This window comes from Lentzea sp. NBRC 102530, from assembly GCF_030269365.1.
Taxonomy (GTDB): domain Bacteria; phylum Actinomycetota; class Actinomycetes; order Mycobacteriales; family Pseudonocardiaceae; genus Lentzea.
This window is the reverse complement of sequence record NZ_BSTF01000012.1, coordinates 1-55940: the sequence shown is the minus strand read 5'-3', so window position 1 is coordinate 55940 and position 55940 is coordinate 1. Positions and strand designations below refer to the sequence as shown.

58 protein-coding genes and 4 tRNA genes (1 of these 62 running past the window's edge) are annotated in these 55940 nt (G+C 67.3%); 16 read left to right on the top strand and 46 right to left on the bottom strand.

Annotation, left to right across the window (positions count from 1 at the left end):
- From QSK25_RS29390 to rplJ, 15 genes are all read right to left on the bottom strand, one after another.
- Positions 1-2904, bottom strand: partial view of a DNA-directed RNA polymerase subunit beta' gene (locus QSK25_RS29390; RefSeq protein WP_285643038.1) — the 5' portion only. The gene continues 993 nt to the left of window position 1, outside the view; the window shows 2904 of its 3897 coding nt (coding positions 1-2904); the start codon lies at positions 2902-2904; its stop codon lies off the left edge, out of view.
- A 102-nt stretch (positions 2905-3006) separates the two neighbouring features.
- The gene (gene rpoB, locus QSK25_RS29385; protein WP_285643037.1) at positions 3007-6492 is read right to left on the bottom strand and encodes a DNA-directed RNA polymerase subunit beta; all 3486 of its coding nucleotides are present in this window, start codon (positions 6490-6492) and stop codon (positions 3007-3009) included.
- Between the two features lie 832 nt (positions 6493-7324).
- On the bottom strand, positions 7325-8164 hold the full coding sequence (locus QSK25_RS29380) for a hypothetical protein (RefSeq protein ID WP_285643035.1): 840 nt from the start codon (positions 8162-8164) through the stop codon (positions 7325-7327).
- A 90-nt stretch (positions 8165-8254) separates the two neighbouring features.
- On the bottom strand, positions 8255-8755 hold the full coding sequence (locus QSK25_RS29375; RefSeq protein ID WP_285643034.1) for an Rv1363c family protein: 501 nt from the start codon (positions 8753-8755) through the stop codon (positions 8255-8257).
- Positions 8755-9987, bottom strand: coding sequence for an MCE family protein (locus QSK25_RS29370; RefSeq protein WP_285643033.1), 1233 nt, complete (start codon positions 9985-9987; stop codon positions 8755-8757). Before QSK25_RS29370 ends, QSK25_RS29375 begins: the two co-directional genes overlap by 1 nt.
- On the bottom strand, positions 9984-11123 hold the full coding sequence (locus QSK25_RS29365; protein ID WP_285643032.1) for an MCE family protein: 1140 nt from the start codon (positions 11121-11123) through the stop codon (positions 9984-9986). Before QSK25_RS29365 ends, QSK25_RS29370 begins: the two co-directional genes overlap by 4 nt.
- On the bottom strand, positions 11120-12286 hold the full coding sequence (locus QSK25_RS29360; protein WP_285643031.1) for an MCE family protein: 1167 nt from the start codon (positions 12284-12286) through the stop codon (positions 11120-11122). Before QSK25_RS29360 ends, QSK25_RS29365 begins: the two co-directional genes overlap by 4 nt.
- Positions 12283-13284: an MCE family protein gene (locus tag QSK25_RS29355; RefSeq protein ID WP_285643030.1), complete on the bottom strand. Its 1002-nt coding sequence runs from the start codon at positions 13282-13284 to the stop codon at positions 12283-12285. Before QSK25_RS29355 ends, QSK25_RS29360 begins: the two co-directional genes overlap by 4 nt.
- Positions 13281-14312, bottom strand: coding sequence for an MCE family protein (locus QSK25_RS29350; protein ID WP_285643029.1), 1032 nt, complete (start codon positions 14310-14312; stop codon positions 13281-13283). The genes QSK25_RS29355 and QSK25_RS29350 overlap by 4 nt, the downstream gene beginning before the upstream one ends.
- Positions 14309-15613: an MCE family protein gene (locus tag QSK25_RS29345; protein ID WP_285643028.1), complete on the bottom strand. Its 1305-nt coding sequence runs from the start codon at positions 15611-15613 to the stop codon at positions 14309-14311. The genes QSK25_RS29350 and QSK25_RS29345 overlap by 4 nt, the downstream gene beginning before the upstream one ends.
- Positions 15610-16419: an MlaE family ABC transporter permease gene (locus tag QSK25_RS29340; RefSeq protein WP_090065886.1), complete on the bottom strand. Its 810-nt coding sequence runs from the start codon at positions 16417-16419 to the stop codon at positions 15610-15612. The genes QSK25_RS29345 and QSK25_RS29340 overlap by 4 nt, the downstream gene beginning before the upstream one ends.
- Positions 16419-17204 (bottom strand): MlaE family ABC transporter permease, encoded by a 786-nt coding sequence (locus tag QSK25_RS29335; protein WP_229694202.1) that lies wholly within the window; start codon positions 17202-17204, stop codon positions 16419-16421. Before QSK25_RS29335 ends, QSK25_RS29340 begins: the two co-directional genes overlap by 1 nt.
- A complete protein-coding gene (locus QSK25_RS29330; RefSeq protein WP_285643349.1) occupies positions 17201-18262 on the bottom strand; it encodes an ABC transporter ATP-binding protein in 1062 nt (353 codons plus the stop codon). The genes QSK25_RS29335 and QSK25_RS29330 overlap by 4 nt, the downstream gene beginning before the upstream one ends.
- A 971-nt stretch (positions 18263-19233) precedes the next feature.
- Positions 19234-19620 carry a 50S ribosomal protein L7/L12 gene (gene rplL, locus QSK25_RS29325; protein WP_285643025.1) on the bottom strand — a complete coding sequence of 129 codons (387 nt, stop codon included), beginning with the start codon at positions 19618-19620 and terminating at the stop codon, positions 19234-19236.
- 56 nt (positions 19621-19676) lie between these two features.
- Complete coding sequence (rplJ, locus tag QSK25_RS29320; protein ID WP_285643024.1) at positions 19677-20231, bottom strand: 50S ribosomal protein L10; 555 nt, start codon at positions 20229-20231, stop codon at positions 19677-19679.
- 251 nt (positions 20232-20482) lie between these two features.
- Here rplJ and QSK25_RS29315 point away from each other — a divergent pair, with 251 nt between their 5' ends.
- Both QSK25_RS29315 and QSK25_RS29310 read left to right on the top strand, forming a co-directional pair.
- The gene (locus QSK25_RS29315; RefSeq protein WP_285643023.1) at positions 20483-21184 is read left to right on the top strand and encodes a hypothetical protein; all 702 of its coding nucleotides are present in this window, start codon (positions 20483-20485) and stop codon (positions 21182-21184) included.
- Positions 21185-21193: 9 nt separating this feature from the next.
- A complete protein-coding gene (locus QSK25_RS29310; protein WP_285643022.1) occupies positions 21194-21964 on the top strand; it encodes a methyltransferase domain-containing protein in 771 nt (256 codons plus the stop codon).
- Here the strand turns inward: QSK25_RS29310 and QSK25_RS29305 are convergent.
- On the bottom strand, positions 21923-22807 hold the full coding sequence (locus QSK25_RS29305; protein WP_285643018.1) for an NAD(P)-dependent oxidoreductase: 885 nt from the start codon (positions 22805-22807) through the stop codon (positions 21923-21925). The two genes, QSK25_RS29310 and QSK25_RS29305, sit on opposite strands and share 42 nt — an antisense overlap.
- A gap of 84 nt (positions 22808-22891) precedes the next feature.
- Between QSK25_RS29305 and QSK25_RS29300 the strand changes: the two genes are divergently transcribed.
- Complete coding sequence (locus QSK25_RS29300) at positions 22892-23860, top strand: helix-turn-helix domain-containing protein (protein WP_285643017.1); 969 nt, start codon at positions 22892-22894, stop codon at positions 23858-23860.
- A gap of 63 nt (positions 23861-23923) precedes the next feature.
- Here the strand turns inward: QSK25_RS29300 and rplA are convergent, their stop codons facing one another.
- From rplA to QSK25_RS29240, 12 genes are all read right to left on the bottom strand, one after another.
- The gene (gene rplA, locus QSK25_RS29295) at positions 23924-24634 is read right to left on the bottom strand and encodes a 50S ribosomal protein L1 (protein WP_285643016.1); all 711 of its coding nucleotides are present in this window, start codon (positions 24632-24634) and stop codon (positions 23924-23926) included.
- Positions 24635-24716: 82 nt separating this feature from the next.
- On the bottom strand, positions 24717-25151 hold the full coding sequence (gene rplK, locus QSK25_RS29290; protein WP_065915943.1) for a 50S ribosomal protein L11: 435 nt from the start codon (positions 25149-25151) through the stop codon (positions 24717-24719).
- Positions 25152-25237: 86 nt separating this feature from the next.
- Positions 25238-26047 carry a transcription termination/antitermination protein NusG gene (gene nusG, locus QSK25_RS29285; protein ID WP_285643010.1) on the bottom strand — a complete coding sequence of 270 codons (810 nt, stop codon included), beginning with the start codon at positions 26045-26047 and terminating at the stop codon, positions 25238-25240.
- 40 nt (positions 26048-26087) lie between these two features.
- On the bottom strand, positions 26088-26522 hold the full coding sequence (gene secE / locus QSK25_RS29280) for a preprotein translocase subunit SecE (protein WP_502881905.1): 435 nt from the start codon (positions 26520-26522) through the stop codon (positions 26088-26090).
- 15 nt (positions 26523-26537) lie between these two features.
- Positions 26538-26610, bottom strand: a tRNA-Trp gene (locus QSK25_RS29275).
- A gap of 237 nt (positions 26611-26847) precedes the next feature.
- Complete coding sequence (locus QSK25_RS29270) at positions 26848-27255, bottom strand: MaoC/PaaZ C-terminal domain-containing protein (protein ID WP_285643008.1); 408 nt, start codon at positions 27253-27255, stop codon at positions 26848-26850.
- Positions 27252-27701 (bottom strand): MaoC family dehydratase N-terminal domain-containing protein, encoded by a 450-nt coding sequence (locus QSK25_RS29265; protein WP_285643006.1) that lies wholly within the window; start codon positions 27699-27701, stop codon positions 27252-27254. The genes QSK25_RS29270 and QSK25_RS29265 overlap by 4 nt, the downstream gene beginning before the upstream one ends.
- A 70-nt stretch (positions 27702-27771) precedes the next feature.
- Entirely contained in the window at positions 27772-27936 is a 165-nt protein-coding gene (gene rpmG, locus QSK25_RS29260) for a 50S ribosomal protein L33 (protein ID WP_015105301.1), read from the bottom strand.
- A gap of 200 nt (positions 27937-28136) precedes the next feature.
- Positions 28137-28209 (bottom strand) — tRNA-Met (locus tag QSK25_RS29255).
- A gap of 43 nt (positions 28210-28252) precedes the next feature.
- Positions 28253-28328 (bottom strand) — tRNA-Thr (locus QSK25_RS29250).
- A 74-nt stretch (positions 28329-28402) separates the two neighbouring features.
- Positions 28403-31009: a putative bifunctional diguanylate cyclase/phosphodiesterase gene (locus QSK25_RS29245; RefSeq protein ID WP_285643003.1), complete on the bottom strand. Its 2607-nt coding sequence runs from the start codon at positions 31007-31009 to the stop codon at positions 28403-28405.
- A 158-nt stretch (positions 31010-31167) separates the two neighbouring features.
- Positions 31168-31920, bottom strand: coding sequence for a PhzF family phenazine biosynthesis protein (locus QSK25_RS29240; RefSeq protein ID WP_285643002.1), 753 nt, complete (start codon positions 31918-31920; stop codon positions 31168-31170).
- A gap of 30 nt (positions 31921-31950) precedes the next feature.
- Here QSK25_RS29240 and QSK25_RS29235 point away from each other — a divergent pair, with 30 nt between their 5' ends.
- Together QSK25_RS29235 and QSK25_RS29230 are read left to right on the top strand one after the other, a co-directional pair.
- The gene (locus QSK25_RS29235) at positions 31951-32769 is read left to right on the top strand and encodes a GNAT family N-acetyltransferase (protein WP_285643001.1); all 819 of its coding nucleotides are present in this window, start codon (positions 31951-31953) and stop codon (positions 32767-32769) included.
- A 115-nt stretch (positions 32770-32884) separates the two neighbouring features.
- The gene (locus QSK25_RS29230; protein WP_285642999.1) at positions 32885-33121 is read left to right on the top strand and encodes a hypothetical protein; all 237 of its coding nucleotides are present in this window, start codon (positions 32885-32887) and stop codon (positions 33119-33121) included.
- A gap of 111 nt (positions 33122-33232) precedes the next feature.
- On the opposite strand, the gene QSK25_RS29225 is transcribed toward QSK25_RS29230, so the two are convergent.
- The 3 genes from QSK25_RS29225 to QSK25_RS29215 all read right to left on the bottom strand — a co-directional run bounded on the left by QSK25_RS29225 (position 33233) and on the right by QSK25_RS29215 (position 35294).
- Positions 33233-33658 (bottom strand): carboxymuconolactone decarboxylase family protein, encoded by a 426-nt coding sequence (locus tag QSK25_RS29225; protein ID WP_285642998.1) that lies wholly within the window; start codon positions 33656-33658, stop codon positions 33233-33235.
- An 86-nt stretch (positions 33659-33744) separates the two neighbouring features.
- Complete coding sequence (locus QSK25_RS29220; RefSeq protein ID WP_285642997.1) at positions 33745-34479, bottom strand: SDR family NAD(P)-dependent oxidoreductase; 735 nt, start codon at positions 34477-34479, stop codon at positions 33745-33747.
- Positions 34476-35294 carry an NAD(P)-dependent oxidoreductase gene (locus QSK25_RS29215; RefSeq protein ID WP_285642996.1) on the bottom strand — a complete coding sequence of 273 codons (819 nt, stop codon included), beginning with the start codon at positions 35292-35294 and terminating at the stop codon, positions 34476-34478. Before QSK25_RS29215 ends, QSK25_RS29220 begins: the two co-directional genes overlap by 4 nt.
- Positions 35295-35377: 83 nt before the next feature.
- Here QSK25_RS29215 and QSK25_RS29210 point away from each other — a divergent pair, with 83 nt between their 5' ends.
- The gene (locus tag QSK25_RS29210) at positions 35378-35731 is read left to right on the top strand and encodes a winged helix-turn-helix transcriptional regulator (protein WP_285642994.1); all 354 of its coding nucleotides are present in this window, start codon (positions 35378-35380) and stop codon (positions 35729-35731) included.
- 3 nt (positions 35732-35734) lie between these two features.
- Here QSK25_RS29210 and QSK25_RS29205 read toward each other — a convergent pair whose 3' ends face one another.
- Genes QSK25_RS29205 through QSK25_RS29190 form a run of 4 tightly spaced genes read right to left on the bottom strand, consistent with a single transcriptional unit; the run spans position 35735 to position 38657 of the window.
- Positions 35735-36412, bottom strand: coding sequence for a protein phosphatase 2C domain-containing protein (locus QSK25_RS29205; protein WP_285642992.1), 678 nt, complete (start codon positions 36410-36412; stop codon positions 35735-35737).
- A gap of 46 nt (positions 36413-36458) precedes the next feature.
- On the bottom strand, positions 36459-37481 hold the full coding sequence (locus QSK25_RS29200; RefSeq protein WP_285642990.1) for an alpha/beta hydrolase: 1023 nt from the start codon (positions 37479-37481) through the stop codon (positions 36459-36461).
- 15 nt (positions 37482-37496) lie between these two features.
- Positions 37497-38282 carry an SDR family oxidoreductase gene (locus tag QSK25_RS29195; protein WP_285642989.1) on the bottom strand — a complete coding sequence of 262 codons (786 nt, stop codon included), beginning with the start codon at positions 38280-38282 and terminating at the stop codon, positions 37497-37499.
- 27 nt (positions 38283-38309) lie between these two features.
- The gene (locus tag QSK25_RS29190; RefSeq protein WP_285642987.1) at positions 38310-38657 is read right to left on the bottom strand and encodes a nuclear transport factor 2 family protein; all 348 of its coding nucleotides are present in this window, start codon (positions 38655-38657) and stop codon (positions 38310-38312) included.
- Positions 38658-38735: 78 nt separating this feature from the next.
- On the opposite strand from QSK25_RS29190, the gene QSK25_RS29185 reads away from it, so the two are divergent.
- The 6 genes from QSK25_RS29185 to QSK25_RS29160 all read left to right on the top strand — a co-directional run bounded on the left by QSK25_RS29185 (position 38736) and on the right by QSK25_RS29160 (position 45032).
- A complete protein-coding gene (locus QSK25_RS29185) occupies positions 38736-39530 on the top strand; it encodes a MerR family transcriptional regulator (RefSeq protein ID WP_285642986.1) in 795 nt (264 codons plus the stop codon).
- A gap of 433 nt (positions 39531-39963) precedes the next feature.
- The gene (locus QSK25_RS29180; protein WP_285642985.1) at positions 39964-41676 is read left to right on the top strand and encodes an ATP-binding protein; all 1713 of its coding nucleotides are present in this window, start codon (positions 39964-39966) and stop codon (positions 41674-41676) included.
- 172 nt (positions 41677-41848) lie between these two features.
- Entirely contained in the window at positions 41849-43081 is a 1233-nt protein-coding gene (locus QSK25_RS29175; RefSeq protein WP_285642984.1) for a helix-turn-helix domain-containing protein, read from the top strand.
- A 107-nt stretch (positions 43082-43188) separates the two neighbouring features.
- Positions 43189-43548, top strand: a complete 360-nt coding sequence (locus QSK25_RS29170; RefSeq protein ID WP_285642983.1) for a hypothetical protein — start codon at positions 43189-43191, stop codon at positions 43546-43548.
- Entirely contained in the window at positions 43545-44192 is a 648-nt protein-coding gene (locus tag QSK25_RS29165) for a hypothetical protein (protein WP_285642982.1), read from the top strand. Before QSK25_RS29170 ends, QSK25_RS29165 begins: the two co-directional genes overlap by 4 nt.
- A 6-nt stretch (positions 44193-44198) precedes the next feature.
- Positions 44199-45032: a helix-turn-helix domain-containing protein gene (locus QSK25_RS29160; RefSeq protein WP_285642981.1), complete on the top strand. Its 834-nt coding sequence runs from the start codon at positions 44199-44201 to the stop codon at positions 45030-45032.
- On the opposite strand, the gene QSK25_RS29155 is transcribed toward QSK25_RS29160, so the two are convergent.
- From QSK25_RS29155 to QSK25_RS29145, 3 genes are all read right to left on the bottom strand, one after another.
- Positions 45033-45899 (bottom strand): formylglycine-generating enzyme family protein, encoded by an 867-nt coding sequence (locus QSK25_RS29155; protein WP_285642980.1) that lies wholly within the window; start codon positions 45897-45899, stop codon positions 45033-45035. It lies immediately after the preceding gene.
- 271 nt (positions 45900-46170) lie between these two features.
- Positions 46171-47001 (bottom strand): hypothetical protein, encoded by an 831-nt coding sequence (locus tag QSK25_RS29150; protein ID WP_285642978.1) that lies wholly within the window; start codon positions 46999-47001, stop codon positions 46171-46173.
- A gap of 343 nt (positions 47002-47344) precedes the next feature.
- Positions 47345-47425, bottom strand: a tRNA-Tyr gene (locus QSK25_RS29145).
- Positions 47426-47544: 119 nt separating this feature from the next.
- Here QSK25_RS29145 and QSK25_RS29140 point away from each other — a divergent pair.
- The gene (locus QSK25_RS29140) at positions 47545-48036 is read left to right on the top strand and encodes a YajQ family cyclic di-GMP-binding protein (RefSeq protein WP_285642977.1); all 492 of its coding nucleotides are present in this window, start codon (positions 47545-47547) and stop codon (positions 48034-48036) included.
- On the top strand, positions 48033-48905 hold the full coding sequence (rfbA, locus tag QSK25_RS29135; protein WP_285642976.1) for a glucose-1-phosphate thymidylyltransferase RfbA: 873 nt from the start codon (positions 48033-48035) through the stop codon (positions 48903-48905). The genes QSK25_RS29140 and rfbA overlap by 4 nt, the downstream gene beginning before the upstream one ends.
- A gap of 44 nt (positions 48906-48949) precedes the next feature.
- Here rfbA and htpX read toward each other — a convergent pair whose 3' ends face one another.
- Genes htpX through QSK25_RS29115 form a run of 4 tightly spaced genes read right to left on the bottom strand, consistent with a single transcriptional unit; the run spans position 48950 to position 51222 of the window.
- On the bottom strand, positions 48950-49813 hold the full coding sequence (htpX, locus tag QSK25_RS29130; RefSeq protein WP_285642974.1) for a zinc metalloprotease HtpX: 864 nt from the start codon (positions 49811-49813) through the stop codon (positions 48950-48952).
- 19 nt (positions 49814-49832) lie between these two features.
- Complete coding sequence (locus QSK25_RS29125) at positions 49833-50285, bottom strand: 4Fe-4S binding protein (protein WP_285642973.1); 453 nt, start codon at positions 50283-50285, stop codon at positions 49833-49835.
- Positions 50282-50815, bottom strand: coding sequence for an NADH-quinone oxidoreductase subunit C (locus tag QSK25_RS29120; protein ID WP_285642972.1), 534 nt, complete (start codon positions 50813-50815; stop codon positions 50282-50284). The genes QSK25_RS29125 and QSK25_RS29120 overlap by 4 nt, the downstream gene beginning before the upstream one ends.
- Complete coding sequence (locus QSK25_RS29115; RefSeq protein ID WP_191298138.1) at positions 50812-51222, bottom strand: NADH-quinone oxidoreductase subunit B; 411 nt, start codon at positions 51220-51222, stop codon at positions 50812-50814. The genes QSK25_RS29120 and QSK25_RS29115 overlap by 4 nt, the downstream gene beginning before the upstream one ends.
- A gap of 225 nt (positions 51223-51447) precedes the next feature.
- Between QSK25_RS29115 and QSK25_RS29110 the strand changes: the two genes are divergently transcribed.
- Positions 51448-52479: a LysR family transcriptional regulator gene (locus tag QSK25_RS29110; protein WP_285642971.1), complete on the top strand. Its 1032-nt coding sequence runs from the start codon at positions 51448-51450 to the stop codon at positions 52477-52479.
- 27 nt (positions 52480-52506) lie between these two features.
- Here QSK25_RS29110 and QSK25_RS29105 read toward each other — a convergent pair whose 3' ends face one another.
- The 4 genes from QSK25_RS29105 to QSK25_RS29090 form a co-directional block, all read right to left on the bottom strand.
- Positions 52507-52656: a hypothetical protein gene (locus tag QSK25_RS29105; protein ID WP_157512956.1), complete on the bottom strand. Its 150-nt coding sequence runs from the start codon at positions 52654-52656 to the stop codon at positions 52507-52509.
- A gap of 138 nt (positions 52657-52794) precedes the next feature.
- On the bottom strand, positions 52795-53544 hold the full coding sequence (locus tag QSK25_RS29100) for a transglycosylase SLT domain-containing protein (protein ID WP_285642970.1): 750 nt from the start codon (positions 53542-53544) through the stop codon (positions 52795-52797).
- A gap of 532 nt (positions 53545-54076) precedes the next feature.
- The gene (locus QSK25_RS29095) at positions 54077-54454 is read right to left on the bottom strand and encodes a hypothetical protein (protein WP_285642969.1); all 378 of its coding nucleotides are present in this window, start codon (positions 54452-54454) and stop codon (positions 54077-54079) included.
- A 9-nt stretch (positions 54455-54463) separates the two neighbouring features.
- Positions 54464-54814: a hypothetical protein gene (locus QSK25_RS29090; protein WP_285642968.1), complete on the bottom strand. Its 351-nt coding sequence runs from the start codon at positions 54812-54814 to the stop codon at positions 54464-54466.
- Between the two features lie 60 nt (positions 54815-54874).
- On the opposite strand from QSK25_RS29090, the gene QSK25_RS29085 reads away from it, so the two are divergent.
- On the top strand, positions 54875-55819 hold the full coding sequence (locus QSK25_RS29085) for a GNAT family N-acetyltransferase (protein ID WP_285642966.1): 945 nt from the start codon (positions 54875-54877) through the stop codon (positions 55817-55819).
- The last annotated feature ends 121 nt before the right edge of the window (positions 55820-55940 follow it).

The window sequence follows — 55940 nt, the reverse complement described above, 5'->3', positions numbered from 1 at the left end:
GGCCATCGAGCGGCCGTAGCAGGACGCGCACACACCGACCGGGGACTCGCAGGTCAGCACGGAGCGGACCTTGACGCGGACCACGCCGGCCTCGACCAGCGACGCGAGCGCCGGGTCGCCGAGGTCGTCACCGCGGTTGAGCACCAGGTTGCCGGACGCGTCGAGGATGTCGTCCGCGACGGTGCGGGCGTAGACCGACGTCTGCGCGAACTCGTGCAGGCCGACCTTGTCACCCAGCTGCTCGCCGACGGTCATCTGGACACCACGGGTGGTGCCGCAGTCGACCTCGCGGATGATGACGTCCTGCGAGACGTCCACCAGACGACGGGTCAGGTAACCCGAGTCGGCGGTACGGAGCGCGGTGTCGGCCAGACCCTTGCGGGCACCGTGCGTCGCGATGAAGTACTCGAGCACCGACAAGCCCTCGCGGAACGAGTTCTTGATCGGACGCGGGATGTACTCACCCTTCGGGTTGGTCACCAGACCACGCATACCCGCGAGCGAACGGACCTGCGTCATGTTGCCGGCGGCGCCGGACTGGACGATGACGCGGATCGAGTTGTCCTCGGGGAAGTTGTCTTCCATGATCTCGTGGACCTGCTCGGTGGCCTTCGTCCACACCTTGACCAGCTCGGAGTTGCGCTCCTCGTGGGAGAGCTGACCGCGCTGGTAGCGCTTCTCGACGGCGTCCGCGAGGCGCTCGTGCTCGTCGAGGATGCCCTGCTTCGCCTGCGGGACGAGGACGTCCGAGATCGCGACCGTGACACCGGAGCGGGTGGCCCAGTGGAAACCGGCGTCCTTCAGCTTGTCCAGCGTCCGGGCGACGGTGACCATCGGGTAGCGCTCGGCCAGGTCGTTGATGATCACGGCCTGCCGCTTCTTGGGCATGACCTCGTTGATGAAGGCGTAGTCCTGCGGCAGGATCTCGTTGAACAGCACGCGACCCAGCGTGGTCTCCGCGAGCCACGGCTGACCGGGCTCCCAGCCCTCGGGCTCCTGGCCCTTCGGCGGGTTCTTGTCGGAGACGCGGATCTTCACCATCGCCTGCAGGCCCAGGACCTTGCGGTCGAACGCCATGAGCGCCTCGGCCGGCGACGAGTAGAAGTGGCCCTCGCCGATGTCGTCCTTCTTGTGGCGGGTCAGGTGGTACAGACCCGTCACCATGTCCAGGCGCGGCATGGCCAGCGGCTTGCCGGACGCCGGGGACAGGATGTTGTTCGACGACAGCATCAGGACGCGGGCCTCGGCCTGCGCCTCGGCGGACAGCGGCAGGTGGACTGCCATCTGGTCACCGTCGAAGTCGGCGTTGAACGCTTCACAGACCAGCGGGTGCAGCTGGATGGCCTTGCCCTCGACCAGCTGCGGCTCGAAGGCCTGGATGCCGAGGCGGTGCAGCGTGGGTGCGCGGTTGAGCAGCACCGGGTGCTCGGTGATGACCTCTTCCAGCACGTCCCACACGGCCGGGCGCGCACGCTCGACCATCCGCTTGGCGGACTTGATGTTCTGCGCGTGGTTGAGGTCCACGAGCCGCTTCATCACGAACGGCTTGAACAGCTCCAGGGCCATCTGCTTGGGCAGACCGCACTGGTGCAGCTTGAGCTGCGGGCCGACCACGATGACCGAACGGCCGGAGTAGTCGACGCGCTTGCCGAGCAGGTTCTGGCGGAACCGGCCCTGCTTGCCCTTGAGCAGGTCGGACAGCGACTTCAGCGGGCGGTTACCGGGACCGGTGACCGGGCGGCCGCGGCGGCCGTTGTCGAACAGCGCGTCGACGGCCTCCTGCAGCATCCGCTTCTCGTTGTTGACGATGATCTCGGGCGCGCCGAGGTCGATCAGTCGCTTGAGGCGGTTGTTGCGGTTGATCACGCGGCGGTACAGGTCGTTCAGGTCGGACGTCGCGAAACGGCCACCGTCGAGCTGCACCATCGGGCGCAGGTCCGGCGGGATGACCGGGACGCAGTCCAGCACCATGCCCTGCGGGTTGTTGCGGGTCGCCTGGAAGGCGGCAACGACCTTGAGGCGCTTGAGCGCACGTAGCTTCTTCTGGCCCTTGCCGCTGCGGATCGTCTCGCGCAGGACCTCGGCCTCGGCGTCGACGTCGTAGTCACCCAGGAGCTTCTGGATGGCCTCCGCGCCCATGGCACCGGTGAAGTAGTCGCCGTAGCGGTCGTACAGCTCGCGGTAGAGCAGCTCGTCCGCGATCAGCTGAGCGCGCTCGAGCTTGGTGAACGTGGACCAGATCTCGTCGAGGCGGTCCAGCTCGCGCTGGGCGCGGTCGCGGAGCTGGCGCATCTCACGTTCGCCACCCTCCTTGACCTTGCGGCGCACGTCGGACTTGGCGCCCTCGGCCTCGAGCTCGGCCAGGTCGGCCTCGAGCTTCTGGGCGCGGGCCTCCACGTCGGCGTCGCGACGGTTCTCGACGCGCTTGCGCTCGACCTGCATCTCGCTCTCGAGCGTCGGCAGGTCGTTGTGGCGCAGCTCGGCGTTCACGCCCACGATGACGTAGGCGGCGAAGTAGATGATCTTCTCAAGGTCCTTGGGGGCCAGGTCGAGCAGGTAGCCCAACCGGCTGGGGACGCCCTTGAAGTACCAGATGTGCGTGACCGGAGCGGCGAGCTCGATGTGGCCCATGCGCTCACGACGCACCTTCGCACGGGTCACCTCGACGCCGCAGCGCTCACAGATGATGCCCTTGAAGCGCACGCGCTTGTACTTGCCGCAGTAGCACTCCCAGTCCCGGGTGGGACCGAAGATCTTCTCGCAGAACAAGCCGTCCTTCTCGGGCTTGAGCGTGCGGTAGTTGATGGTCTCGGGCTTCTTGACCTCGCCAAAAGACCACTGGCGGATGTCGTCCGCGGTCGCGAGACCGATGCGGAGCTCATCGAAGAAGTTGACGTCGAGCACGTCTACTCTCTTCCCCTTTTTAGATCGGTGGCAAAGGAGCTGGTCGGAGGGCCGGAGGAGGGCGACGCGGGAGGCATCGCCCTCCCCCGACCGGCGAGGTGACTAGTTGACGACGTCGTCCACGGAGGGCGACTCGGACCTCGACAGGTTGATGCCGAGGTTCGCGGCCGCGCGCTCCAGGTCCTCGTCGTCGCCGTCGCGCATCTCGATCGCGGCACCGTCCGAAGACAGGACCTCGACGTTGAGGCAGAGCGACTGCAGCTCCTTGAGCAGCACCTTGAAGGACTCCGGGATACCGGGTTCCGGGATGTTCTCGCCCTTGACGATGGCCTCGTAGACCTTCACGCGGCCGAGCACGTCGTCGGACTTGATGGTGAGCAGTTCCTGCAGGGTGTATGCGGCGCCGTACGCCTGCATCGCCCAGCACTCCATCTCACCGAAGCGCTGACCACCGAACTGCGCCTTACCACCCAGCGGCTGCTGCGTGATCATCGAGTACGGGCCGGTCGAACGCGCGTGGATCTTGTCGTCCACCAGGTGCAGCAGCTTCAGGATGTACATGTAGCCGACCGACACCGGGAACGGGTACGGCTCGCCGGAGCGACCGTCGAAGAGCTGCGCCTTGCCGTTCTCCTTGACCATCCGCTCACCGTCGCGGTTCGGGATGGTGGAGCCCAGCAGGCCCGTGATCTCTTCTTCCTTCGCACCGTCGAACACCGGGGTGGCGGTCTTGGTGCCGGGGTCGACGTCGTACAGCTCTTCCGGCAGGTTCTTCGCCCAGTCCGGGTCGCCGTTGACGCTCCAGCCCTGCTTGGCGATCCACCCGAGGTGGGTCTCCAGCACCTGGCCGATGTTCATACGACGCGGCACACCGTGGGTGTTCAGGATGATGTCGACCGGCGTGCCGTCCTCGAGGAACGGCATGTCCTCCGCGGGGAGGATCTTGCCGATGACGCCCTTGTTGCCGTGGCGGCCGGCGAGCTTGTCACCGTCCTGGATCTTGCGCTTCTGGGCCACGTAGACGCGGACGAGCTCGTTGACGCCCGGAGGCAGCTCGTCGTCGTCCTCACGGCTGAAGACGCGGATGCCGATGACCTTGCCGTACTCGCCGTGCGGCACCTTGAGCGAGGTGTCGCGGACCTCGCGCGCCTTCTCACCGAAGATCGCGCGGAGCAGGCGCTCCTCGGGCGTCAGCTCGGTCTCGCCCTTGGGCGTGACCTTGCCGACGAGGATGTCGCCCGGCTGCACCTCGGCACCGATGCGGATGATGCCGCGCTCGTCGAGGTCGGCCAGGACCTCCTCGGAGACGTTCGGGATGTCCCGGGTGATCTCCTCGGCGCCGAGCTTCGTGTCGCGGGCGTCGATCTCGTGCTCCTCGATGTGGATCGAGGTGAGAACGTCGTCCTGCACGAGGCGCTGCGACAGGATGATCGCGTCCTCGTAGTTGTGGCCTTCCCACGGCATGATCGCCACGAGCAGGTTCTTGCCGAGCGCCATCTCACCGTTCTCGGTGCACGGCCCGTCGGCCAGGACCTGGCCCTCCTGCACCCGGTCGCCCTCGTTCACGATGGGCTTCTGGTTGATGCAGGTGCCCTGGTTCGAGCGGCGGAACTTGTGCAGCGCGTAGGTGTTGCGCGCACCGTCGTCGGCCATGACGGTGATGTAGTCGGCGGAGACCTCCTCGACGACACCCGTCTTCTTCGCGACGACGACGTCACCGGCGTCCACCGCGGCGCGCAGCTCCATGCCGGTGCCGACGAGCGGCGACTCGGAGCGGAGCAGCGGCACGGCCTGACGCTGCATGTTCGCACCCATCAGGGCGCGGTTCGCGTCGTCGTGCTCGAGGAACGGGATCATGGCCGTCGCGGCCGACACCATCTGGCGCGGCGAGACGTCCATGTAGTCGACGTCGGTCGGGTCGATGAACTCGACCTCGCCGCCCTTCTTGCGGACCAGGACGCGGTCGTCGGTGAAGTTGCCCTCGTCGTCGGTCGGCGAGTTCGCCTGCGCCTTGACGAAGCGGTCTTCCTCGTCCGCGGTCAGGTAGTCGATCTGGTCGGTGACCCGGCCGTCGGTGACCTTGCGGTACGGCGTCTCGATGAAGCCGAACGGGTTGACCCGCGCGTAGCTCGAGAGCGAGCCGATCAGACCGATGTTCGGGCCTTCCGGCGTCTCGATCGGGCACATGCGGCCGTAGTGCGACGGGTGGACGTCGCGGACCTCCATGCCGGCGCGCTCACGGGACAGACCGCCCGGACCCAGCGCCGACAGGCGGCGCTTGTGGGTCAGACCCGCGAGCGGGTTGGTCTGGTCCATGAACTGCGAGAGCTGCGAGGTGCCGAAGAACTCCTTGATCGCCGCCACGACGGGACGGATGTTGATCAGGGTCTGCGGCGTGATGGCCTCGACGTCCTGCGTGGTCATGCGCTCGCGGACGACGCGCTCCATGCGGGACAGACCGACGCGGATCTGGTTCTGGATCAGCTCGCCGACCGTGCGCAGACGACGGTTGCCGAAGTGGTCGATGTCGTCGACCTCGACGGGCACGTCGCCGCCGGCGGCAGCGTCCATGAGGGTCTCACCCGCGTGCAGGCGAACGAGGTACTCGATCGTCGTGACGATGTCGTCCTCGGTCAGGACACCCGTGTTGATGTCGGTGTCCAGGCCCAGCTTCTTGTTGACCTTGTAACGGCCAACCTTCGCCAGGTCGTAGCGCTTGTCCTTGAAGAACAGGTTCTCCAGCAGGGCCTGCGCCGACTCCTTCGTCGGGGGCTCGCCCGGACGCAGCTTGCGGTAGATGTCGAGCAACGCCTCGTCGGTACCCGCGGTGTGGTCCTTCTCGAGCGTGGTCAGCAACGTCTCGCTGAACGCGAACCGCTCGCGAATCTGCTCCGTGCTCCAGCCCAGAGCCTTCAACAGCACCGTCACCGGCTGGCGACGCTTCCGGTCGATGCGGACACCGACGGTGTCGCGCTTGTCGACGTCGAACTCGAGCCAAGCACCCCGGGACGGGATGATCTTGACGCTGAAGACGTCCTTGTCGGTCGTCTTGTCGACCGCGGTGTCGTAGTACACACCGGGCGAACGCACGAGCTGAGAGACCACCACGCGCTCGGTGCCGTTGATGATGAACGTGCCCTTGTTCGTCATCATCGGGAAGTCACCCATGAACACCGTCTGGCTCTTGATCTCGCCAGTGGTGTGGTTGGTGAACTCCGCCGTGACGAACAGCGGTGCCGCGTACGTCATGTCCTTGTCCTTGCACTCTTCGGTCGAGGCCTTGACCTCGTCGAAGCGCGGGTCGGAGAAGGACAGTGACATGGAGCCGGAGAAGTCCTCGATCGGCGAGATCTCGTTGAGGACCTCTTCGAGGCCGCCCGTCGGGGTCTCGTCACCGGCGTCGACGCGGCGCTGGAACCACGCCTCGTCACCGGTGAGCCATTCAAAGGACTGGATCTGCAGGTCAAGCAGGTTGGGCGTCGAAAGGGGCTCGTGAATCTTCGCGAACGAGACCCGCTTCGGCGCTCCAGGGATCCCCGACGTGGAGTTGGTCGCAGCAGTGGCCTTGGTCGCGCGAGAGATCGCCAAGATGCGTCCTTCCAGGGACAAATAGCTGGCTAGAGCGAGCTAGCACGGCTGTCAAGGGTGCGGCGATGCCCGACTAATCCACGCTCTCGGCGAAGGGCAAGCGGAAAATGGGCAGCGCAAAGGGGCAGTCTAGCCACGCGCACGGCGACTGTCGAGAGGCACCTGGAAGGACCCTCCTCTTGCTCACCGACAGAGTGACCCTGCATGAGCGCGCAGTCAAGATGTTGCGGGCCGATCCACCCTCTGGATGGAGCGCATTTTTCTCAGCTTCACCCATTTGACCTGCACAAACACGTGTGCGGCCGTTTTGGTTGGAAGTTGGCGGCTTCAAGTGAACTTACAGAGCGCCACAGGATTTCGTGTGACCGAGATCACGCGTGTCGGGGCTGGCGGAGGATGCGATTCAGGTGCTTCTGGGGCTCCTGTGACGTCCTCACAGCGGAGTTGATCTTAGGGGATGGTAACCGGCGGGTGAACACCGGGCCGGTCCAAACGACAGGGTGGCGGTAGGGGCTGGCGGAGGGCTCGGGGCAGAGGCGGGCCGTCTGTCGGGGTGGGGCCGCCTGCCGGGGGCTCCGGGGAGGGTTCGGGGTCGGGGCGGGCCACCTGCCGGGGTGAAACGCCTGCCGGGGTGGAACGCCTGCCGGGGTGGAACGCCTGCCGGGGTGAGGCGGCCGGCCGGGGGCTCCGCGGAGGGTTCGGGGCCGGGTGGGGCTCGACGCCGACGCCTGCGGGTGTCGCTGTGCGTCAGGCCGACATCGCCTCGCCTGACCTGAGCCTCGGTTCGCGCGTTGTCCACCACAACGCCGGACGTCCGCCTGCGGGTGAGCGGTCAGCAGCCCTGGAGCTGGCGGTTCTGGTCCGCGGTGGCGCCGAACATCTCCATGTTGTCGATCTTCCACCGGCCGCCGTCGTCCACCGCGCTCACGCGGAGCATGGCGGTGCCGCCGCCCGTCTGGTTGTCGGTGGTGCGGGTGGTGACCTGGTCGGCGAAGACCAGGACGGTGGCGTGGCCGTCCTTGAGGGACGAGACGGCCGAGGAGACGACTCGGACCGTCACCACCAGCTTCTGCTGGGGGGCCACCTCCTTCACCGGCCCGAAGACGGCGTTGTACTGGCAGAGGGCCTTGCCGGTGAGGAGTTCCTTCGCCGCCTTCTCGGTCGACTCGACGTCAGCGAAGTTGTAGGAGAAGGACTTCTCCACGGCCTCGCGGATCTGGCCGTTGACCTCGGAGGTGGCGCCCGCGTCGACCAGGGCCTCGTCGTAACTGACCGAGCGGGACTTGACCAGGAAGAACGTCGCCAGGCCGCCCAGCAGGAGGCCCACCACGACCAGGGCGACCGGGAGGGGCCAGTTGAACTTCGCCGGCTGCTTCGGCTCGGGGTCCTCGACGGGCTCGGCCTTCGCCGCGGCGCGGGGCGTCTTCTTCGGCGTGGGCGAGGGGTTCCAGACGACGGCTTCCGGCGCCTTCAGCTCTGCCTCTTCGGACGCCGGCTCCTGCACGTCCGGCACCTCGGGCGCGTCCGGTGCCACGGCCTCGGCTGCCTCGGCGGACCCGGCGGCGTCGACGACCTCAGCGGCCTCGATGGGCTCGATGGGCTCGACGGGCTCGACGGCCTCCACGGCCGGGGCTTCGGGCGACGACGGGGTGCGGCGGTTCAGGCCGGCCACCTTCGGGCGGCCTCCTGCCGGGGTGCTCGGGACTGGGCGGCGGCGGGGTGGGGGCACGTGCGCTCGATTCCTATCAGCTCTGGCCGGGGGTCAGACGCCTGCCCGCAGCGGGCCCAGCTGGCTCAGCTTCCAGCCGTCGTCCGTGCGGGTGAGCTTGGTCAGGTACCGGTTGATCTTGGTGACCTGCTGGCCGCCGTCCGGGGTCACGGTGCTCTCGACCACGGCGATCATGGAGGCGGTGCCCGCGCGGTCGTCCAGTTCGGTGATGGCGGCGTCGAGCACCTTCGAGGTGGTCACGGACTTGGCGTCGACCAGCTGCTTCTTGCGCGAGTCCTTGTCCTTGTCGATCTCCGCGCGCAGGTCGCCGGTGGACGAGTTCAGCCAGCGCTGGAGGTCCTCGTCCACCTTCTTGTAGTCGAGGGTCAGGAAGTTCGTGATGCCCACCTGGCCGGAGCGCAGGGCGTCGTCGCGTTCGGCGGCGAACGACGACTCGGACGAGCCGCGCGCCGAGTACCAGACGAAACCGCTGAACACGGCGAACACGAACATCACCACCGCGAAGACCACGGCGACACCTGTGAAGACCCGCACTACTTCTTCCCCTCCGAAGGCAGACCGAGCAGCTGGCCGAGTGACGTCAGCAACGGCACCTCGGGAGCCGCCTGGCCGGTGGTGGGTTCCTGGCCCGGCTGCGTCGTCGCGTTGCCGACCGGGGTGGTCGGCGTGCCGCCGTACGGCGCGTTCTGCGAGCCTCGCACCGACGTCGCCGACCCGCGCGCCAGAGCGCAGTAGGCCTGCGTGTTCAGCGGCGCGGCGGACGTGTCGCCGCCCGGCCGGATGGTCGTCCCCTCGTAGCCCACGGTGCACGGCATCGGGTCGAACACGTTCAACGCCAGGCCGAAGTGCGCGGACCCGTCGCCCGGCGCCACGGAGAACCCACCACCGACGGCGATGGGGTACGTCACCGCGATCTGCTCCAAGCCGTCACGCCTGGTCACGAGGATGTTCGAGGTGGTCAGCAGGTTCGCGAACACGACCCCGAGGTTCGGCCCGCTCTCCTTCAGCAACGCCGACACCTGCTCCGACGCCGGCGGCACCGCGACGATCAACCGCCGCAGGTCGCCGTCCGAGGCCTTGAGCTGCTCGGCGAGCAACCGCAGATCCCCGCTGAACGACCTGATCGCGCCACCGGACGCGGCCTGCGTGGCCAGCACGATCCGCCCGTCCTGCAACAGCTGCGTCGTCTGCGGCAGGTGTTCCTTGGCCGCGGCCGTGAACGCCGCCGTGTTGTCGATCAGCACCTGCAGGTCGCCACCGGTCCCGGAGAACGCCGTGTGCAGCTCGTCCACGACGGTCCGCAACGAGTCCGTCGGCACCGAGGAGGCGAAAGCGTCCAAATTGGACAGCAACCCGTCCACGGGAGGCGGCGTGCGCGTGGCCGACCGCGGGATCACCGAGCCGGCTTCCAGGTACGGACCGTCGTCGGACTTCGGCCGCAGGTCGACGTACTGCTCACCCACCGCCGACCGGTTCGCCACCACGGCTTCCAGCGAAGAAGGCACCCGCGGCGCGTCCGCGTCCAGTTCCAGGTCGACCTCGATGCCGTCGCCCATCAGCCGCAACTGCCCGACGCGCCCGATCGTCACGCCGCGGTACGTCACCTCGGCGTTGGTGAAGATGCCGCCCGAATCGGCGAGCTGCATCGTCACGACCGTCGACGACGACTTGAACAGACCGATGTAGGTGGCGCTGACGTACGACACGCCCAGCAACGCGACCAGCACGAACGCGCCGATCTTGAGCTTCGTCGACCGCAGGATCACCGGCGACCACCTCCCAGCAGGCCACCGAGCAGGTCGCCCAGGCCCGATCCGGTCCCCTGCCCGAGGTTCGGCAGCGGGATGTTCGGCATCGGCAACGGCGTCCCCTGCGACGGGATCAGCGAGTCGATCGGCGACTGCCGCGACCGCGACAGGTTGTCGAGCACCGTCCCGAGGTTCAGGTCGAGGTCGATGAACGCGTTGGTGTAGTCACCGCGGATGCCGTCCACCGCCTCGTCCGGGAACGGGTAGGTCAGCAGCAGCTCCAGCGACTTCGGCAGGTTCTGCCCCGACTCCGCGAGCTTGGTCAGCGTCGGCTGCAACGCCTTCAGGTCCGCCACGATGTCGTCCCGGCTGCGGTTCACCGTGTCCGTCGCGACGTCCGACAGCTTGTTCAACGACTGCAACAACGTCACGAGCTGCGTCCGCTGCTCGGCCAGCACCTTGAGCCCCGGCTCCAGATCGGTCAGCGCCACCGCGATCTTCTCCCGCTGCCCGGCCAGCGTCCCGGCCAGCCGGTTCATCGAGTCCAGCGCGCGGACGATCTCCGCCTTGTGCTCGTCGAGCTCCCCGACGAACGTGTTCAGGTTGCCCAGCAACGAACGGATCTCCGCCTCGTTGCCCTCCATCGCCGCGTTGAGCTCCTTGGTGATGTTCTGCAGCTGAGCCACACCACCACCGTTGAGCAACATCGACAACGCGCCGAAGACCTCTTCGACCTCGGGGTTGCGGTTGGTCTTGTCCAGCGGGATCACCGCGTTGTCGGCAAGGCGTCCAGCAGCGTCCTTGGGCTTGCCCAGCTCCACGAACTTCTCGCCGAGCAACGCCGACTGGCGCAGCTTCGCGAACGCGTTGGAAGGCAGCTGCACGTCCCCGTTGACCAGCATGGTCACCTCGGCGGTCCACCCGTCGGCCCCGAGATCGATCTTCTCGACCCGCCCGACCGGCACGTCGTTGACCTTCACGCCGGCCTGCGGCACCAGGTCCAGAACGTCCTTGAACTGCGCCTTGACCCGGTACGGGTGATCCCCGACGTCCGCGCCACCCGGCAACGGCATGTTGTAGACGCCGTCGAACCCACCGGACCCGCAGCCCGACACGAGCAGCAGCGCCGTCAACCCCACCACGAGCTTCCTCATTGGGGCACCCCCGCGAGCGGCAGGGGCAACGGCAGCTTGCCCGCGTTCAGGTCACCCAGCACCTCGGCCGGGGACTTCAGCGGAATCGCTCCGGTCAGCAACGGTTCCAGCTGCTTGCAGGTGTTCGTCAGCACCGGCGGCACGTTGTTCGGCGTCGCCTGCTGGATCAGCTTGCAGATCAGCACGATCGGCGGCTGGTTGAGCTCGTTGATGTTCGCGCGGGTGTCCAACGTCCCGGACGCCGCGTTGTAGGAGTTCTGCAGGTTGCCCAACGCCAGCGGCGCGACGTCCAGCGTCTCGGCCAGCGCGGCCCGCTGGTTCACCAGCACCTGCGTGATCGAGGCGAGCTTGTCCACGTTGGACTTGAGCACCTCGCGGTTGTCCTTGATGAACCCCTGCACCAGTCCCAGGGCCGTCGCCAGCTCGGACAACGCCGCCCCGAGATCCCCGCGTTCGTCGGCGAGCATCTTGGACACGTCCGCGAGCTGCTTGTTGAAGTCGCGCACCTGGCTGTCGTTCGCGGCCAGCATCGCGGTGAACTTCTGCAGGTTGTCGACGGTCGCGAACAGGTCCTCCTTGGACCCCGACAACGTGCGGGTGGCCTGGCCGAGGTTCTTCAGCGTGTCGTTGAGCGCCTGACCGTTGCCCTCGAGGTTCGCGGCCGCGGAGTTCAGCAGGTCCGCCAGCGCCCCGTCGGCGTTCGCCCCGTTGGGCCCCAACGCCGTCGTGAGCTTGTCCAGCGACGAGTACAGCTCGTCCAACTCGACGGGCGTCGCGGTGCGCTCGCGCGGGATCACGGCGTCGTCGGCCATCGCGGGACCGCCGGTGTAGGCGGGCGCGAGCTGCACGTACCGGTCGGAGACGACGCTCGGCGAGACCACGACGGCCTGCGCGTTCTCCGGCACCCGCACGTCGCGGTCGACGGTGAACACGACCTTCACGGTCTTGCCCTCGGGCGTGACCTCGTCGATCGTGCCGACCTTCACGCCCAGCACCCGCACGTCACCGCCGGGGTAGACGCCGACGGCCGCGGCGAAGTGCGCGGTGACCCTGCGCCCGTTCATGGCTCCGAACACCCACCAGAGCCCGGCCGTCACGACCAGCGCCAGCACGCACGCGATCGCGATGAACCGGCCGACCCTGGACTGCGCCACATCAGTCATCGCTGCACCCCCGGAGGCAGGCAGCCTTCCTCGTTGAACCCGACGACGCCGAGGTTCACCGAAGGCGGCAGCAGGCCGCAGATGTAGGTGTCGAACCACCGGCCGTTGCCCAGGGTGTTCGCGAACACCCGGTAGAACGGGGCCATCAGCGCGAGGCTGCGGTCGAGGTTCTCCTGGTTGCGCTCGAGGATCGTGGTGACCCGGCCGAGCTGCTCCAGCGCGGGCTTGAGCTGGTTCTGGTTGTCCGTCACCAACCCGCTCAGCTCGCGCGAGAGATCGCGGGTACCGGTCAGCAGCGCGCTGATCGACTCGCGGCGCTTGCGCAGCTCGCCGAGCAGCAGGTTGCCGTCCGCCAGCAGCTTCTCGAACTCGGCGTTGCGGTCGGCCAGCGTCTTGCTCAGCTGCCGCGTGTTGTCCAGCAGCTTCGCCAGCTGCTCGTCACGCGAGGAGATCGTCTTCGACAACGCCGACAGGCCGTCGAGAGCGCCCCGGACGTGCTCCGGCGAGTTCTTGAAGGTGTCGGACAGGACCGTGAAGCTGTCCGCGAGCTGCTTGGTGTCGATCTGGCCGACGGTCGTCGCGAGCCCGTTGAACGCCTCGTTCACGTCGTACGGCGCGAGCGTGCGTTCCTTCGGGATCGGGTCGCCGGGCGAGAGCGGCGCGCTGCCCTGCGGGTCGAGCGCCACGAACTTCTGGCCCAGCAACGTCTTGATGCGGATCATCGCGGTCGTGCGGTCGCCCACCCAGGCGTCCTTGACCTTGAACGTGACCCGCACGCGGTCGCCGTTGAGCTTGACCTTGGTGACCTTGCCGACCTTCACGCCGGCGACGCGGACCTCGTTGCCCGGCACCAGTCCGGCGGCCTCGCTGAAGTCCGCGGCGTACGAGGTGCCGCCGCCGACGATCGGCAGGTCGTCGGAGTAGAACGCGGCCAGCAACAGCAGCGCGATCAACGTCAGGCTGATCGCACCCGTCCTGATGGGGTTCGAGGTCTTCATCGGCGGCACCTCTGCTGGGTCACCGGCAACGCCGTGATCGGGATCGGGTCGTTGATGACCGGCGGCACGGCGACCTTGCCGCTGGCCTCGCACAGGTAGAAGTTGAACCACGAGCCGTAGGTCGCGGTCCGCGTGATCGTCTCCAGCTTGTTGGGCAGGCGCTGGAGCATCTGGTCGACCAGGACCTCGTTGTCGCCCAGCGTCTTCGAGACGATGCCGAGCTGCGCGATGTCGTTGCGCAACGGCTCACGCCCCTGCTCCAGCAGGCCCGAGGTGGCGTTCGTGAGGTCGCCCAGCGCGGTGATCGCGTCACCGATCGGCTGGCGGTCCTGCGCGAGGCCGGAGACGAGCGTCTGCAACGTGATCACGAGGTTGTTGAAGTCCTCGTCGCGCGAGTTCACGGTCTCCAGCGCGGTGTTGAGGTTGTCGACGACCTCGCCGATCACCTTGTCCTTGCTCGCCAGCGTGCTGGTCAGCGAGGCCGTGTGCTGCAGGAGGCTGTCGATCGTGCTGCCCTCGCCCTGGAGCACCTGGATGATCTCGAACGACAGCTTGTTCACGTCGTCCGGGTTCAGGGCCTGGAAGAGCGGCTTGAAGCCGTTGAACAGCACGGTCAGGTCCAGCGCGGGCTTGGTGCGCTCCACCGGGATCGTGCCGCCCTCGGGCAGCACGGCCCTGGTGTCGCCGGTGCCGGCCTCCAGTGCGATGTACCGCTGTCCCACCAGGTTGCGGTACTTGATCGTCGCGGTGACGGCCTCGGGCAGCTTGCGGTCGCCGTCGATCGAGAACTCGACCTCGGCGGTCTTGCGGTCGACGACCTTGATCCCGTCGACCTGGCCGACGCGCACACCGGCGATGCGGATGTCGTCACCCTCGTTCAACGCCGTGACGTCGGTGAACCGCGCCTTGTACTCGGTGGCGCTCGCCAGGTTCACGTTGGCGATGGTGACGGCGAGCAGCGAGGTCGCGAGGATCGTGACCACCGCGAAGGCGATCAGCTTGAGCAGCGGGGCGAGCAGTCCCTTCACTTGACGGTCACCTCCGTCCCGCGCACCAGCGGTCCGAGCAGCAGGCTCGACCAGCCGGGCATGTCCTGCGGGTCGACGCCGACGCGCGGCCCGAACAGCGCCGCGACCAGCCGGGCCTCCTCCGGGGAGTTGGCGAGGCTGCGCACGTCGGCGGACTGCGGCATGGTCGCGCCGGGCGGGATGATCCCGTCGTTCGCGACGCGGGCGGGCGGCGGCGAGCTCGACCCGTCCTGCACCGGGCCCTCCGGCGGGTACTGGGGGAAGGGATCCGGCCGCGGGATGATGTCGTAGCAGCGCGGACCGCGCTTGTCCTTGTACTCGGGCTCGTCGAGGTTCGGCTTGTACTTGCCGCGGTTCTGGGTGATCTCCAGCGTGATGTGCAGACCGGGCTTGTCGGTGCCGGCGCCGAACGCCTTGCTGATGATCGGTTCGAACTCCGCCAGGCCCTTGAGCAGGCACGGGTATTCGGGCGCGTACTTCGCGAGCAGCTCCAGCGTCGGACGGCTGGTGTCGGCGAGGCCGATGATGTTGTTCTTGTTGACCGTGACGAAGCTGGTGAGGTCCTGCGACGTCGTGGTCATCGTCCCGTACAGCGAGAGCAGGTTCTCGCGCTGGTCGACCACGGTCTTCGTCGTCGTGGTCATGTCGTTGAGCGCCTGCAGCAGGTCCGGCGCGGCGTCGGAGTAGACGTTCGCGACGTCCGCGAGCCGGGAGATGTTCTCCTTCAGCGCGGGCAGCTGCGGGTTGAGCTCACCGAGGTAGGAGTCGAGCGACACCAGGGTCTCGCCGAGCGGCTTGCCCCGGCCGTCGAGAGCCTGCGACAACGCCGTGAGGGTGGTGGCGAGCTTCTCCGGCTGGATGGCCTGCAGCACCGGCATCAGGTTGTCCAGCACGCGTTCCAGCTCGATCGCGCTGCTGGTGCGGTCCTGCTCGATGACCGCGCCGTTCGTGATCGCGGCCTGCTTCTGCTGCGGCAGCACGAGGTTCACGTACCGCTCGCCGAACAACGTCTTGGGCAGCAGGCGCGCGCTGACGTTCGACGGGATCTGCTCGACCTTGTCCGGCAGCAGCGCGAGTTCGAGCTCGGCGCCGTCCCCGCTCGTGCGGACGGCCTTCACCGAGCCGACGATCAGGCCGCGGACCTTGACGTCGCTCGCGGTCTGCAGCTGGTTGCCGATGTGGTCGGTCTTGAGCGTGACCTTCACGTAGTCGCTGAAGGCGTCCTTGTAGAGCGCCACCGTGAGCGACAGGAACATGGCGATCGCGAGGAGGAAGGCGATGCCCAGCACGCGTTTCCTCATCCGGCGATCCTCACGGTCGTAGTGGCACCCCAGATCGCGAGGCTCAGGAAGAAGTCGAGCAGCGCCGTCGTGACGATCGCGGTCCGCACCGCGCGCCCGACCGCGACACCCACACCGGCCGGACCGCCGGACGCGCGGTAGCCGTAGTAGCAGTGGGTCATGATGATCACGACCGCGAAGACCAGCACCTTGCCGAACGACCACAGCACGTCGATCGGGGGTAGGAACAGGTTGAAGTAGTGGTCGTACGTGCCCGCCGACTGCCCGTAGAACTCCACGGTGATCGTTCTGGCCGCCAGGTAGCTGGTCAGCAGGCCGATGACGTACAGCGGGATGATCGCGACGAAGCCGGCGATGATCCGGGTCGTCACCAGGAACGGCAGGCTGGGGATGCCCATGACCTCCAGCGCGTCGATCTCCTCGGAGATCCGCATGGCGCCGAGCTGGGCGGTGAAGCCGGATCCGACCGTGGCGCTGAGCGCGAGGCCCGCCACGAGTGGCGCGATCTCACGGGTGTTGAAGTACGCCGACACGAACCCGGCGAACGCACTCGTGCCGATCTGGTTGAGCGCCGTGAACCCCTGGAGACCGACCACGGTTCCGGTGAACACGCTGAGCCCGACCATCACACCGATCGTGCCGCCGATGACCGCGAGCGCTCCGCTTCCGAAGCTGACCTCGGCCAGCAGCCGCAACGTCTCCTTGGAGTACCGCTTGAGCGCGCGCGGCGTCCAGGCCAGCGCCTTGATGTAGAAGGACAGCTGGTCGCCGAACCCGTCGAGGGTGGAGAGCACCTTGTTCGCCATCAGCTCCCCTTCGCGGGCACGACCTGCAGGTAGATCGTGGTGAGGACGAAGTTGACGAAGAACAACAACAGGAACGTGATGACCACGGCCTGGTTCACCGCGTCGCCCACGCCCTTGGGCCCACCGGCCGGGTTGAGGCCCCGGTAGGCGGCCACGATGCCCGCGATGAACCCGAAGATCAGGGCCTTGAGCTCGCTGATCCACAGGTCCGGCAACTGGGCGAGAGCGCTGAAGCTCGCGAGGTACGCGCCGGGCGTGCCGTCCTGCATGACCACGTTGAAGAAGTAGCCGCCCATCACGCCGACGACGCTCACCATGCCGTTGAGGAGCACCGAGACGAGCATCGCCGCCAGCACCCGCGGCACCACGAGCCGGTGGATCGGGCTGACGCCCAGCACCTCCATGGCGTCGATCTCCTCGCGGATCTTCCTGGAGCCGAGGTCCGCGCAGATCGCACTGCCACCCGCACCGGCGATCAGCAGCGCCGTCACGATCGGGCTGGCCTGCTGGATGATCGCGAGCACGCTCGCCGCACCCGTGAACGACTGCGCGCCGATCTGCCGCGTCAGGCTGCCGAGCTGCAACGCGATGACCGCGCCGAACGGAATGGACACCAGCGCCGTCGGCAACACCGTGACGCTGACGATGAACCAGCTCTGCTGGATGAACTCCCGCAGCTGGAACGGCCGGCGGAACGTGGTCCGCACGACGTCGATCCCGAGCTGGCACAGCTTGCCGGTCTCCCGCAGCGCACCGGCACCGGGGAACGAGGCCTGCGTGGTCACAGGACACCACCCTGCCGGGGCCACGGGCTGGGCGTGGGCGCCTGCACACCGGCGTGCACGCCGTACCGCACCTGCTCCTCGGCCGTGAGGCTCGCGATGATGCCCTGCTGGGCCTCGTGGGGCAGCTGGTGGATGATCGTCATGACCCGGTCCTTGCGCCGCCGCACGGCCTCCCGGTACGGCAACCCGGGCGTCGGCTCCAACTGCGGCACGATCCCGCGCACATCCCCTTCGGGCGACCCGTCCGAGTGCCCGGCGTCCGCGTGGGCCTGCTCGGCCGCCATCGTCGCGGTGTCCTTCTCCTCGGACATGCCGATGGGCCCGAGCCGCCGCCCGTTCAGGAACTGCTCCACCACGGGCTCGTCGCTGGTCAGCAACACCTCGCGGGGCCCGAACATGACCAGTTCGCGCCGGAACAGCATGCCGAGGTTGTCCGGCACGGTCCGCGCGATGTTGATGTTGTGCGTGACGATCAGGATGGTCGCGTCGATCTGGGCGTTCAGGTCGATCAGCAACTGGCTCAGGTACGCGGTCCGGACGGGATCGAGGCCGGAGTCGGGTTCGTCGCAGAGGATGATCTCGGGGTCGAGCACCAGCGCGCGGGCCAACCCGGCCCGCTTGCGCATGCCGCCGGAGATCTCACCGGGCAACTTCTTCTCGGCCCCGACCAGGCCGACCATCTCCATCTTCTCGAGCACGATGCGCCGAACCTCGGCCTCCGTCTTGCGGGTGTGCTCCCGCAGCGGAAACGCGATGTTGTCGTACAGGTTCATCGACCCGAACAACGCGCCGTCCTGGAACAGCACGCCGAACATCTTCCGGATCTCGTACAACTTGTGCTCGGAGCACTGCACGAGATCCGTCCCGTTGATGACGATCTTCCCGCGCTCAGGCTTCAACAACCCGACCAACGACTTCAGGAACACGCTCTTGCCGGTACCGGACGGCCCGAGCATCACGCTGACCTCGCCGGGCGGGATCGTGAGCGTGACGTCCTGCCAGATGGTCTGCTTGCCGAAGGACTTGGTCAGACCCTCGACGACCACCTCGACGCCCATCCGCACCTCCGCACACACGCCCAGGGACGCCGCAGCGATCGGCGTCACACCTGGGCAACGAGTTCGTTCGCGGCAGGTTACTCACCAGTTGGCCTAATGCCGGTTGCGTTCAGATAACAGCACGCTGGGTGACCTCGCAAAACGGGCAAGCGCACGTAGACCACTGCCCTGCAACCGGGAAACTCCACCTGATTGTGAGTTGAGGCACACCCTGCAAGCGGGGCGGAGGGCAGCACGGCAGGAGGCGAGGAGCGGGGAACAGGGGCAGGCTCCCGCAGGCGTCCCCTCCGATTGAGGATCCCCCGCAACTCAACGTACCGAGCAGGTCTGACACTCCAAGCCGACCAGCCAGCCAGCTAAGCAGCCAGCCAGCTAAGGAGCCGAGAACTAAGCAGCGATGCGCTCCAGCAGTGGCTTGAGGAGACGCGAAGCCGAAGGCGAGCCCGACAGAGCGCGAGCATCGCGACGGCGCAGCCGAGCTCCAACCCCAACCGCAGTCGCCAATGCAAGGGTGACCACCGTCTTGGCTCGGCGCGCGCACTCAACCGGACAGCCGACATCGCCAGCCAACCACCTACGAAACCTGGCCTGGCGAAGCCGAAGGCGAGCCCGAACGGGCCGATCCTCATCACCTAGCCGGTTCCGCTGCTCTGGGCGATTGGGGCTTGACCTTGAGGGGCGGGATGCCACCATCTCAGACCGGCCGGGGCGCTTCCATCCCCGGCTTTTGAGGCCGATACGCATCCGCCAGAGGCTCAAGGTCAAGTCCCAATCGCACCCCGCTCATTCGAACCGACCCGCGCAAGCACCCTCGCAACCGCAGCCAACCAACAAAACCCAACCAACCGAACGCAACCGACCCCGCTGAACCAGGGACCCGGCCCCAGACACAGCAAAACGGGCGTGCACCCCCGTTGAAAGGTGCACGCCCGTCAAGGCAGATCAAACGCCAGCCCCCGAAGGGGCGAGTCTCACTTGAGCGAGATCTTGGCGCCGGCAGCCTCGAGCTTCTCCTTGGCGGCGTCGGCGACGTCCTTCGCCACGTTCTCCAGGAGCGGCTTCGGAGCGGACTCGACGAGCTCCTTGGCCTCCTTCAGGCCCAGGCCCGAGACGACCTCGCGGACGACCTTGATGACCTGGATCTTCTTGTCGCCGGCGCCCTCGAGGACGACGGTGAACTCGTCCTTCTCCTCGGCCTCGGCCGGAGCGGCACCCGCGGGGCCCGCAACGACAGCGGCGACCGGAGCCGCGGCGGTGACCTCGAAGGTCTCCTCGAACTGCTTCACGAACTCGGACAGCTCCAGGAGGGTCATCTCCTTGAAAGCGTCGAGCAGCTCTTCGGTGCTGAGCTTCGCCATGATCGGCGGTCCTTTCTAATTTCCCGCGCGAAAGCGTCGGGCGTGTCTTTGGGTGATCAGCTTTCGGCGGGAGCGTCGGCTTCGGCGGCGGGAGCCGCGGCGGCCTTCTTCTCCTGCAGGGCAGCAGCCAGGCGAGCGACCTGGGAAGCCGGGGCGTTGAACAGACCCGCGGCCTTGGCCAGGTTGCCCTTCATCGCGCCCGCGAGCTTCGCGAGCAGCACCTCACGGCTTTCGAGGTCCGCGATGGCGGTGACCTCGTCGACCGAGAGCGGGCGGCCATCCATGTAGCCGCCCTTGATGATCAGGGCCTTGTTGTCCTTCGCGAAGTCGCGGATCGCCTTGGCGGCGTCGACGGGCTCGCCCTCGACGAACGCGATGGCGGTCGGACCGGACAGAAGGCCCTCGAGGCCCTCCACACCGGCGTCCGCAGCAGCGAGCTTGACGAGAGTGTTCTTCGCGACGGTGTACTTGGTGCCCGCGCCGAGAGCGCGACGCAGCGTGGTGAGCTGCGCCATGGAGAGGCCACGGTACTCAGTGACAACCGCTGCTGAGCTGCTGCGGAACGAATCCGCGAGCTCAGCGACCGCCGTAACCTTCGTGGGCTTCGCCATGATCGCCTCCTCTCTGGGCTGGGTTAGACCGCCAGTCTGGAGAAGGTCCCGAAACAACAAAAACGCCCACGCGCACAAGCAGCACGGGGCGTCACACAGAGAAACTCTGAAGCCTCGTCCTCCCTGCGCGGGCCGCCCGTGTTGCAACGGGGCCTTCGTTCTCCTCGCGGAGAAAACCTGCGGTCTTCGGTAGAACCACGAAAAGACTACTCGACTGTGTACGGCCGCTCCAAATCGGCATGATGTGACCTGTGACCGACGAGCCCGGCAAGGACCTCGCACCCCGCCAGCCGCCTCAGCCGCCCGCGCCGCCGATGGACCCGGAGCAGCTGCGGCAGTTCCAGGAGTTCCAGCGGTTCCAGGAGTTCCAGCGCTACCAGGAGGCGACGGGCCAGTCGCCTCAAGCCCCCAAACAGCAGGGCAAGCGCTGGTGGCTCGTCGTGCTGGGCAGCCGCATCTTCTGGCGCGCCCTGTTCTTCCTGGTCGTCGTCGGCACCGCGATGTGGGCCTACGACCACTACTTCGGCGTCGACGACCCCGGCGACATCGCGCAGGGCAGCGGCGGCGTCACCGGCGTGGCCCAAGGTCCGCGGTCGCCCACGGGCCAGCAGGGCACGGTCGGCCTGTTCTACAACCACATCGGGCAGAAGAACCCCGATCTCGGCTGCCCCCTGATGGTGTACGAGCCCACCAGGGCGAAGTTCGCACAGGCGTACGGCGCGAAGGACTGCAAGGAAGCCTTCACGAAGCTGAACGCCCAGGTCACCAGCGTCGCGAAGTACGAGCAGATCAACTTCCCGCCGGAGATGATGAAGACCCCGACGAGCGACAAGATCACGGTCGACTCGTGCCTGCTGACCGTCGACGGGGGCCCGCGCCTCGGCACGTTCACGGTGGAGAAGATCAAGAACGGTTGGGTGATCACCGACTGGAGCCCCAGCACCTGTGGTTGATTGGGGTGCATGCCAAACGCACTGGGGGTGCCCAGCCCCGACAAGGTCGAGTACATGGCCGACGCCGCCTCGCTGGGTCGTGACTACAAGCACCAGATGCTCGTCTCGCTCGACCTGAAGCCCGGCCACACCGTTCTCGACGTGGGCTGCGGCCCCGGCACCGACTTACCGGTGATGGCCGACGCGGTCACCACGTCCGGCCGCGTCATCGGCATCGACGTGGACCCGAGGATGGTGGCCGCGGCCGGCAGCTTCCTGAACTTCTACCCGCAGGTCGACGTCCGCCAGGGCGACGCCCACGCGTTGCCGGTGGACGACGGCACCGCCGACCGCGCCCGGATGGACCGCGCGCTCCAGCACGTCGAGGACCCGGCGCAGGTCCTCGCCGAACTCCACCGGGCTCTGAAGCCGGGCGGTCTGCTGCGGATCGCGGAACCCGACTGGGACGCGCTGCTGGTCGACGGCGACCTCGAGATGAACAGGCGGTTCAACCGCTTCGTCTGCGCGGACATGGTCCGCAACTCCACCATCGGCCGCGAACTCCCCCGCCTGGCGAGGGACGCGGGGTTCGAGGTCGAGAACGTCACCGCGGCCACGACCGTCCTCCGCGACTTCGCCAGGGCCGACTACACGCTCGCGCTGAGCCGCAACACCGAACGGGCGATCCGCGCCGGTGCGATCGAGCGCGCGGACGGCGAACGCTGGCTCGCCGAACTCCGCGAGGGCGACTTCCTGGCGTCAGTGACGATCTTCCTGCTGGCCGCCCGCAAGCCCTTGTGACGCAACGCCGAACGACTCCACGGCGCGGGCCAGGCTCTCCTGCCCGCGCCCGGCGTCGACCTGCCGGTCCACCAGCGCCTTGACCGCGTCGAGTCCCGCGAACGGCACGCCCTGCGCCCGTGCGGCCCTGATCAGCGTGGCCAGTCCCGACTGGTTCATCGCGAGGCTCGACTCCGCGTTGTCGTAGGTCGAAGCGTCGATCTCGGCGGCGAACGTCGTCAGCGCCGGCTGGAGGTCGGTCAGCCAGGATGCGAGCAGCGGCGTGAGGTCGGCGACCCCGATCCCGTTCGCCCGCGCCAGCGCCGCCGCGTGCAGGAACCCGCCGAGCAGCCCGTACATCCCGGCCAGGATCGCCACGTCGTACCCGGACGCACGACCGGCGTCGGCGCCGAGGTAGGTCATCTTTCCCAGTAGCGTCAACGACTTCCGCTCGGCGACCTCGGCCGAGCCGCTGTAGATGATCGACGATGCGTCGGTGCCGATCGTCTGCGGCACCGCGTAAACCGCGCCGTGCAGGTACTCGGCGCCGTGCTCATCTGCCCACCGGGCCAGGTCACGAGCGTCGTCCGGCGTGCCGGAGGTGAGGTTGACCAACGCCTTCCCGCGCACGTCCACGTCACGCAGAACCTGGTGTGCCGCTTCGTGGTCGAGCAGGGCGACCACCACGAGCCCACTGGCCGCCACCGCTTCCGGCGCACTACGGGCCACGGTCGCCGCGAGCCCGGAGGCCTTCCCCGCGGAACGGTTCCAGACCGTCACCGGATGGCCGCCGCGCGAGAACGCCTCCGCCAGCGCGCGTCCCAGATTTCCCAGTCCCAGCACGGTGATCGCTTCAGCTGTCATGCCTCCAGCTTCGCCACGGGTGATCGTTCCGACCAGTGACCGGAATGACCCCTGTCACCAAATTCCTGCCATAGGCTGGAGACCATGAGCGCTGGTTCGGTGGCCCTGATCGTCCCCGGCGACTTCGGCGTCGCGGACCTGTACGAGCTGGGCATCCCGGCGGCGGTCTTCGGCACGCCGCAGCCCGACCTCGCCGACCCCTGGTACGAGTTGTGGTTGTGCGGCACCGGAAACCGCACGCGCACGACCACACCGAGCTTCACCCTCAACAGCACCCACACGCTGAACGACGTCACACGCGCAGACACCGTCATCGTGTCGTGGGTGCCGGACGAGGTCTTCGAGGAGACCGCCCCGGTCCCGCCGGATCTGGTCGAAGCACTGCGCGAAGCCCACCGCAACGGCGCGCGGATCGTCTCGGCGTGCGTGGGTGCCTACGCGTTGGCCGAAGCCGGTCTGCTGGACGGGAAACGGGCCACCGCGCACTGGATGCACACGGCGTTGCTGGCGGAGCGCTACCCGGAGATCCAGGTCGACGCGTCGCAGCTCTACGTCGACGAGGGCGACGTCCTCACCAGCGCCGGCATGAGCGCGGGCCTCGACCTCTGCCTGCACCTGGTCCGCCGCGACCTGGGCGCGCAGGTCGCGAACCAGCTCGCCCGCCGGATGATCGTCCCCGGCCACCGCCCCGGCCACCTGGGCCAGTACGTCGATCTCTCGGTCCCCGCCCACGACTCCGACGGCCTCACGCCGGTGCTCGACTGGGCTCGCGCCCGCCTCGACGAACCGCTGACGATCGAGATCCTGGCCCGCCAGGCCGCCATGAGCCCGCGGACCTTCTACCGCAGGCTGCACGCCACGACGGGCACGACGCCGTTGCAGTGGCTGCTCAACGAACGCATCACCAGGGCGCAGGTGTTGTTGGAGTCGACCGATCTGCCGATGGAGAAGATCGCGGCGCTCAGCGGTATCGGCACGGCCAACAACCTCCGCCACCACTTCCTCAAGCAGGTCGGCGAGTCCCCGACCGACTACCGGAAGCACCGGTCCTGAACAGCAGAAAGGCCCCCGGTGCGATACCGGGGGCCTTCTCAGCTAGCTACGAACCGCGGAGGCTCAGGCCTCGTCGACCAGCATGTTGCGGGTGCGGTTCGGGTCGACCGGGATGCCAGGGCCCATCGTCGTGGAGACGGTGACCTTCTTGACGTACCGGCCCTTGGCGGCGGACGGCTTGGCGCGGAGCACCTCGTCCAGCGCGGCGGCGTAGTTCTCGACCAGCTTCTCGTGGTCGAACGACACCTTGCCGATGACGAAGTGCAGGTTGGCCTGCTTGTCGACGCGGAAGTTGATCTTTCCGCCCTTGATGTCGTTGACGGCCTTGGCGACCTCGGGGGTCACGGTGCCCGTCTTCGGGTTCGGCATCAGGCCACGCGGGCCGAGGATGCGGGCGATGCGGCCGACCTTCGCCATCTGGTCGGGGGTCGCGATGGCGGCGTCGAAGTCGAGCCAGCCACCCTGGATGCGCTCGATCAGCTCGTCGGTGCCGACAGCGTCCGCACCGGCGGCCTCGGCCTCAGCGGCCTTGTCACCGGTTGCGAAGACGATCACGCGGGCGGTCTTGCCCGTACCGTGCGGCAGATTCACGGTGCCGCGGACCATCTGGTCGGCCTTGCGAGGGTCGACGCCGAGGCGAATCGCGACCTCGACGGTGGCGTCCAGCTTCACCTTGGACGTTTCCTTGGCGAGCTTGGCGGCCTCCAGCGGCGAGTACAGCCGCTCACGGTCCACCAGCTCGGCGGCGGCCTTGTAGGCCTTGCTGCGCTTCATTCCAACTGTCCTTTAGTTCAGAGATCAGTTCGTGGTTCGTGAGCCGCGCTCGGCTCTCCCACGCTTTCTTGAGAGGGTGCGATCAGCCTTCGACCGTGATGCCCATGGAACGGGCGGTGCCGGCGATGATCTTCGCGGCCTGGTCGATGTCGTTCGCGTTCAGGTCGACCATCTTGGTCTGCGCGATCTGACGCACCTGCTCCATGGTCACCTTGGCGACCTTGACGCGGTGCGGCTCGCCGCTGCCCTTGTCGACACCAGCGGCGGCGAGGATGAGTCGCGCGGCCGGAGGGGTCTTCAGCTTGAAGTCGAACGAGCGGTCTTCGTACACGGAGATCTCGACCGGCACGACCTGACCGCGCTGCGACTCGGTCGCGGCGTTGTAGGCCTTGCAGAACTCCATGATGTTGACGCCGTGCTGACCAAGCGCGGGACCGACGGGCGGCGCCGGGTTGGCGGCACCAGCCTTGATCTGCAGCTTGATGATCGCTGACAGCTTCTTCTTCTTGGGAGGCATTGTCCGTACTTCCTGTTATTGCAGTGTCCGCGCGCGGCTCTGCCAGCCGCAGCGTGGCCGATCGGTCGTCCCTCGCGGGAGACCGCTCAGATCTTGGAGACCTGGCTGAACGACAGCTCGACCGGCGTCTCCCGGCCGAAGATCGACACCAGGACCTTCAGCTTCTGGCCGTCCGCGTTGACCTCGCTGATCGTGGCGGGCAGCGTGGCGAACGGGCCGTCCATGACCGTGACCGACTCGCCGACCTCGAAGTCGACCTCGATGGTCGGCTTCGGCGCGCTGGTGGAGGCGGCCTTCTTGCCCTCGGCCGGCTTCTGCTCCTGCTGCGGCAGCAGGAACTTCAGCACCTCGTCGATCGTGAGGGGCGAGGGCTTGGAGGTGGCTCCGACGAACCCGGTCACGCCCGGCGTGTTGCGGACAGCGCTCCAGGACGCGTCGGTGAGCTCCATGCGGACCAGGATGTAGCCGGGCAGCACCTTGCGCTGCACCAGCTTGCGCTGGCCGTTCTTGATCTCGGTGACCTCTTCGGTCGGCACCTCGACCTGGAAGATGTAGTCCTCCATGTCGAGCGTGTGGATACGAGTCTCGAGGTTCGCCTTGACCTTGTTCTCGTAACCGGCGTACGAGTGCACGACGTACCAGTCGCCGGGCGCGTGGCGCAGGGCCTGACGCAGCTCTTCGGCGGGGTCGGCGATCTCTTCGTCGATCGGCGTCTCGTCGATCGCGAGGACGTCGACGTCCTCTTCGGACTCGTCGCTCTCGTCAACGCCGTCGGTGTCGATCTCGGAGTCCACAGCCTCCGACTCGACCGTCTCGTCGGCGGCGGTGTCCTCGGACACCTCGTCGTCGATGAGGTCGGTCTTCTCCTGGGCGTCAACGCCGTTGTCGGAGCTCACTGTGGATCTCGCTTCCTGGTTGCAGCGGCAGCTGTCCGGCTCAGCCGAACAACTCGAAAACAGCCGCGCCGAAGCCGAGGTCGAGAGCCCACACCAGTGCAACCATGAAGACCACGAACACGAGCACGACACCCGTGTAGGTGACCAGCTGCTTGCGGGTCGGCCAGATCACCTTGCGGAGTTCGCTGACGACCTCGCGGATGTAGCGGAAGCCCCGCCCGATCAGCGAGGGACGCTTTTCCTGTCCTTCACGGGTCTTGGTCGGGCGACCCTTCTTCGCGTCCTCGTCCGACTCCTCGGACTTGGCGACGCTCTTCTTCGACTCAGCGCTGCTGCCGTCCTTGCGGGCGGCTGGGCGAGAGGAGGCACGACGTTCACGTCGCGCCGCAGCGTTGGACGGCCGGGTCGCGCTTTCGCGCTCCTCCGGCTGGTCCTGCTCGCGGCCCTCGCTCATGCCGTCCTCCACTCCACCCATGACGCGCTTCGACAGCAGGGGCGACAGGACTTGAACCTGCAACCTGCGGTTTTGGAGACCGCTGCTCTGCCAGTTGAGCTACACCCCTTTGAGATCCCGAGTGGGGATCCCCTGGCCAAGCAGGAAGTGTACGGGAGCCTGTCCCGTCCATTCCAACCAGACCGCTCAAGCACTTGCCGAGCGGCCTGTCGCACAGCCTACCCATACGCGGGCCGAGAACACGAATCAGGGTCGTGCAACTGAAGCACGACCAAGGCCCGAATCTCGCTTGAGCACCGCAAACACCACCGGACCGGGTTGTCCGGTGGTGTTCTTGATCACAAGATCAGCTGACCCGCACGCGGGCGAAAGCGCCTGTCAACACCGACTTGCCGTCAAAAGCGGCGTTGATGTTGACCTTCACAGTTCCGTCCTCGAAGTCCTTGGTGACCTTCGCGGTGACCTCGACCAGCGCACCTTCGTCGTCGTTCGGCACCACGACGGGACGGCCGAAGCGGCAGCCGTACTCGACGATCGCGCCGGGGTCGCCGATCCACTCGGCGACGATCCGGGACGCCACGGCCATCGTCAGCATGCCGTGCGCGATGACGTCCGGGAGGCCGACCTCCTTGGCCGTCTTCTCGTTCCAGTGGATGGGGTTGAAGTCCAGCGAGGCGCCCGCGTAGCGGACGAGGTCGGCGCGCCTGAGGCGGACGGACAGCGCCGGCAGTTCGGTTCCGACTTCGACGGTCACGCGTCTTCTCCCCTCACGACGAGCATCGACTTGGCGGTGGCGACGAGCTCGCCGTCGACCGTGCTGATCTCCGTCCGCACGGTCACCATGTCGTTGCCCATGCGGGACGTGATGGAGTCGATGTGCGCCACGCTGACGAGCTGGTCCCCCGCGGTGATGGGGCGGTGGTGGGTGAAGTTCTGGTCGCCGTGCACGACGCGGCTGTAGTCGAGCTTCAGCTCCGGGTCGAACATGACCGTCTCGTTCGTCTTCATCGACACGACGATCGCGAACGTCGGCGGCGCGATGACGTCCCTGTGCCCCAACGCCTTCGCCGCGTCGGCGTCGAAGTAGGCCTGGCTGGTCGCGCCGATCGCCTCGGCGAACTCGCGGATCTTCTCGCGGCTCACGTCGTACGGCTGCGACGGCGGATAACTGCGTCCGGTGAAAGCGGGGTCGAGAGGCACCGAATGAGCCTATATGCGACGAGGCCCGCCCCACGTGTGGGACGGGCCTCGGTCGAAAGCTGCTACGCGCTCAGCGGGTTTCCTTGTGCGCGCGGTGCGTCTTGCAGTTCGGGCAGAACTTCTTGATCTCCAGGCGGTCCGGGTCGTTGCGCCGGTTCTTCCTGGTGATGTAGTTCCGGTGCTTGCACTCCTCGCACGCGAGGGTGATCTTGGGGCGTACGTCGGTTGCAGCCACGGTCCTTGCCTTCCTGAGAGCACACGAGACCCCGTCGAACCCAGTCCGGGCTTACCGTCTGGCGGGGCGGGCAGCGAGGCGCTGCCCTGGCAATGCTTCCCGGTCGACCTGCTCACCGGGGGCATGGGGGCTCGGCCCCCAAAATCATGACGGAGTGAGGAAGGTCCGCGTTCTCCGCGGACACGACCCACCCACTCACGTAGCGGTGGCCGGACTTGAACCGGCGACACAGCGATTATGAGCCGCTTGCTCTACCAACTGAGCTACACCGCTTTACACAACTCAAGCCGCAGCGCACTGCACTGCGGCCGAGTAGTGGAGCCCCTTTACGGAATCGAACCGTAGACCTTCTCCTTACCATGGAGACGCTCTGCCGACTGAGCTAAAGGGGCTTGCTCTTTCGTTCTTGCCGAGCAAGGAGAACTCTACAACACCCTGCAACCAAGAACGAAATCCGGGGGTCCCTTTAGTGGACCAGCGTGAGCACCGTCTCATCGCGAGCACCCCTGACCTGCACCGTTCGGGCGCGCAGCCACGCCTCGAAGCGGTCCTCGGACAGCGGCCGGGAGATCAGGTAGCCCTGGGCCACGTCGCAGCCCATGCCCACCAGCTGATCGCGGGCGGCGTCGTCCTCGACACCTTCGGCGACCACGACGAGTCCGAGCGAGTGCCCGAGCTCCACGATCGACCGGACCACGGCCATGTCGCCGAGGTCCGTGCCCATCCCGAGCACGAACGACTTGTCGATCTTCACCTCGTCGACCGGCAGCTGGCGCAGGTACGCGAGTGACGAGTAGCCGGTGCCGAAGTCGTCGACCGCCAGCACGACGCCGATCGCGTGCAGGCGCCGCAGCACCGGCAGCGCGCGTTCGGGGTCGGCCATGACGCCCGACTCGGTGAGTTCGAAGGTCAACAGGCCCGACGGCACGTCGTGGCGTTCCAGCGCGGCCTCGACGCGGTTCGGGAAGTCCTCGTCGCCCAGCGTCCGCACGGACAGGTTGACGGCGATCGACATCCGCAGCCCGCGGTCGAGCCAGCGGCGCACGCGTTCAAGAGCGCGGTCCATCACGAAGTCCGTGAGCACGTCCACCAGCCCGGTCGCCTCGACGGCCGGCACGAACTCGTCCGGGTCCACGCGGCCGAACTCCGGATGCGTCCAGCGCACCAGCGCTTCCGCGCCCACGACCTGACGGGACGGCAGCGCGACCTTCGGCTGGTAGTGCACCGAGATCTGGCCCGTCTCGACGGCCTGGCGGAACTGCGTCACGAGCTGGAAGCGGCGTAGGAACAGGTGGCCCATCGACGGCGCGTAGGCCTTCACCGGCGTGCCCTCGGACGTCGCGCGCACGGCCACGTCGGCCCGCTGCAGCAACACGTCGGGGTCCGGGTCCTCGGTCTCGGAGTCGGCCTTCGAGGCGTAGCCGACGACCGCGGAGGCCTCGACCGTCAGGCGGTCGACGGGGTACGGCACCGACAGGCCGGCACGCAGGCGTTCGGCGGTTTCGTGTGCGGCGGCCGCACGTTCGTCGTCGAGGTACGCGGCGAATGCGCCGCCTTCGAGCCGTGCGAGCGGCACGTCCGCACCGAGTGCGTCGCGCAGACGGCGTCCGGCGGCGACGACCATGCGGTTGCCCCAGGCCTGGCCGAGTGCGTCGGAGACGGTCGAGAGGATGTCGAGGTCGATGCGCAGCACCACGCCCCGCTGGGACTCGCGCAACGGCTCGGCGCACGCCTCGCGGAAGCCCGCGCGGTTCAGCAGGCCCGTCAGCGGGTCGTGGTAGGCGTCGTGGCGCAGGCGGGCCAGCAGGCGGCGGTTGTCGACGGCCGTCGCGAGGTGCGAGGCCAGCGTGCGCAGCAGCTGGATGTCGGCCTTGCCGAACCCGCGCCAGCGCGAGAGCCGGTCGTGGGCCTCGACGGCGCCGAGCAGCTGGGTCGCGCCGCGCAACGGGACGACCAGCGCTTCCTGCGCGTCGCGGCGCAGCAGGGCTTCGGTGACGTCCTCGGTCGCGTCGGCCACGCGGTAGTAGCGGACGTGCGTGCCGGGCAGCTGCAGGACCGGGTCCTCGCGCACGGCACGGGGGTCCGTCGCGGTCATCTCGTCGGGCAGCGGTTCGCCGGCGACGAGGGTGATCATGGCTTCCTGCGGGTCGGTGCGCAGGCGCAGCACGACCCTGTTGGCGTTGAGCTGCTCACGGATGCGCTCCGCGATGAGCTGCCACTCGTCCTCTTCGACGCCGGCGGTGAGGTCGTCGTCGGGCTGGCGCGGGCCGGTGCCGTGCTGGCCCGAGCGCGCGACGCGGAGGCTGACCTCGCTCAACGCCTCCAGGTCGCGCTGTTCGCGCAGCAGCCCGGAGTAGGCGAGGTAGGTGGCCACGATGCCCGCGAGCACCAGGACGATGAGGACGCCACCCCACTCGGTGGTGGTGACGATCTGGTAGCCGACGAGGCCGGCCGAGGTGTTCAGCAGCGCCACGACCAGCGTCTGGAGCACGAGACGCACGCTGTTGCCGGCGCGCATCGACTTGCCCATGAGGCGCAACGCGCAGAGGCCCAGCACGCTCGCGAGCAGCGGCACGGTGATGGTGCCGACGAACGCGCCGGCCCAGAACGGCCCGCCCTTGCCGAGCATGTTGTTCACGGCGGTCGCGGCCGCGAAGGCCACGGAGATCTCCATGAACATGAGGCCCGCGTTGTAGACGGCGCGGTCCAGGATCCGGCGGCCGAGCAACGTGCCCACGCCCGCGACCACGTGCGCGGCGAGCACGATCTCGAACGGTGCCACCAGCAAGCCCAGGACCAGCGGGATCTCGGTGAAGGAGATCGTCCAGGCGACGCCGCTGCGGACGTCGACGTTGATCGCGAGCTGTTCCGCCAGCAGGAAGCCGACGACGAGCAGGGGGCCGATCCAGAACAGGGAGGTGGTCTCCCTCTCCGGCAGCCAGGCCGCGACCATGCCCGCGCAGACGACGCCTGCCACCAGGAGGGTGACGGCGAACGCGCTGAACGCGCGGTTGGTCGACTTGGCCGACCAGGCGGCCGAGTCCGACACGGGGGCCGACGCTCGGTCGGACATCCAGCCTCCTCGTCGGCCTGGGTGGGGGAACCTCTAGGCGTGACTGAGGGGTCCCGCACTTGGCGATCAGGACCCCTCCAGGGGCACCAATGTACCCCGCTCGGGGGACGAAATGGCAGGTCGAGCACGTTTGGTGACGTCGATTCACCCAGACGTGGTCACACCGTGAGGTGTCCCCGGAGCACCGTCACAGCCCTCCCCGAGAGCAGTACGCGATCTTGTGCCAGGGTCGCGCGCACGAGCCCGCCACGGGGTGACGCCTGCTCCGCCAGCAGGTCAGCCCGGTTCAGCCGGGGCACCCAATAGGACGCAAGGGTGCAGTGGGCCGATCCGGTGACGGGGTCCTCCGGCACGCCGACGGCCGGGTAGAAGCAGCGGCTGACGACGTCCACATCTCCGTCACCGAGGGCCGTCACGATTACTCCGCGTGACTGGATTTGTGCCAGTCCTTGGACATCAGGTCGCAGGGAACGGACCTCCGCGGCGCTCTCCAACTCGATCAGGAAGTCGAAGCGCTCACGCGACACGGACTTGATCGTCGCATGTGGCAGCGCTTCCGCTAGACCGATTGGCGGGTCAGTCAACTCTGGGGGGTCCGCGGGGAAGTCCATGCGGACCCACCCATCGTCATTTGCGCATGTGAGCACCCCGCTACGCGTGGTGAACGCCTGTTCGCCGCCCAGCACGTGCGCGGTGGCGAGGGTGGCGTGCCCGCAGAGGTCCACCTCGGCCTCCGGCGTGAACCAGCGCAGGTGGTTGTCGGGCGTGACGAAGGCCGTCTCGGCGTGCTTCATCTCGGCGGCGACCTGCTGCATCCAGGCGTCGTCACGCGGCTCGGTCAGCAGCACGACCCCGGCGGGGTTGCCCGCGAACGGCCGGTCGGTGAAAGCGTCCACGACGTAGATCTCCACAACACCGACCCTGCCATGCTCAGATGAGCCGTGGCCGAGACTTTTTCCTACCGTGAAACGGATCCGGACTCCCTGCTCGCGACCTGGGGGCCGCTGCGCCTGCACTCGCTGGCCTGGCACGAGGGCTGGGACCTGCCGTCGTTGCTCGACGCGTGGGAGACCAGGCTGACCGGCCGGGACGACCTCGACACCGCGGCGGTGGTGACGGTGCCGAGCCACGAGACGGCGAGCACGCTGCCGTTGATCCACCGCGGTTTCGCGCCGTTGACCGTCATCGCCGAACGTCTGGCGGGCCGGACGACTCCTGCGCGGCCGTCCGACGTGGTCGTGCGTCCGGCCGTACGTGCCGATCTCGACGTCGCGGTGGAAATCAACATGCACACCGTTCGGTACGACACGGCGTTCGGCATGGTCACCGAACGCCCGAACACCGCCGAACACCTGCGCGCCGCGTTGGCCGAGGTGCTCGACCGCGGCCACGAGGCGATGTGGCTGGCGGTGTCGGGCGACACGCCCGTCGGCATGCTTTACGTCGACATGCCGCAGGACGCGGCGTGGATGGACCGCTTCGCCTCGGCGCGGCCGTTCGCGTACCTCGGGCATCTCGGCGTGCGGCCCGATGCGCGCGGGACGGGTGCGGGCAGCGCGTTGCTGGCCCACGCGCACGAGGTCCTGGACTCCTCCGGGGTGGCATCGACGCTGCTCCACCACGCCCTGCCGAACCCGCGCTCGACGCCGTTCTGGAACTCGAACGGCTACCGCCCGCGCTGGACGACGTGGGTTCGACGGCCCGCGTTGCGCGCGTCGTCCGGCGTGTCGGCGCAACCCGAACGGCCTAGTGGGACATGATCTACCCGTTCACACAAGCGAAGAACCCAAACGAACCCGTACTTGTGGAACGAATCCGGCCTCTATTTCGACAAAGGGGGTAAGCGGATTCGGACGCCACACCTGGGGGGTCGAGATGGAACTCAGTGCCAGAGCGAGGGCGATGCTGCGGGCGGTCGCCGCGGGACGTGCCGAGGTGACGGGCGGTGCGGAGCCCGACCTGTACGTCGACGGCCTGCCGTGCTGCGACCGGATGGCGACGCACGACCTCGTGCACGCCGGCCTGCTGCGCGCGTCGCGGCCCACGAGCTTCGGCCTGCGCGTCGGTGCGGAACTGACCGACGACGGCCGCGCGGCGCTCGCCGCGTCCTGAACGGCGTGTTGATCGCCCAGTGATCGAACATTTGTTCGACATGGGGTATGCTCCGCGCTGAGGCCGGCACGCAAGAGAGAGGAAGCTCTTGCGCGCCGGCTTCACCTTTGTTCAGGCGACCTTCTGGCCCGTGGCGACGTTCAGCCGGTTCCAGACGTTGATCGCGGAGATCGCGATCGTGAGCCCGGCCAGCTGCTCCTCGCTCCAGTGCTGTGCGGCCCCGGCCCACACGGCGTCGCTGACGTGCACGTGCGTCATCTCCTCGGCGAGCGCGAACGCCGCCTTCTCCGCGCCGGTGTAGTACGGCGCGTCCCGCCAGGCCGCGACGCACTGGATCCGCTCGTCGGTCTCGCCGGGCTTGCGCAGCAGTTTGCCGTGGTAGTCGATGCACACGCCGCAGCTGTTGACGAGGCTGACCCGGAGGTAGACCAGCTCCAGGAAGTTCTTGTCCAGCCCCGTCTTCTCCGCGGCCTCGGACAGCCCCAGCAGCGCCTGCACAGCACCGGGCACCGACATCATCGGGTTGGCGATCCTCATCTTCGTTCTCCCTGTCTCGTCCGTCTGCTACCTGCTCGACCCGGCAGGTCCGGAAGATGTGACAGGTCGCTCGAAGATTTTTTCCGCTACGCCTGGACGCCCTGGCCGAGACCGCCGTCGACGGCGAGTTCGGAGCCGGTCGTGAAGGTGGCGTCGAAGCCGAGGAACAGCACGGCGTCCGCGACCTCGTCCATCGTGCCGTGACGCTTCAACGGGGTCATGCGGTCACCGATCTCCTTGAACTCCTGCAGGATCTCGGGCGACGCGCCGACCACGCCCATCGACGGGGTGTCGATGAAGCCGGGGCTGACGACGTTGACCCGGATGCCGCGCGGCGCGAGTTCGGCGGCGAACCCCCTGGCGAACGACCGCACAGCAGCCTTGGCCGCGGCGTAGAGGGTCAGGCCCTCGGCGCCCTGCTCGGTGGCGACACTCGTCGTGAAGACGATCGCGCCGCCGTCCTTGATGAGCGGTGCCAGGCGTTGCGCGGTGAAGAACGCGCCCTTGGTGTTGATGTCGAACGTGCGGTCGTAGTCGTTCTCGGTGGCGTCCGGGAACGGCGTCAGCGTCGAGTAGCCGACGTTGACGAAGAGCAGGTCGATGCTCTGGAGCCGTTCCCGCACCTCGGTTTCGAGCTTCCCGACGTCGTGGAGGCTCGCCGCGTCGAACGCGACGGCGTGCGCCTTGACGCCCTCGGCCTTCTCGGTCGTGCGGCCGGTGAGCAGCACCTCGGCGCCCCCGGCGACGAGCTTGTCGACCGTCGCGCGGCCCATGCCGTGCGTGCCGCCGGTGACGACGACCTTCTTCCCCAGGTACTTCACTTGCGGATCCCCTCGATGATGCTCGCGATGCTGTGGTTGCCGTGGCCGAGCCGCTGGGCGCGTTCGAACACGCTGTGCAGGGCCCGCGGGATGGTGGCGTCGAGGCCCTGCTGTTCGTTCGCCTCGGTGAGCAGGCGCAGCCCCGACACGTTGATGTCCAGCGCGGACACGTCGGTCTCGTAGTTCCCGGACTCGGTGACCGCGCCCATCTCGGGCAGGTGGGTGGTCATCTCACCCAGCCAGTCCATGGCCATCGGCGTGAACTGCGCGGGCTTGACGCCCGCGGAGCCCATCAGTGCGACGGCCTGGACGTAGCCGCCGAAGGTGGCCCACATGATGCCGAGCAGGGCCAGGTCGTGGAGCGCGGCCAGCCCCGCGTCCTCCCCCACGTGCACGGGCTCGCCGAACGCGTGGAGCACGTGGTGGTTCTCGTTGCCGCTGAACAGGATCCGCGCCTGCTCGGTGCGGATCTGCTGGGGCACGGCGAGGATGACGCCGTCGACGTACTCGACACCGTTCTCCTCGGCCCAGCGCGCGGTCTGCCTGGCCTGCTCCGGCGTGCCGGACGTCAGGTTGACGAGCACCTTGATCTCGTTGGTGAGCAACGGTTGTTGAACGTCGTACGTGGACAGACAGGTGACGACGACGTCGCTCTGGAACGCTTCCTGCGGCGTTGCGGCGGTTCTGGTGTGCTCGATCGTCTTGGGCGTGCGGTTCCAGACCGTCACGTCGTAGCCCTCCTCGACGAGGGCCCTGGCGAGCGCGCTGCCCATCCGGCCGAGGCCGAGCACGCTCACGGTCTTCTTGATCCCCATGCCCGGAGATGCTGGTTTGACACTGTTCTTTCGACAAGTACCTACTATTTTGTCAGGTACCCACCTTTTGGTAAGGATCCAGCATGAAGCCACGGCAGTACTCGTGCGGACTGGACGCGGCGATCGACGTGATCGGCGGCCGCTGGAAGGCCCTCATCCTCTGGGCGCTGCACCACGGCCCGGTGCGCACCGGCGACCTGCGCCGCTCCGTCTCCGGCATCAGCGAGAAGATGCTGATCCAGGTGCTGCGCGAGATGGAGGCGGACGAGATCGTGCACCGCGAGGTGTTCCACGAGGTCCCGCCCCGCGTCGAGTACTCGCTCACCGCCCTGGGCGTGCGGCTGAACGAGGCCCTGCTGCCGTTGGGCGACTGGGGCGAGGACAACATGCGCGCCATCGCCCGCCGCCGGGGAGTGGAGCCCGCTCCACGGCATTGAGGGCTACCGGTCGAGGTAGACGACGGTGGCGTCGTCCGAGATCTTCTGCCGCGGCCAGTCGACGGCCTTGGCGTCTTCCTTCTCGACGGCCCGCATCTTGCGGATGAGATCGTCCGGACCGTTGGCGGCCATCAGTTCCAACGCCTGCCGCCAGTCGAAGAGGTTGAACAGGTCGACCGCCCGCGCCGCGCCGTCCGACAGGAGCGCGACCCGCCGCACGTCCTGGAGCGCGATCTCGCCGGTGAGCGCGTGCTCGACGTCCGCGGCCTTGGCCCCGGCCGTCCGCTGCGTCTTCGTGTCGCTCACGACGCGCAGTTCCTGCCTGGTGTCGACCACCACCGTGGCGTCCCCGAGCACCAGGTACCGCAGCACGTCGTCCTTGATCTGCACCACCGCGATCGCCACGGACGGCGAGTCGGGGTGGTCGAGGTCGCACGTGCCCGCGTGCAGTTCGGCAGCCTGTTCGACGGCCTTCGCGAGCGCCTCGGCGGGGGCGAGGTGAGCGACCCGCAGGATCTCCGCGGCCAGCTGGTCGGCGAACCACCCGACGCCGTGCTCGCACCCGTTCTCCGGCTTGGCCGTGACGCCGTCGAGCACGGCGAGGAGGTTCGGCCCGACCAGCGCGCGGTCCTCGCTCGGCGCCGTCGTCCTGCCGGCCTCCGTGGCCATCTGCGTACGCACTGGGATCCCCCTCGGTCCGGCCTCGCAAGGCTGCGCGCGAACGCTATCAAGGCCGGGAGCCCCGCAGCTGACGGCGCAGCCATGCCGCCCGGGCCGCGATGGCGTCCTGCGAGAGCACGGCACCGGGGACCACGACGTCGAACCCGTGGAACCCGCCGGGCCAGACGTGCAGCTCGACGTCGCAGCCCGCCTGCCACATGCGGCTCGCGTGGGCGACGTCCTCGTCCCGGAACGTCTCGGCCGACCCGACGTCGATGAACGTGGACGGCAGCCCGGAAAGGTCTGCGGCGCGGGCAGGAGCGGCGTACGGGGACACGTCCGGTCCTCCGCGCACGCCGTCGCCGAGGAGCGCGTTCCACCCCGTCTCGTTGGAGGAGCTGTCCCAGATGCCGAGCCCGCGCATCTGGTGCGCGGAGGGCGAGTCGTTGCGGTCGTCGAGCATCGGCGACAGGAGCAGCTGGGCCAGGACGGCAGGGCCGGTGCGGTCGCGTGCCATCAGGGTGACCCCTGCCGCGAGGCCGCCGCCGGCGCTCGCACCGCCGACGACGATGCGCGCCGGGTCGATGTTGAGCTCGTCGGCGTGCTCCGCCGTCCACACCAGGCCCGCGTAGCAGTCCTCGACGGGACCGGGGTGGGGTGTCTCGGGTGCGAGCCGGTACTCGACGGAGACCACGGCCATGCCCAGCGGTTCGGCCAGGTCGAGCATCTCGGCCAGGCCGAACCGGTTGTTCTCGACGATCATGCCGCCGCCGTGGACGTGGTAGATCGCCGAAGTCGGGGTTTCCGCGTGCTTCGGGAGGCAGATCAGCAGCGAGACGTCCGGTTGCCCGGCGGGCCCCGGCACCACCCGCTCCCGCACGCTGTAGGCGCCGCCGCGGGAGAGGACCTCGTCGGTCGGCTTCTCCACGCCGGGGACGGGTTTGCGCATCTCGACGATGTTGTCCGGGCGGTACGCGTCAGGAGGGCGCAGGCTGCTCAGCACCTCGAGGACGGGAGCGAGCTCCGGGTCGAAGGGTGGTGGTGGTCCGACCGGCTGGGCGGCGGACCGTTCCGTGACTTGCGTGGTCATGTGCTCTCCCCTGGCTCAGACGGTCGGAACGGTGCCGCCGTCGATCACGTATTCGGCACCCACGATCGCCGTGGCGCGGTCCGACACCAGGAACCCGACCAGGTCGGCGATTTCCGCGGTGTGCGCGAACCGTCCCAGCGGCACTCCTCCGAGGGAGTCGTAGATGGTCTGCTTCGCTGCCTCACGGGTGAGCCCGTTGCCCTCGGCGATCCGGTCCACGAACCGTTCGTAGGCCTCGGTCTCGATCCCGCCGGGGCTGATCGCGTTGACCCGCACGCCGCGGGGCGCGAGCTCGTTGGCGAGTCCCTTGCTGTACGTGCGCAGAGCGGCCTTCGCCGCCGCGTACGCCAGGGACGCGTCGTACAGGGGCAGCTCGCGCTGGATGGAGGTGAAGTGCAGCACCACGCCGGTCCCGGCCCCGACCATCGCCGGGAGGAGGGCGCGGTCGAGCCGCACCGCTCCCAGGAAGTTGAGGTTCAGCTCGGTGAGCCACTGGTCATCCGTGATGACCGCGAACCCACCGGCCGGCGTCGACGCGCCTCCGACGACGTGCACCAGGACGTCGAGGGCGCCGGCCTCGGCGATCCGAGCGGCCACCAGGTCGGTGCCTTCGACCGTCGTCGTGTCCGCTTCGATGAACCGGTCGGGGTGCTCGTACCCGTCGGGCATCGTGCGCGCCGTCACGTACACGTCGGCACCCATCTCCCGCAGCCTCTGCGCCACGGCCTTGCCCGAGCCCTTCGAACCGCCGGTGACCAATGCCCTGCGACCGTCGAGACGATCGCGATCCGTTCCAGACATGTCTTTTCTCTCCACTGAAGATCGAGGTCAGGCGTGGTTGGCGATGACGAGTTCGGCGATGAGGTCGTCGCGCAAGGTGAACCGGTAGTCGAGTTCGGCGACGCCGCCGGGGAAGTCGCCTTCGAGCCGCACGGTGACGACCCAGTGGGTGTCGTCGACGCGGTGGGCACCGATCTGTTCGGTCGTGTACTCGAACTCGGTCCCGGCGTCGCGCAGGAACGCGTAGGTCTTCTCGCGGCCTCGGAAGGTCTCGTCCTGGTCGACGATCACCGCGTCCTCGATGAGGAACGACGAGGAGACGTCGGCGTCGTGGACGACGTGGGCGGCGAAGAACTCGCGCACGGTGGCGGGGAGCAGGTCGGTGTTCTGTGTCATGAGCCCACCGTGTGACCTCGCGGCGCGGGAGGGTCAAGCCGTGGACCCTCCCCCGGGGAGAGAGTTCAGAATGCGGACATGCTGACCATCGGGGAGTTCTCGCGCCTGACCCACCTGAGCGTGCGGACCCTTCGCCGCTACCACGAGGCGGCCCTGCTGGAACCCGCCGTGGTGGACGAGTTCACCGGTTACCGCTACTACGGCGTCGACCAGATCCCGACCGCACAGGTCATCCACCGGCTCCGCGAGCTCGACGTCCCCCTGAGCGACGTGCAGCGGATCCTGCGGACCCCCGACCCCGACGTCCGAGCGGCCCTGGTCGCCGACCACCTGCAACGCCTGGAGGACGTGCTCGACCGCACCAGGGCCGCGGTCGTGTCGCTGCGGCGCCTGCTCCGCCCCGACCCCGCACCGATCGACGTCGAGTTGCGTGCGGAACCCGCCAGGACGGTCGCGGCGGTGGAGGCCGTGGTCGAGCACGGCGAGGTCGAGGCGTGGTTCGCGGGCGCGGTGGCCGAGTTGCAGGCGGCCGTAGGCACCACCGCGACCGGCCCCCTGGGCGGCAACTACGACAACGCCCTCTTCGAGGAGGAGCGCGGTCGCGCGCTCGTCTACCTGCCCACCGACGCGCCGCCTCGCACCGGACGCGTGCACCCCGTGACCCTTCCGGCCGCCGAACTGGCCGTCACCACCCACGTCGGCGAGCACAACGGCGTCGAGGTCACCTACGGCGCACTCGGAACGTGGGTGGTGGAGAACGCGATGTCGGTGGCCGGACCGGTGCGGGAGGTCTACCTCGCCGGGCCTCGTGACTCGAGCGATCCCGCCGAGTGGCGCACCGAGATCGGCTGGCCGGTCTTCCGCGTCAGCTGAATCCGCCGGAATCGACCGGGCACAACAGAAAGGTCCCTGTGATCAGCTCGCGCTGGTCACAGGGACCTTTCCGACTATGTGGCGGGTAGAGGATTCGAACCTCTGTAGCTTTCGCGACGGATTTACAGTGCGCCGCGACCACCACGGTTGACCTGGTACTTCGGAGTCTACAGCCGCAGCTTCGGCACCAGTTCGGCACCGTTCGTCCACCGCACTCCGAGTCGGCGGCTCGGCACGCAGCCTTCCGCCTTAGACGTTGAGCAGTTGTTGATCTTCGACAGCTGGACGGCCAACAGCCCAGCACGCCCCTAGCTCAACACGACGAAGCACCTACAGCCCTCCTGACCAGGGAAAACGCTTCGATCAGAGACTAGCCACCCACACCACGGCTTCAAATCATCAAATCAACACAGCCCTGATGTAGATTTGCCAGATGGACACTGCCGAGCTTGGCTTGCTTGTCGCCGACCTGCGCACCGAGGGCAGCGACCTCGCCGAGGTCGAGGTCAAACGTGCGGCCGAAGGCTTCCCGGAGAACCTAGCTCCGACGCTGTCCGCGTTTGGCAACACTCCCGGCGGTGGCCTCATCATCTTCGGGCTCGACGAAAAATCCGGATTCGAGGCGCGAGGCGTATACGACGTTGCCGCATGCCAGCAGGCCGTGGCGGCCGCCGCACGTAACTCTGTAAGTCCTCCGCTGACCGTGACAACAACCAGCCTAACCTTTGAGCAAGCACAGATCGTTGTCGCAGAGATCGGCGAGCTACCCAGCACTAGCAAGCCATGCCGCGCCCGCTCTAACAACCGCGCGTACCTTCGGTCGTACGATGGCGATTACCCCATTTCAGAGCTGGAAGAGCAGGCCTTTCTAGCAAGTCGCGAAACGCCTCGATTTGACCAGCAGGAAGTCACAGAGGCGTCAATAGATGACCTAGACGAGGAACTAGTAGCCTCATACGTCTCATCGTGCTATTCAACTTCAACCGCACTGCAGCGCTTTCCACGCGAAGAAGTACTATTTCGCACCGGAGTCCTGGTAGGCGAGGATCGAAAGCCAAGCATTGCAGGAATTCTCGCTCTCGGTTCATACCCTCAGCAGTTCTTTCCAAATCTAGTAATCCAAGCTAGCGTCAGCCCTGGGCCTCAAGACCCGCCCGGAACTCGGGCAGTGGATGCCCGCCGCTTCGATGGGCCGATACCGGTCATGCTGGATGAGGCACTCCGATGGGTAAACAGAAACACCAGAACTCGCATACGGTTCGGTCGCGACGGCCACGGCCGAGATGAGCCAGAATACCCAGCCGAAGCAGTGCGAGAGCTCCTGTCCAATGCGCTCGTACACCGAGACCTAGGCCCGCACGCCCTCGGTGAAGCCATCACACTTCGCCTGGAGAACTCGCAGCTCGTCCTATCGAATCCAGGCGGTCTTTGGGGCCTGACCACGGCTCGCCTTGGTCAAACCGGGGTGACATCAGCACGAAACGGCTTCCTCGTACGGATCTGCCAAAATGTTCGATACAGCGGCGAGCTACGTGTTGTCGAGGCGCTTGCGAGCGGCATCCCTACCGTCCTGCGGTCTGTTCAACAAGCAGGCATGGTACCTCCACGATTCCACGACCAAGGAATCCGATTTGCGGTCCTAATGCCCAACCACGCATTGCTTGCCGAGGACGATCTTCGCTGGCTAAGTGTTGTCACAAATGGAATTGCACTTAGCGATGTTCAGCGTCACGTGCTGGTCGCCATGCGACATGGTGAAACCTGGACTAACAAAACCCTGCGCGACGCCTTCCCAATGGATTCACGGGACGCAACTCGAACTTTTGCCGGACTAGTCGAAGAAGGACTAGCACAAGCACGAGGGGAACGCGGTGGCCGCGTTTATGAACTTGCAGAGGATCTAGATGAGGATTCCATCGAGCCACCACCGATGGATCTAATTGATGAAGCGGACCTTCCAGAAACAACGGTCGCAATACTGGAAGCCCTCCGCAGCAAACCGCTGACCATGAACGAAATCCAGGAAGCGACTGGACTTACATACCGCCAAGCCCAGTATGCGTTGGCAAGACTGCGCGAAACGGGTCGAGTCAACCTCGACGGCGGACGAGGACAGCGCAACAGCCTCTACTCACTTGCGACCTGAGTAAGCCGCAACAGACGACAGTCCGGCGTAGTTTGACCGGCAGTGTCCGGACGGAGCATGTGCAACGCACGCAGTCGCCGATACCCTGGAGGCTGGCAACCTCGCCAGATGCACGTCCTCAAGGTTGATAGCGAAGGCGACGGCGGGGTAAATTCGGCAAAGAGGTGGACCTATGGTGACCTCGGGTTTTCCCGATCCTGCTCACACCACGATTGGGCAGCGCATCAGGTGGGCTCGGGACCACGCCGGCATGTCGCGCCCCGTCCTCGGTGGCCTGGTCGACAGGAGCGCCGAGTGGGTCAAGGCAGTCGAGAACGGCCGCCTGCAAGCACCACGCCTGCCCATGCTGCTCCGCATCGCCCACGCACTCGGCGTCCAGGACCTCGCTGACCTCACCGGCAACGGCCACGCCGTACCGGTCTCCGTGTTCGCCGGCGAGAAGCACGTAGCCCTAGCCGCGGTACAGGCCGCGCTGACCGACTACCACCTGACCAGCGACGCCCGCCCACCCAACGTCGCCCACCTCGCAGTCCGCCTGGACCAGGCATGGCAGGTACGGCATGCAAGCCCCGACCACCGCACCCAACTCGGTCTGCTCCTCCCCGACCTGATCCGCGACGCTCAACGCGCCGTCCGAGTCATCCGCGGTGAGGAACGTCGTGACGCCCGTCGAGTGCTAGCCGGCGTGTACCGGCTCGCCGACTTCTTCTGCGCCTACCAGCCAGCCGCGGAGCTGGTGTGGCTCGTCGCAGACCGAGCGATGAACGAGGCGCTCGAAGCAGATGACCCGCTCGCGATCGCTGGAGGCGCGTGGGCGAAGGTCCAGGCGCTGCGCGACGTCGGCCGTTGGGATGAAGCGCTGGACGTGGCAGCGTTCGGCACCCGCGAACTTGAGCCCTACCTCGACAGCGGCAACGACTGGCGCGGCATGTGGGGCGCGCTGAAGGTAGAGGTCGCCTACGTGCACGCTCGCCGCGGCCGCCACGGCGAAGCCTGGGAAGCGTGGGAACTCGCGGACCGCATCGCCCAGGAACTCCCGATCGGCTACCGGCACACGCAGTCCTCGTTCAGCCGTCCCGTGATGGCCGCGCACGCCACGACTCTCGGTGTGGAGCTGCGACGCCCCGCCGAGGCTCTGCGCGCCGCCGACCAGATCGAGCCGGAGACCATCGTCTCGGTGCCGCGTCGGGCTCGACACCTGATCGAAGTTGCTCGCGCTCACGACCAGCGGCAGGAGCAGCACGCGGTGTGGGCGCTGCTCAACCACTCGGAGCGCACGGCACCCGAGACGATCAAGTACAACGGCTTCGCTCGGGAGATGCTGATCAACCTGCGCAGCAAGCCGCCGGCCGGACTGCGCCAGGACGTCCTCGACCTGTGCGAGCGGGTCGGTATCGCGGCTTGACCTGATCAGGTGGGGGTACAGCTCGTACCCCTTGGCCTGTTGGAACGGTTCTACGTTCCGAGCATGTGGTTGATCATCAGTGTTTACGGCGCATCGGTGGGCGGGGCATGAGTCCGCTCACCGACGCCGAGGCGGTGAAGCTCTTTCCCAGCCTCCAGTACCTGGTCCTCATTCGTGAGGCGGGCTGGATCTTCCTGCCGGTCGACGACCCCGGTGATCCCGATGCGGTCCTCGACGGGGCCAGGGTCTGGTCGGCCGGGTGGCGGGACTGCCTCCGGGTTCGCGACGAGACCGATGCACTCGGCCTGCGCATCCGCCTCAGTACCGGGCAGCCCTCAGAGATCGTGTGGGAGCGAAGCGGAACTCTCGCCGATGTCGTCTTCCGCCTCCTGGAGCTCCCAGAGCCCGACACCCGACACGCACCAACGCTGGTCGTCGGCAAAGCACCGAAGCTCTGGACGCCATGACCGGGACGAACCTCGCTCAGTCCGGCCGCATCGTCGCGCCCTACGTCACCGCGACCGCCGCGGAGCAGGACCTCAAATGCAGCCTGGTCGTTCGCCCTGGAAGCCTGGGGATCGGGTACGCGCAGGAGCTTCCTGGAGACCGTGACCACCTTGGCGTCCTGTGGCAGAAGGTCGCCGAGCGCCCAGAGGAAGGCAAGCCGGAGTTCGCCAGGGTGCACCCGGCACGGCAGCGGCGTGCGATGTACGAACTGCTGTGCCAGGTGTGCGCGGGACCGGCTGACCAGACGTCGGACGGTGTCCTGTGGCTGTTGCGCGACCACCGCGAAGACTGGCCGCGCTGGCCTGAAGGCATGGCCTCGGTGGAGCCGCCCGTCTGTGCGCGGTGCGTCGCGATCTCCCTGAAGCGGTGCCCAGCCCTTCAGCGCGGGGCCGTCGCCGTCCGGGTTAGAAGCTTCGCGATTGTGGGTGTGCGGGGGACGCTCTACCGACCAGGCATGTTCGCTCCAACTCCGATCGCGGCCTCCGAACTCGACTACGGAAATCCCCAGATTCGCTGGCTGGTCGCCGTGGCGTTGATCCGAAAACTACGCGGGTGCAGCTTTGTCCCGTTCGACGAGCTGCGCGATGCGATGGACGTGAAGTAAGCGGAGATGCCGAAGGACTTCCGAGCCACAGCGCTCGAGCGTTCCATCGGTCGGCAGTTGGCGTGGTGGCGAGACGAGCGGGGACTGAGTCTTGCTGAAGCCGGCCAACGTGTCGGCTTCAGCAGCGCCAAGCTGTCGACGATGGAGAACGCGGTACAACCCTCGATGCCGTTGGACATCATGGCGCTCGGCTACGTCTACAACGTGCCCACGCCGGAATGGCAGGCCGTGGTGCTGCGGGCGGAGTACGCGAAGACCGCACGGATGGGCGGAGGCAGCGCCGAACCGCTCTTCGATCCGACAGCTGACTTCGCGAATCTCGTGTTCGAGGCGACGGAGTTGCGCGCGTTCACCATTGACCTCGTTCCCATCGGGCTACAGCTCCGCAGCTACGCACAAGCCGCAGGCAGCCCTGAACGGATCGTGCAGCTCGCGATGGTTCGAGAAGCGTGGGCGACGCGACTGGGCGACAAGGACCCGCCGATGGTCGAGGCGGTCTTTCCAGAGGGCGTGCTGAGGCCCCTGATTGGTGGGCCTCGCGTCATGAAGGCGCAATTGCTCCACCTCATGGAGATCAGCGAACACCCAACGGTGACCGTGCAGGTCATACCGGTGGTTGCCGGGGCTTATCCGGCGATGGGGTGCCCGTTCACCTTGCTCGGGTTCCCGCATCGCCAACACAACGACGTGGCGTACCTGGAGACGGTCATCAAGGGTGAGTACGTCGAGGACCAGGCGCTCGTGGAGAAGCTCGCACAACGATTCGCGGAACTCCAGAAGATCGCACTCAGCCCCGGCGAGTCGCTGGAACTCATCGCCGAGGCTGCTGCGGACCTGTGATCAGCGGCCGCGAAGAAGCTCTTCCATCGCGTCCGCGGCGACAACGCACCTAAAGCCCGTGTCATCGTCCTTCATCGTCGCGTTCGCGTCGTTGAAGGACGACGGAGTCGAGCGCAGGAACGGGCTCGTCCAGGCACCGCCCTTGAGCTCGTGGCGACCGGGCTTCGTCTCGGTGGAGCACCACTCCCAGACGTTCCCGCACATGTCGTAGACGCCGTACGGGCTTACGCCGCTCTGGTAGCAGTCGCGCGGCGTGGTCAGACCGACGCCGTTCTCTCTCACGTTGCACTTGGCCGGCGTCGGCTGGTCGCCCCACGGGTAGACCGTGCCGCGCGTTCCTCGGGCCGCCTTCTCCCACTGCTGGCCGGTCGGCAGGGACTTCCCCGCCCAGGCCGCGTAGGCGCTCGCGTCGTTCCACGTCACGAAGACCACCGGATGGTCCCGGATCTCGGGAGGGCACTGACCATCCGGCCAGTGATACGGCGGCTCATGTCCAGTCGCTGCAACGAAGCGCGCGTAGTCCTCATTGGACACCGGGAACACGTCGATGTAGTAGCTGGCAATCCACGCGGGGGTGTTGCTCGGGCCGCCGAAGAAGACGCTCCCCTCGACCAAGATCATCGCGCTGCCGTCGGTCGGGTGGTGGACCTGGCCGCTACCGATCGGCTCGACCTGGACGTCCTTCTCCCCTGCGCCAACGACGGAGTCGCCCACCAGAAAGGTGAAGCGCGCATGCGTGTCCGGGTCGCTGCGGCTCATACAGGTGTCCAACGCTGCCTGGTTCACGGGCCGCGGCTGGATGTTCTCTTGCGCGAGTACGCGAAGTGCATCGACGGAGGCGAACAGGAGGCCCTGCGGAGCGTTCAAGAGGGGCTAGGTGGCTCAGCTGCGATGTTCATCGCTTCGTGACCGCCGTCAACACAGAGAGTGATCGAACGCGGCGGATCCGCAGTGCAAGCTGACGCTTCGAACCTAGCGACCTAAATGAATGGCCACCCGGAAGGCGTCTGCTACGATAGGAACCGGAGCAGGAAGTTCTCGGTGCAAGTCCGAGCACGACGAAGTCGGTGTAGCTTAACGAGTAAAGCCCCTTTTTTCCTGCTGAGAGGCCCAGGTCCGACAGGACCTGGGCCTCTCGCTATGCCATGTCGATTCCACGCGTTGAGGCCGCCGCCTTGAGATCGGCCTCCGCCACAGTGACGGCTCGATAGTTGTGACGACAGAACCCCATGACCGCTTTGCGGCGTTTGGTCGGGTTGAGCTGTCCTGCGGTGTGCTGCAGATGGTCATCGATGATGACCTCCGCCCACTTCGAGGACGGGACGGCAGGAATCAACAGCCAGTTCGCTTCGCGGGCCAGCGCCTTCGTCGTGGCGAGGGCTTCCACGAGTTCACCGAGCATGAAGGTGACGCGGTCGCCGATCTTCAGCCGGCGCGGGGATCGGCCCGTGTGCTTGCACCACTCATTCTCACCGGCTGGTGTCAGATCGTTGATCTTGTCGATGAGGCGCTGGTTGACGATGCCGCTGCGGTGGATGATCGCGTTGCGCATCTCGCGGAGCACATGAAACCGGCTCATCCGATCAGCATCGAAGGTGCCTCCGGCGTGCATCGCGAGCTTGTCGTGCATCTCCCACGCCTTTGCAGATCCTGCGTTCAGCAGTTCCAGGCAGTCCAGAATGAACCCCTCATGGATCGCCAGAGCCTGGGGCACTGCCATTGCTCCCAGGTGTTCCTCAGCACCCCTCAGGATGTTTTGGGCATCGCTGGGGCGCAGGTCGAACCGCTCAACGTGTGGGATTGAAGGGAAGATCTCCGACAGCTGCCGTGGCGAGTCACGAGTGAGCTCAAGGAACTGGGCCGATACCTGCGCGCCCACCAACAACGCCATCATGGCGTTGTTGGCGCTCTCCCTGGAGGCCTCGTGGTGTCGGAATGCAGGGAACTGAACCAAGGCGGGGCGCGGCATCGGCAGATCGTAGACCTGTGTTGCCAGACACAGAGCAGGCCCTGGTTGGCGGCCAACCTGAACTACTAGCGCAGTCCCGCTCCCAGGGCAGGCGGCCGTGCCTCAGGTCATCGTGGTCGGCCCTCGTTACGCCTCGTCTTGAAGTCCTACGAGTAGCGCAAGAGACGCAAGGGGACTCGGCCGTAGCGTTCCTGTCAGCGCGATGCGAACAGGCAGTGCCCAACTTCGGCACGCATTCGGCACAGACACCAGCAACCGGCCGGATCGAGCCGTACGCTGCCGGACAGCACGACGAAGGCCCTGTGACCGGTTCTCACTGGTCACAGGGCCTTCGGTCCTGCTGTGGCGGGTAGAGGATTCGAACCTCTGTAGCTTTCGCGACGGATTTACAGTCCGCTCCCATTGGCCGCTCGGGCAACCCGCCCCACACCGTCGTAACGGTGCGGGCAGAACAATACATAACCCCTTCGGGACGCCCCAAATCGGGGTACCCCAGTAGCATCGCAGCAGGCTGTGACCCCGAGATCGTTGAGGAGTGAAGTCGTGGCGGACCCGTCGTTCGACGTGGTGAGCAAGGTGGACCGGCAGGAGGTCGACAACGCGCTCAACCAGGCCTCGAAGGAGCTGAGCACGCGCTTCGACTTCCGCGGGACCAACACCACAGTGGCCTGGGCCGGCGAGGAGGCGATCACCTTCACCTCCGAGACCGAGGAGCGCTGCAAGGCGGCGATCGACGTCTTCCAGGAGAAGCTGGTCAAGCGCAACATCTCGATGAAGGCCTTCGAGGTGGGCGAGCCCGCGGTGTCCGGAAAGGTGTTCAAGGTCACGGGAAATCTCGTGCAGGGCATCACGTCCGAGAAGGCCAAGGAGATCGCCAAGAAGATCCGCGACGAGGCGCCCAAGGGCGTTCAGGCGCAGATCCAGGGCGACCAGTTGCGGGTGTCCGGCAAGAAGAAGGACCACCTGCAGGACGTCATCGCACTGCTGAAGGGCTCTGACTTCGGCATCGCCCTCCAGTTCACCAACTACCGGTGAAGGGCATCGTCCTCGCCGGTGGCAGCGGGACGCGCCTGCACCCGATCACGCAGGCCGTCTCCAAGCAGCTGCTGCCGGTGTTCGACAAGCCGATGATCTACTACCCGCTGTCGGTGCTCATGCTGGCCGGCATCCGCGAGGTGTTGATCATCAGCACGCCGACCGACTTACCGCTGTTCCGGCGGTTGCTCGGCGACGGGTCGCAGTGGGGCATGTCGTTCTCCTACGCCGAGCAGGCCGCGCCGAACGGGCTCGCGGAGGCGTTCATCATCGGCGCCGACTTCGTCGGGGACGACGACGTGGCGCTGGTCCTGGGCGACAACATCTTCTACGGCCAGGGCTTCTCCACCACCCTGCAGCAGCACGCGTCCTCTTTGGACGGCTGTGTGCTGTTCGGGTACCAGGTGAAGGACCCCGAGCGGTACGGCGTGGGCGAGGTCGACGCGACGGGCAGGCTGCTGTCCATCGAGGAGAAGCCGGCGAAGCCGAAGTCGAACCGGGCGATCACCGGGCTCTACTTCTACGACAACGGTGTGGTGGACATCTCCCGCAACCTCAAGCCGTCGCCGCGCGGCGAGCTGGAGATCACCGACGTCAACCTCGCGTACCTGCGCGAGGGGCGCGCCCAGCTCGTGGACCTGAGCCGGGGCTTCGCGTGGCTCGACACCGGCACGCACGACTCGCTGCTCGAGGCCGGGCAGTTCGTGCAGGTGCTGGAGCACCGGACGGGCGTGCGCATCGCGTGTCCCGAGGAGATCGCGCTGCGCATGGGCTTCATCTCCGCGCAGGAGTGCTACGCGCTCGGCGAGAAGCTCGGCAAGTCCGGGTACGGCGAGTACCTCATGGCCGTGGCGAAGGCAGGGCGTTAGCGCCGTGGCCTGAGAACTCGCCGGCGGGTTTTCAGGTCGCGGTACTACCTGCGGGCCATCTCCTCGAGCCTGCGGATGCGGTCGGCGATCGGCGGGTGGGTCGAGAACCACCTGGCGAACTGTTCCCCGGTGCGGAACGGGTTCGCGATCATCAGGTGGCTCTGCGACACCACCTCCGGCTCCGGTGCGAGCGGCGCCGCCCGCGTCCCCAGCTCGATCTTGCGCAGCGCCGAGGCCAGCGCCAGCGGGTCGCCGGTCAGTTCGGCACCCGACTGGTCGGCCTGGAACTCGCGCGAGCGGCTGACGGCCAGGCGCACCACCGTGGCGGCGATCGGGCCCAGCAGTGCGATCAGCAGCAGCCCCAACGGGCCCGGGCCGTCGTCGTCGGAGTCCCCGCCGCCGAAGATGCCGGCGAACAGGGCCAGGTTGGCGAGCATGGTGATCACGCCCGCCAGCGCGCCCGCCACGCAGCTGATCAGGATGTCGCGGTTGTAGACGTGCGCGAGCTCGTGGCCGAGGACGGCGCGCAGCTCCCGTTCGTCGAGCAGCTCCAGGATGCCGGTGGTGCAGCACACGGCCGCGTTGCGCGGGTTGCGGCCCGTCGCGAACGCGTTGGGCGCGACCGTCGGGCTCAGGAACAGCCTGGGCATGGGCTGGCGCGCCTTCTGCGACAGCTCCCGCACGATCGCGTAGAGCTGCGGCTGCTCCACTTGCGACACGGGGACCGCCCGCATCGCGCGCAGCGCCAGCTTGTCCGAGTTGAAGTACGCGTAGGCGTTCACGCCCAGGGCCAGCACCAGGCCGATGACCAGTGCCGTGCGGCCGAACAGGCTGCTGACCGCCACGATCAGCGCGCTCATCCCGCCGAGCAGCACGGCCGTCTTCAACCCGTTGAAGTGCTTGTGCACGGTTGCGCCTCCGGGTCTGTTACGTCCTACCCCTCAACGAACCAGGCCTCCTGCCGGTTCCGGTGGCCGTTTCCGGCGCGGCCTCGGCGGCGGGGTCGAGCGCGGGTGGCGGCGGCACCTTCTCGACCCACGTGGACAGCACGTCCCGTTCGTGGACGAGCTCCGCCACGGCGCCCTCGCCGTCGAGCGAACCCGTGCCCGGATAGCCGAAGTCCGGCGCCCAGTGCAGGGCGTCGAACGGGCAGACCTCGACGCAGATGCCGCAGTACAGACATTGGCCGTAGTCGATCGCGAACCGGTCGAGCACGTTGCGGCTGCGCGGCCGTGCGCTGCCGGGCTGCTGTTCGACCTCGGTGTGCGACGTGATGTGGATGCACCAGTCGGGGCACTCGCGCGCGCAGATCATGCAGACCGTGCAGTTGGCGTCCAACAGCGCGATGACACCCCTCGTGCGCGGGGGAAGGTTCGTCACGACTGCTGCTCCTCTTCGCGGCGCGGGCCCCAGGACGGGTCGGGAACGCCAGGTGGTGCGGTGCGGCGCCGGCTGGGGGCGCTCGTGTTGTCCTCGCCCGGTTCGAGGCGGCCCGGCCACGGGCGCACGACGCGGGAGGCGAGCACGAAGTCCTTGCGCAGCGGGTGGCCCTGGAAGCTCTCGGGGAGCAGCAGGTGCTCGGGCTCGCCGTCGACGGTGATGCCGAACATCTCGGCCGCTTCGCGCTCGTGCCAGCGCGCGCCCTTCCACAGGTGGGCGACGCCCGGGAGCGCCTCGTCGGGGCCGAGTTCGGTGCGCAGCATGACGCCCTCGCGCGTGCTCGGGTCGATGACGTGCAGGAACACCGCGTGGCGTTGACCGACGGCACCCGGACGGCCCGCGTCCTCGACGCCGAGCCAGTCGAACATCGTGTGGCCGCTGCCGTGGAGTTCCGCGGCCGTCGTGAGCCAGTCGGTGAGCTCCACGTGGTGGATCGTCTGGCCGAAGGCGGTCTTCGGGGTGGTGGTCACGCGTTCACCAGCCCGTGCAGGGCCTTGAGGCCTTCCAGCAGCGCTTCGGGCCGTGGCGGGCAGCCGGGGACGGCGACGTGGACGGGCAGGGCCTGGTCGATCCCCTTGGTGACGCTGTAGGAATCCCAGTACGGGCCGCCGGTGTTGCTGCAGGCGCCCACGGAGATCACGTACCGAGGTTCGGGCATGGCCTCGTAACTGCGGAGGACTGCGGGCAACATGACGTCCGTGACGGTGCCGGAAACGACGAGAACGTGCGCCTCGCCCGCGCCGTCGACAGGCGTGACGCCGAGGTCGGGAAGGCGGTCGAGAGCTGCCATCACTTCGACTCCGCAGCAGGCGAGTCCGAGTTCGAGCACGGTGACCTGGTAGGTGGTGCCCCAGTCCAGGCGAGCGGAAGCCGTCACAACGGCTGAGGGTAATACTTGGGGGTCCGCCGGCTTGCGCCTGGCGGACCCCCACCCCCCAATGATTCCCCCCGGAATCGGCTCCCACGCGTGGTCGCCGCAGATAGTTTTGTACACCGCGGGATAGGTGTCCAGGGATTTGCCGACAGGATCTGCAGATAATTTGTCGGCGAAATGCGGTCAAGTTCAGTTCAACTGATCGGTAGAACATCAGAGAGGGTTCCGATGTCCGGCTCGTCCCAGTTGGTGCTTCCCACCAGCACCTCGCTGCACCGCCTGCTGAACATGCCCGGTGCCCTACTGGATACCACGATGGACCAGCTCAGGACGCTTCTCACCGTTCACGAGACCCGTTCGGCCCTACGCGCCGCTCGTGCGTTGGGACGAGAGCAGTCGAGCGTTCAGAAGCAGCTGGACACGTTGAACAGGAACTTCCTGGAACTGTGCGGCGAAGCGCTCGTGGTGAAGCAGGGACGCGGAAAAGACGTGCTGTTCACGCCGACCGGTGAGTCACTCGTCGAATTGGCGCGGGAGACGCTCGCGGAGTGGCTCGACGGAATTCACGAGTGCCGCCGCAAGCTCGGCACGACCGTCACCGTCGGCACCACGCGATACATGCTGGACACGCTCGCGAAGGCGTGGCACCACGTCGCCGACGAGTTCCGCGAGCGCGACGTGGACCTCAAGGTCGTGCACATCCGCACCAAGGACATCTGGACGAAGCTGGAGACGCAGGAGGTCGACCTCGTGTGCGGCAGCGTCGTGACGCGGGCCGGCGCGGGGTGGGAACGGCCCGAGTTCGACGTGATCGAGTGGCGCCGCGGCGGGCTCGCGTTGCTGACGAACCTGCCGACGACGGTTGTGGGCGACCGGGTGCGGGTACCTCAGTTGAGGTCGGTCCCGTTGGTCGTGCCGGGGGCGGGGCTGATCGCCGAGTTCCTGCGGGGCTGGTTCGGGCCGGACTACCGCCAGGGGCTCGACATCGCCGCGGAGATCGACGAGATCCAGTACGGCATCTCGCTGCTGCGCTCGAACCTCGTCCAGGGAGCCATGATCGTGACGTCTGGCTTGGGCGTGGTGGCGTCGAACAACGAACTCCGGGAGGGAGGAGGCCTCCGGGTCGTCGAGCTCGCAGATGACTCACTGGAGCGGCTTGTCGGCGTTTTCGCCCGAACGGATGAGCTGGCGAAGCATCCGGCGGATCACCCGCTCAACCTGCTGTGGTCGGCCTTCCAAGCAGAAGCGCCCCGGCCGTAGCCGAGGCGCTGGTGCTCTTGCTTCCTTCTACTTCTTCGCGGGTGTCATGGCGTCGTGCTCAGGCCTGCGTTGCTCGACGTTGGGACGGTGCTGGGCTTTGGCCATCTTGGCCAGCCAGCTCGTCGCCTCCGAGCGGATCTTCTCCAGCTCGTCGTCGCGTGCCTGTTGCTCGTTCATCGGCCACTCCCTGCGTTCGGGGATCGCGTTCGATGGGAGCACTACCGGGCGTGTGCCCGCTAGGGCCGCCATGCTTGTGGGTGAACCTGGTTGACAGCATCGCTCGCCGATAGGTTTCCCGCACCCCGACGAGTTGGATCAGTACCCCTTGTACCCGCCGCCCAGGCCCATGGAGACGAGGCCGGGGTGGTTGTGGAAGCCGCCGTAGCGCGCGTAGGTGTAGCGGACGCCCGCGATGATGTTGTCGACCGGCGCCAGGATGTTGTCGTAGCCCGCGAGCTTGTAGGCGTTGAACGTGGGGTCGATGCACTGCATGAGGCCCTTGGAGGGCGTGCCGCGCATCGCGTTGGAGTCCCAGTTGTTGACGGCGTTGGGGTTGCCGTTCGACTCCTTCATGATGATCGTGTAGATCTCGTCGACGGAGCCGTTGTCGATGTTGGTGCCGTTGGCCTGCAGGACCTTGATGGCTTCCTTGATCCAGCCCTCGACCTCGCGCTGCTTGGCGGGCTTGCGCATCTCCGCCTGCCGCTCGGCCTCGGCCTTCGCCGCCGCCTCGCGCGCGGCGTGAGCGTCCGCGGCGACCTTCGTGGCCTGCTCGAACGTCTGCTGCGCGTACATCTGCTGGAACTGCAGCAGCCGGCCGACCTGGTTGCCGGGGTTGACGTCGTGCACGGTCTGGATCGTCTTGACCTGCTGGTCGGGAAGAGCACCCAGCTCGGCCGCGCCCGCGGCGAGTTCCGTGGAGGAACCGCTGGTCGCGGCGTTGGCGATGGCGGCGGTGCCGGCGGCGACACCTGCTGCGACGACGATCGCGCTCACGCGGTGAGCAAGCGGAACCTTGTCGTCCTCGACGCGGTGAGCGCCGGGCTTGACTTCTTGTCTGGGCACGACCGTGTACACGGTTCGGCCATCGGCCTTGCTGTGCCGGGCCAAGGGGGAGCCTCCTGCGTCGGGGAGCTTGGTCTCCGGCAAACCCAGGCGGGGGACTCTGAGCGGACAAAGGGCCCTAGTAGCTGCAGCTCCTGTGTCCTGCCGGTGACCAAACCGTTATCGGCGGGCGAGAACGTAACCTCGCGTCACGAGCGCAGGCAAGCTTGAGCGCCCGTTGGGTGACTCTCGTCACTTTTGCGTCGGGTCGGGCTAGCAGTTGCTGACAGACAGTCAGCGCGCCTTGTGAGTGCTGCGTAAGTTCATCGTTGCCTCCTGACGAACTGGCGGAGCTGTCTGTTAGTTCGCTGCTGTCCCGGCTCTCGTTATGGGCTACGTCCACGACCACGCGATCGAGTGATGCGGTCACGCTTCGTGATGCTGTTGGGGTGCGGGGAGCTGACCTGCGAGGACTTGATCGCTGGACAGCGTTTTTCTCGGTCTGACGAGGGGTACGGAGAGAGCGCCTCAGCGGTTCACCCGATGTTGTGGGTTAACGCTTGCGCCTCTGCTCCAACGCCTTGAGAACCCAGTCCGAGCTGTCGCCGGGACTGTCGTTGAAGGCGATCGCGGCCTCCGGCTGATGCCAGTGCACCTCGTTCACGACGACCTGGAAGAGCTCCAGGAGACCGGGTCCCTTGCGAATGCCGCCGCCGACCACGACCACGTCGTACTCCTTGTGCCGGAGCTTCTCCGCGAGCGCGGCCTGGGCGCGACCGTCGAGTTCGGCGAAGTCGATGAGGAAGAGGTCCTCGGTGAGGCCGAGCTCGGCGAACCGCCTGCGGCCCTGCTCGATGCCCGCGGCGACGGGTGCAGGGTCGAAGCCGGGGATGGTGTGCGGGTCGAAGCCGATCACGAGAACGTCGGTCATCTCGCGACGCTACTGCGGGTGCCAGAGGCCGGCCACGAGCATTTCCAGGACTCTCCGGCGGCCGAACGGCAGGTCGGCGACGAGGTGCGACGCCTCGCGGACCTCGCACTCGACCCGCAGCTCGTCGAGGGGGACGCCGGTCTCGGCGGCGATGAGACCGAGCACGGCGTGCAGGTGCGGGCCGCTGAACCTGGCCAGGAAGAACCAGTCGTCGAGCGGGTCGCCGAAGCGGGCCCACTCGAAGTCCAGCAGGGCGGTGAGTTCGGGGCCTCGGCCGGGGCGTGCAGGGCGTTGAGCTTGTCGACGGCCTGCTCTGCGAGGACGAGCGCGGTCCGTTCGTCGAGGCCCCGGGAGGCCCATGCCCGCCAGGCTGCCACTCGTGCGGCCAAAATGACGCGACACCCGCAATACGGTCGTCTCATGCGCGAAGACCTCACGTGGCGTCCGCTGACCCGCGACGACGCCCGGACGTCAGCCGACCTCCTCAACGCGATCGAGGTCGTCGACAAGATCGGCGAGAACTACACCGCGGAGGACACCCTCACCGAGCTCGTCGATCCGCACGCCGACCTGGAGCGCGCCAGCCTCGCGGTCTTCGACGGCGACACGATGGTGGGCTACATGAAGCTCCAGTTCCGGCCCGCCACCGCGGAGGTGCACCGCGTGTCGCTGGACGGTGGAGTGCACCCCGCCTACCGCCGTCAGGGCATCGGCACGCGGCTTGTCCGGGCGGGCGTCGAGGCGGCCTGCGCCCTGCACGCGTTGCACCACCCGACGTTGAAGCTCGCGGTCAACGTCCACAAGGCCGAACACATCGAGGGCCTTTCTCCGCTCCTTTCCGGAGAAGGCTTCACGCCCGTCCGCTACTTCCAGCGGATGGAGCGCGGGCTGCACGACGTGCCGCCTTCTTCTGACCCGCGCATCGAGCCGTGGTCGCCGTCCTCCGACGAGGAGTTCCGTGGGCTGCGCAACGAGGCCTACCGCTCTGCGTGGGGCACGACCCCGATGTCGGTGCCGCTCTGGCAGAACAAGATCACCAACCAGACGTTCAGGCCGTCGATGAGCTTCCTGCTGCGTGACGCCGACGGGGTGGCGGCAGGCATGCTCGTGACTATGAACTGGGAGGCCGACACAGAGGCCACCGGCATCAACGACGCCCACTTCATGCTCATCGGTGTGTTGCCATCGCACCGCCGTAAGGGCATCGCGAGCGCGTTGATCGCACACGCGTTGGCCGCCGCCGCTCAGCAGGGCTACGACCGCGCGCTGCTCAGCGTCGACTCTCAGAACGCCACCGGAGCGTTCGGCATCTTCGACCGTGCGGGCTTCACGGCGACGATGCGTTACGTGAGGTGGGAGGCCTAGATGAGTAAGTCCTAAGCCTGGGCGGTGTCTGGAGACAGACGAAGGGTGTTCAAGATCAGTTTGTGAGGACCGACCTGAACACCCTTCTGACCGCACTCTACGTCAAGATCGATGACCACCT

Bases quoted from the DNA above. Each gene is read 5' to 3' on its own strand.
- QSK25_RS29300 (WP_285643017.1), top strand. From the start codon at position 22,892: ATGAGCGCTGGTTCGGTGGCCCTGATCGTCCCCGGCGACTTCGGCGTC.
- QSK25_RS29225 (WP_285642998.1), bottom strand. From the start codon at position 33,658: ATGAGGATCGCCAACCCGATGATGTCGGTGCCCGGTGCTGTGCAGGCG.
- QSK25_RS29195 (WP_285642989.1), bottom strand. From the start codon at position 38,282: ATGTCTGGAACGGATCGCGATCGTCTCGACGGTCGCAGGGCATTGGTC.
- QSK25_RS29090 (WP_285642968.1), bottom strand. From the start codon at position 54,814: ATGGGCCTCCCGGGGCCTCGACGAACGGACCGCGCTCGTCCTCGCAGA.
- QSK25_RS29345 (WP_285643028.1), bottom strand. From the start codon at position 15,613: ATGAGGAAACGCGTGCTGGGCATCGCCTTCCTCCTCGCGATCGCCATG.
- QSK25_RS29200 (WP_285642990.1), bottom strand. From the start codon at position 37,481: ATGACCACGCAAGTCACGGAACGGTCCGCCGCCCAGCCGGTCGGACCA.
- QSK25_RS29215 (WP_285642996.1), bottom strand. From the start codon at position 35,294: ATGGGGATCAAGAAGACCGTGAGCGTGCTCGGCCTCGGCCGGATGGGC.
- QSK25_RS29165 (WP_285642982.1), top strand. From the start codon at position 43,545: ATGACCGGGACGAACCTCGCTCAGTCCGGCCGCATCGTCGCGCCCTAC.
- QSK25_RS29310 (WP_285643022.1), top strand. From the start codon at position 21,194: ATGCCAAACGCACTGGGGGTGCCCAGCCCCGACAAGGTCGAGTACATG.
- QSK25_RS29340 (WP_090065886.1), bottom strand. From the start codon at position 16,419: ATGGCGAACAAGGTGCTCTCCACCCTCGACGGGTTCGGCGACCAGCTG.
- QSK25_RS29190 (WP_285642987.1), bottom strand. From the start codon at position 38,657: ATGACACAGAACACCGACCTGCTCCCCGCCACCGTGCGCGAGTTCTTC.
- QSK25_RS29360 (WP_285643031.1), bottom strand. From the start codon at position 12,286: ATGACTGATGTGGCGCAGTCCAGGGTCGGCCGGTTCATCGCGATCGCG.
- QSK25_RS29245 (WP_285643003.1), bottom strand. From the start codon at position 31,009: ATGTCCGACCGAGCGTCGGCCCCCGTGTCGGACTCGGCCGCCTGGTCG.
- QSK25_RS29365 (WP_285643032.1), bottom strand. From the start codon at position 11,123: ATGAGGAAGCTCGTGGTGGGGTTGACGGCGCTGCTGCTCGTGTCGGGC.
- QSK25_RS29180 (WP_285642985.1), top strand. From the start codon at position 39,964: ATGGACACTGCCGAGCTTGGCTTGCTTGTCGCCGACCTGCGCACCGAG.
- QSK25_RS29305 (WP_285643018.1), bottom strand. From the start codon at position 22,807: ATGACAGCTGAAGCGATCACCGTGCTGGGACTGGGAAATCTGGGACGC.
- QSK25_RS29110 (WP_285642971.1), top strand. From the start codon at position 51,448: ATGTCCGGCTCGTCCCAGTTGGTGCTTCCCACCAGCACCTCGCTGCAC.
- QSK25_RS29170 (WP_285642983.1), top strand. From the start codon at position 43,189: ATGAGTCCGCTCACCGACGCCGAGGCGGTGAAGCTCTTTCCCAGCCTC.
- QSK25_RS29355 (WP_285643030.1), bottom strand. From the start codon at position 13,284: ATGAAGACCTCGAACCCCATCAGGACGGGTGCGATCAGCCTGACGTTG.
- rplK (WP_065915943.1), bottom strand. From the start codon at position 25,151: ATGCCTCCCAAGAAGAAGAAGCTGTCAGCGATCATCAAGCTGCAGATC.
- QSK25_RS29095 (WP_285642969.1), bottom strand. From the start codon at position 54,454: ATGACCGACGTTCTCGTGATCGGCTTCGACCCGCACACCATCCCCGGC.
- QSK25_RS29175 (WP_285642984.1), top strand. From the start codon at position 41,849: ATGGTGACCTCGGGTTTTCCCGATCCTGCTCACACCACGATTGGGCAG.
- QSK25_RS29210 (WP_285642994.1), top strand. From the start codon at position 35,378: ATGAAGCCACGGCAGTACTCGTGCGGACTGGACGCGGCGATCGACGTG.
- rplA (WP_285643016.1), bottom strand. From the start codon at position 24,634: ATGAAGCGCAGCAAGGCCTACAAGGCCGCCGCCGAGCTGGTGGACCGT.
- QSK25_RS29230 (WP_285642999.1), top strand. From the start codon at position 32,885: ATGGAACTCAGTGCCAGAGCGAGGGCGATGCTGCGGGCGGTCGCCGCG.
- QSK25_RS29105 (WP_157512956.1), bottom strand. From the start codon at position 52,656: ATGAACGAGCAACAGGCACGCGACGACGAGCTGGAGAAGATCCGCTCG.
- QSK25_RS29330 (WP_285643349.1), bottom strand. From the start codon at position 18,262: ATGGGCGTCGAGGTGGTCGTCGAGGGTCTGACCAAGTCCTTCGGCAAG.
- rplL (WP_285643025.1), bottom strand. From the start codon at position 19,620: ATGGCGAAGCTCAGCACCGAAGAGCTGCTCGACGCTTTCAAGGAGATG.
- secE (WP_502881905.1), bottom strand. From the start codon at position 26,522: ATGGGTGGAGTGGAGGACGGCATGAGCGAGGGCCGCGAGCAGGACCAG.
- QSK25_RS29185 (WP_285642986.1), top strand. From the start codon at position 38,736: ATGCTGACCATCGGGGAGTTCTCGCGCCTGACCCACCTGAGCGTGCGG.
- QSK25_RS29150 (WP_285642978.1), bottom strand. From the start codon at position 47,001: ATGCCGCGCCCCGCCTTGGTTCAGTTCCCTGCATTCCGACACCACGAG.
- rplJ (WP_285643024.1), bottom strand. From the start codon at position 20,231: ATGGCGAAGCCCACGAAGGTTACGGCGGTCGCTGAGCTCGCGGATTCG.
- QSK25_RS29160 (WP_285642981.1), top strand. From the start codon at position 44,199: ATGCCGAAGGACTTCCGAGCCACAGCGCTCGAGCGTTCCATCGGTCGG.
- QSK25_RS29085 (WP_285642966.1), top strand. From the start codon at position 54,875: ATGCGCGAAGACCTCACGTGGCGTCCGCTGACCCGCGACGACGCCCGG.